The 57,671-nt window shown below is 56.4% G+C and carries 49 protein-coding genes (1 of these 49 only partly in view); 43 read left to right on the plus strand and 6 right to left on the minus strand.

Going from position 1 to position 57,671, the window contains the following annotated elements:
* Positions 1 to 416: 416 nt before the first annotated feature.
* From gyrA to fabF, 34 genes are all read left to right on the plus strand, one after another.
* Positions 417 to 3,071 (plus strand): DNA gyrase subunit A, encoded by a 2,655-nt coding sequence (gene gyrA, locus OC71_RS12610; protein WP_041069368.1) that lies wholly within the window; start codon positions 417 to 419, stop codon positions 3,069 to 3,071.
* A gap of 221 nt (positions 3,072 to 3,292) precedes the next feature.
* A complete protein-coding gene (gene serC / locus OC71_RS12615) occupies positions 3,293 to 4,378 on the plus strand; it encodes a 3-phosphoserine/phosphohydroxythreonine transaminase (RefSeq protein WP_041069371.1) in 1,086 nt (361 codons plus the stop codon).
* Positions 4,378 to 5,472: a prephenate dehydratase gene (gene pheA / locus OC71_RS12620; RefSeq protein WP_041069374.1), complete on the plus strand. Its 1,095-nt coding sequence runs from the start codon at positions 4,378 to 4,380 to the stop codon at positions 5,470 to 5,472. Before serC ends, pheA begins: the two co-directional genes overlap by 1 nt.
* A gap of 13 nt (positions 5,473 to 5,485) precedes the next feature.
* The gene (gene hisC / locus OC71_RS12625; RefSeq protein WP_041069377.1) at positions 5,486 to 6,598 is read left to right on the plus strand and encodes a histidinol-phosphate transaminase; all 1,113 of its coding nucleotides are present in this window, start codon (positions 5,486 to 5,488) and stop codon (positions 6,596 to 6,598) included.
* Positions 6,591 to 8,834, plus strand: coding sequence for a bifunctional prephenate dehydrogenase/3-phosphoshikimate 1-carboxyvinyltransferase (locus tag OC71_RS12630; RefSeq protein WP_052510595.1), 2,244 nt, complete (start codon positions 6,591 to 6,593; stop codon positions 8,832 to 8,834). Before hisC ends, OC71_RS12630 begins: the two co-directional genes overlap by 8 nt.
* The gene (gene cmk, locus OC71_RS12635; protein WP_007963625.1) at positions 8,831 to 9,520 is read left to right on the plus strand and encodes a (d)CMP kinase; all 690 of its coding nucleotides are present in this window, start codon (positions 8,831 to 8,833) and stop codon (positions 9,518 to 9,520) included. Before OC71_RS12630 ends, cmk begins: the two co-directional genes overlap by 4 nt.
* Positions 9,521 to 9,639: 119 nt before the next feature.
* A complete protein-coding gene (rpsA, locus tag OC71_RS12640) occupies positions 9,640 to 11,322 on the plus strand; it encodes a 30S ribosomal protein S1 (RefSeq protein WP_041069380.1) in 1,683 nt (560 codons plus the stop codon).
* A gap of 195 nt (positions 11,323 to 11,517) precedes the next feature.
* The gene (locus OC71_RS12645; RefSeq protein ID WP_041069383.1) at positions 11,518 to 11,796 is read left to right on the plus strand and encodes a hypothetical protein; all 279 of its coding nucleotides are present in this window, start codon (positions 11,518 to 11,520) and stop codon (positions 11,794 to 11,796) included.
* Between the two features lie 153 nt (positions 11,797 to 11,949).
* Entirely contained in the window at positions 11,950 to 12,246 is a 297-nt protein-coding gene (gene ihfB / locus OC71_RS12650) for an integration host factor subunit beta (protein WP_007950920.1), read from the plus strand.
* Between the two features lie 30 nt (positions 12,247 to 12,276).
* A complete protein-coding gene (locus OC71_RS12655; RefSeq protein ID WP_041069386.1) occupies positions 12,277 to 12,516 on the plus strand; it encodes a lipopolysaccharide assembly protein LapA domain-containing protein in 240 nt (79 codons plus the stop codon).
* 223 nt (positions 12,517 to 12,739) lie between these two features.
* On the plus strand, positions 12,740 to 13,816 hold the full coding sequence (gene rfbB, locus OC71_RS12660; protein ID WP_174377285.1) for a dTDP-glucose 4,6-dehydratase: 1,077 nt from the start codon (positions 12,740 to 12,742) through the stop codon (positions 13,814 to 13,816).
* On the plus strand, positions 13,813 to 14,706 hold the full coding sequence (gene rfbD / locus OC71_RS12665) for a dTDP-4-dehydrorhamnose reductase (RefSeq protein WP_041069392.1): 894 nt from the start codon (positions 13,813 to 13,815) through the stop codon (positions 14,704 to 14,706). Before rfbB ends, rfbD begins: the two co-directional genes overlap by 4 nt.
* Complete coding sequence (gene rfbA, locus OC71_RS12670; RefSeq protein ID WP_041069395.1) at positions 14,703 to 15,593, plus strand: glucose-1-phosphate thymidylyltransferase RfbA; 891 nt, start codon at positions 14,703 to 14,705, stop codon at positions 15,591 to 15,593. Before rfbD ends, rfbA begins: the two co-directional genes overlap by 4 nt.
* Before the next feature lie 56 nt (positions 15,594 to 15,649).
* Entirely contained in the window at positions 15,650 to 16,570 is a 921-nt protein-coding gene (locus OC71_RS12675; protein ID WP_041069398.1) for a glycosyltransferase, read from the plus strand.
* A gap of 128 nt (positions 16,571 to 16,698) precedes the next feature.
* Positions 16,699 to 17,736, plus strand: a complete 1,038-nt coding sequence (locus tag OC71_RS12680; protein WP_256198922.1) for a glycosyltransferase family 2 protein — start codon at positions 16,699 to 16,701, stop codon at positions 17,734 to 17,736.
* 53 nt (positions 17,737 to 17,789) lie between these two features.
* A complete protein-coding gene (locus OC71_RS12685; protein ID WP_041069402.1) occupies positions 17,790 to 18,608 on the plus strand; it encodes an ABC transporter permease in 819 nt (272 codons plus the stop codon).
* A complete protein-coding gene (locus OC71_RS12690) occupies positions 18,598 to 19,932 on the plus strand; it encodes an ABC transporter ATP-binding protein (protein ID WP_041069405.1) in 1,335 nt (444 codons plus the stop codon). The genes OC71_RS12685 and OC71_RS12690 overlap by 11 nt, the downstream gene beginning before the upstream one ends.
* Positions 19,907 to 20,521 carry a class I SAM-dependent methyltransferase gene (locus OC71_RS12695; RefSeq protein WP_041069407.1) on the plus strand — a complete coding sequence of 205 codons (615 nt, stop codon included), beginning with the start codon at positions 19,907 to 19,909 and terminating at the stop codon, positions 20,519 to 20,521. The genes OC71_RS12690 and OC71_RS12695 overlap by 26 nt, the downstream gene beginning before the upstream one ends.
* Positions 20,522 to 20,537: 16 nt before the next feature.
* Positions 20,538 to 22,217 (plus strand): sulfotransferase family 2 domain-containing protein, encoded by a 1,680-nt coding sequence (locus OC71_RS12700; RefSeq protein ID WP_052510596.1) that lies wholly within the window; start codon positions 20,538 to 20,540, stop codon positions 22,215 to 22,217.
* Positions 22,218 to 22,219: 2 nt separating this feature from the next.
* Positions 22,220 to 23,281, plus strand: coding sequence for a glycosyltransferase (locus OC71_RS12705; RefSeq protein WP_041069410.1), 1,062 nt, complete (start codon positions 22,220 to 22,222; stop codon positions 23,279 to 23,281).
* Between the two features lie 122 nt (positions 23,282 to 23,403).
* Positions 23,404 to 23,871 carry a hypothetical protein gene (locus OC71_RS12710; RefSeq protein ID WP_254616416.1) on the plus strand — a complete coding sequence of 156 codons (468 nt, stop codon included), beginning with the start codon at positions 23,404 to 23,406 and terminating at the stop codon, positions 23,869 to 23,871.
* Positions 23,864 to 25,027: an acyltransferase gene (locus OC71_RS12715; protein WP_084234187.1), complete on the plus strand. Its 1,164-nt coding sequence runs from the start codon at positions 23,864 to 23,866 to the stop codon at positions 25,025 to 25,027. Before OC71_RS12710 ends, OC71_RS12715 begins: the two co-directional genes overlap by 8 nt.
* A gap of 8 nt (positions 25,028 to 25,035) precedes the next feature.
* Complete coding sequence (locus OC71_RS12720) at positions 25,036 to 27,246, plus strand: glycosyltransferase (RefSeq protein WP_254616415.1); 2,211 nt, start codon at positions 25,036 to 25,038, stop codon at positions 27,244 to 27,246.
* A 93-nt stretch (positions 27,247 to 27,339) separates the two neighbouring features.
* Complete coding sequence (locus OC71_RS12725; protein ID WP_041069413.1) at positions 27,340 to 28,272, plus strand: NAD-dependent epimerase/dehydratase family protein; 933 nt, start codon at positions 27,340 to 27,342, stop codon at positions 28,270 to 28,272.
* Positions 28,273 to 28,320: 48 nt separating this feature from the next.
* Positions 28,321 to 29,667: a glycosyltransferase gene (locus OC71_RS12730; RefSeq protein WP_041069416.1), complete on the plus strand. Its 1,347-nt coding sequence runs from the start codon at positions 28,321 to 28,323 to the stop codon at positions 29,665 to 29,667.
* A gap of 170 nt (positions 29,668 to 29,837) precedes the next feature.
* A complete protein-coding gene (gene cysC / locus OC71_RS12735) occupies positions 29,838 to 30,431 on the plus strand; it encodes an adenylyl-sulfate kinase (protein ID WP_041069419.1) in 594 nt (197 codons plus the stop codon).
* Positions 30,428 to 31,804, plus strand: a complete 1,377-nt coding sequence (locus OC71_RS12740; RefSeq protein WP_041069422.1) for an FAD/NAD(P)-binding protein — start codon at positions 30,428 to 30,430, stop codon at positions 31,802 to 31,804. Before cysC ends, OC71_RS12740 begins: the two co-directional genes overlap by 4 nt.
* A 178-nt stretch (positions 31,805 to 31,982) precedes the next feature.
* Positions 31,983 to 32,954, plus strand: coding sequence for an SDR family oxidoreductase (locus tag OC71_RS12745; RefSeq protein ID WP_041069425.1), 972 nt, complete (start codon positions 31,983 to 31,985; stop codon positions 32,952 to 32,954).
* A complete protein-coding gene (locus OC71_RS12750; protein ID WP_041069428.1) occupies positions 32,951 to 33,967 on the plus strand; it encodes a glycosyltransferase family 4 protein in 1,017 nt (338 codons plus the stop codon). Before OC71_RS12745 ends, OC71_RS12750 begins: the two co-directional genes overlap by 4 nt.
* 291 nt (positions 33,968 to 34,258) lie before the next feature.
* Entirely contained in the window at positions 34,259 to 36,052 is a 1,794-nt protein-coding gene (locus OC71_RS12755) for a glycosyltransferase (RefSeq protein WP_254616414.1), read from the plus strand.
* Between the two features lie 662 nt (positions 36,053 to 36,714).
* Positions 36,715 to 38,709, plus strand: a complete 1,995-nt coding sequence (locus OC71_RS12760; protein WP_041069431.1) for a nucleoside-diphosphate sugar epimerase/dehydratase — start codon at positions 36,715 to 36,717, stop codon at positions 38,707 to 38,709.
* A gap of 110 nt (positions 38,710 to 38,819) precedes the next feature.
* The gene (locus OC71_RS12765) at positions 38,820 to 39,155 is read left to right on the plus strand and encodes a helix-hairpin-helix domain-containing protein (protein ID WP_041069434.1); all 336 of its coding nucleotides are present in this window, start codon (positions 38,820 to 38,822) and stop codon (positions 39,153 to 39,155) included.
* A 212-nt stretch (positions 39,156 to 39,367) separates the two neighbouring features.
* Positions 39,368 to 40,165: an SDR family oxidoreductase gene (locus OC71_RS12770; protein ID WP_041069437.1), complete on the plus strand. Its 798-nt coding sequence runs from the start codon at positions 39,368 to 39,370 to the stop codon at positions 40,163 to 40,165.
* A gap of 17 nt (positions 40,166 to 40,182) precedes the next feature.
* Positions 40,183 to 41,457 (plus strand): beta-ketoacyl-ACP synthase II, encoded by a 1,275-nt coding sequence (gene fabF, locus OC71_RS12775; protein ID WP_041069440.1) that lies wholly within the window; start codon positions 40,183 to 40,185, stop codon positions 41,455 to 41,457.
* Here fabF and OC71_RS12780 read toward each other — a convergent pair.
* The 3 genes from OC71_RS12780 to eat form a co-directional block, all read right to left on the minus strand.
* Positions 41,454 to 42,011 (minus strand): TetR/AcrR family transcriptional regulator, encoded by a 558-nt coding sequence (locus tag OC71_RS12780; protein ID WP_041069442.1) that lies wholly within the window; start codon positions 42,009 to 42,011, stop codon positions 41,454 to 41,456. The two genes, fabF and OC71_RS12780, sit on opposite strands and share 4 nt — an antisense overlap.
* A gap of 158 nt (positions 42,012 to 42,169) precedes the next feature.
* On the minus strand, positions 42,170 to 42,337 hold the full coding sequence (locus OC71_RS26855; RefSeq protein ID WP_003226857.1) for a DUF2897 family protein: 168 nt from the start codon (positions 42,335 to 42,337) through the stop codon (positions 42,170 to 42,172).
* A gap of 221 nt (positions 42,338 to 42,558) precedes the next feature.
* On the minus strand, positions 42,559 to 43,923 hold the full coding sequence (eat, locus tag OC71_RS12785) for an ethanolamine permease (protein ID WP_041069445.1): 1,365 nt from the start codon (positions 43,921 to 43,923) through the stop codon (positions 42,559 to 42,561).
* A gap of 426 nt (positions 43,924 to 44,349) precedes the next feature.
* Here eat and kdpF point away from each other — a divergent pair, with 426 nt between their 5' ends.
* The 6 genes from kdpF to OC71_RS12815 all read left to right on the plus strand — a co-directional run bounded on the left by kdpF (position 44,350) and on the right by OC71_RS12815 (position 52,414).
* Positions 44,350 to 44,439: a K(+)-transporting ATPase subunit F gene (kdpF, locus tag OC71_RS12790; protein WP_007963673.1), complete on the plus strand. Its 90-nt coding sequence runs from the start codon at positions 44,350 to 44,352 to the stop codon at positions 44,437 to 44,439.
* Positions 44,440 to 44,447: 8 nt separating this feature from the next.
* Entirely contained in the window at positions 44,448 to 46,142 is a 1,695-nt protein-coding gene (kdpA, locus tag OC71_RS12795; protein WP_041069451.1) for a potassium-transporting ATPase subunit KdpA, read from the plus strand.
* A 10-nt stretch (positions 46,143 to 46,152) separates the two neighbouring features.
* Positions 46,153 to 48,210 (plus strand): potassium-transporting ATPase subunit KdpB, encoded by a 2,058-nt coding sequence (kdpB, locus tag OC71_RS12800; RefSeq protein WP_041069454.1) that lies wholly within the window; start codon positions 46,153 to 46,155, stop codon positions 48,208 to 48,210.
* 131 nt (positions 48,211 to 48,341) lie between these two features.
* Positions 48,342 to 48,887: a potassium-transporting ATPase subunit KdpC gene (kdpC, locus tag OC71_RS12805; RefSeq protein WP_041069457.1), complete on the plus strand. Its 546-nt coding sequence runs from the start codon at positions 48,342 to 48,344 to the stop codon at positions 48,885 to 48,887.
* Positions 48,888 to 49,015: 128 nt separating this feature from the next.
* On the plus strand, positions 49,016 to 51,667 hold the full coding sequence (locus tag OC71_RS12810; RefSeq protein WP_041069460.1) for a sensor histidine kinase KdpD: 2,652 nt from the start codon (positions 49,016 to 49,018) through the stop codon (positions 51,665 to 51,667).
* Positions 51,668 to 51,715: 48 nt separating this feature from the next.
* On the plus strand, positions 51,716 to 52,414 hold the full coding sequence (locus OC71_RS12815) for a response regulator (protein WP_041069463.1): 699 nt from the start codon (positions 51,716 to 51,718) through the stop codon (positions 52,412 to 52,414).
* A 141-nt stretch (positions 52,415 to 52,555) separates the two neighbouring features.
* On the opposite strand, the gene OC71_RS12820 is transcribed toward OC71_RS12815, so the two are convergent.
* On the minus strand, positions 52,556 to 53,602 hold the full coding sequence (locus OC71_RS12820) for a patatin-like phospholipase family protein (RefSeq protein WP_041069466.1): 1,047 nt from the start codon (positions 53,600 to 53,602) through the stop codon (positions 52,556 to 52,558).
* Positions 53,603 to 53,819: 217 nt separating this feature from the next.
* Here OC71_RS12820 and OC71_RS12825 point away from each other — a divergent pair, with 217 nt between their 5' ends.
* From OC71_RS12825 to OC71_RS12835, 3 genes are all read left to right on the plus strand, one after another.
* Positions 53,820 to 54,098 (plus strand): hypothetical protein, encoded by a 279-nt coding sequence (locus tag OC71_RS12825; protein ID WP_041069470.1) that lies wholly within the window; start codon positions 53,820 to 53,822, stop codon positions 54,096 to 54,098.
* A gap of 79 nt (positions 54,099 to 54,177) precedes the next feature.
* A complete protein-coding gene (locus OC71_RS12830) occupies positions 54,178 to 54,942 on the plus strand; it encodes a CHAD domain-containing protein (RefSeq protein WP_041069473.1) in 765 nt (254 codons plus the stop codon).
* Positions 54,943 to 55,163: 221 nt separating this feature from the next.
* Positions 55,164 to 55,958, plus strand: a complete 795-nt coding sequence (locus tag OC71_RS12835; protein ID WP_041069476.1) for an acyl-CoA thioesterase II — start codon at positions 55,164 to 55,166, stop codon at positions 55,956 to 55,958.
* Between the two features lie 5 nt (positions 55,959 to 55,963).
* Here OC71_RS12835 and OC71_RS12840 read toward each other — a convergent pair whose 3' ends face one another.
* Positions 55,964 to 56,329: an Mpo1-like protein gene (locus OC71_RS12840; RefSeq protein WP_041069479.1), complete on the minus strand. Its 366-nt coding sequence runs from the start codon at positions 56,327 to 56,329 to the stop codon at positions 55,964 to 55,966.
* A gap of 188 nt (positions 56,330 to 56,517) precedes the next feature.
* On the minus strand, positions 56,518 to 57,671 hold the 3' portion of the coding sequence (locus tag OC71_RS12845) for a methyl-accepting chemotaxis protein (protein ID WP_041069482.1). 328 nt of this gene lie beyond the right edge of the window; only the last 1,154 of its 1,482 coding nucleotides appear in the window; the start codon falls outside the window, past its right edge; it ends in the stop codon at positions 56,518 to 56,520.

Raw genomic sequence — 57,671 nt, forward strand, 5'->3', positions numbered from 1 at the left:
GCGTCTGTAAGGACGCCATCGCTGGCAAGCCAGCTCCCACAGGTTCTGTGCTCGCCGCTGACCCTGTGGGAGCTGGCTTGCCAGCGATGGCGCCCTGAAAGTCAATAAACATCGCAAAATCTGACCTCAAAACTGCATTCAAAGAAGCTCTGAGCCTCTCTCGTCCCCTTTACGCCTGTCATCGGTCAACTAACTATGCTCCATGCGCATCTGGGGGATAGGTGCGTGGCGGCTCTTGTGATAACATCCGGCGTTTTCCGAGGCGGCTTCACGGAGCTGTCTTTACTGCGCAAATCCGTGGTTGTATCCGTTGATTTGTCGTAAGTCGGCGCACGGCACTCAGCCTGCCCCGACGAGCTTCGTACATCCCATATGGATATGACGAAGTTTCACCAGAAAAAGGAATCAGGCTTCTCATGGGCGAACTGGCCAAAGAAATCCTCCCGGTCAATATCGAAGACGAGCTGAAACAGTCCTACCTCGACTACGCAATGAGCGTAATCGTCGGCCGTGCACTGCCGGATGCGCGCGATGGCCTCAAGCCCGTGCACCGTCGCGTACTGTTCGCGATGAGCGAGCTGGGCAACGACTTCAACAAGCCGTACAAGAAATCTGCCCGTGTTGTCGGTGACGTGATCGGTAAGTATCACCCGCATGGTGATACCGCGGTTTACGACACCATCGTCCGCATGGCTCAGCCTTTCTCCCTGCGTTACCTGCTGGTTGACGGTCAGGGCAACTTCGGTTCGGTGGACGGCGACAACGCCGCGGCCATGCGATACACCGAAGTGCGCATGACCAAGCTGGCGCACGAACTGCTGGCCGACCTGCACAAGGAAACCGTGGACTGGGTGCCGAACTACGACGGTACCGAGCTGATCCCGGCGGTCATGCCGACCCGCGTGCCGAACCTGCTGGTGAACGGTTCCAGCGGTATTGCCGTGGGCATGGCGACCAACATTCCGCCGCACAACCTCGGCGAAGTCATCGACGGTTGCCTGGCCCTCATCGACAATCCCGAGCTGACCGTCGATGAGCTGATGCAATACATCCCCGGTCCGGACTTCCCGACAGCCGCGATCATCAACGGTCGGGCCGGCATTATCGAAGCCTATCGCACCGGTCGTGGTCGCATTTACATGCGTGCGCGTTCGATCATCGAAGACATCGACAAGGTCGGTGGCCGTCAACAGATCGTCATCACTGAACTGCCGTATCAGCTGAACAAGGCGCGTCTGATCGAGAAGATCGCCGAGCTGGTCAAAGAGAAGAAGCTCGAAGGCATCACCGAGCTGCGCGACGAGTCCGACAAGGACGGTATGCGCGTCGTGATCGAGCTGCGTCGCGGCGAAGTGCCTGAGGTGATCCTCAACAACCTCTACGCCCAGACCCAACTGCAATCGGTATTCGGCATCAACATCGTCGCGCTGATCGACGGCCGTCCACGCATCCTCAACCTCAAGGATCTGCTGGAAGCCTTCGTCCGTCACCGTCGCGAAGTGGTCACCCGTCGTACCGTATTCGAGCTGCGCAAGGCTCGCGAGCGTGGTCACATCCTCGAAGGTCAGGCCGTTGCCCTGTCGAACATCGACCCGGTGATCGCCCTGATCAAGGCGTCGCCGACTCCGTCGGAAGCCAAGGAAGCGCTGGTCAGCACCCCTTGGGAATCCTCGGCGGTGGTGGCGATGGTGGAACGTGCCGGCGCCGATTCGTGCCGTCCGGAAAATCTCGATCCGCAATATGGTTTGCGCGAAGGCAAGTACTTCCTGTCGCCAGAACAGGCACAAGCCATTCTGGAGCTGCGTCTGCACCGTCTGACCGGTCTGGAGCACGAGAAGCTGCTGGCCGAGTATCAAGAGATCCTCAACCAGATCGGCGAGCTGATCCGCATCCTCAACAGCGCCGTGCGCCTGATGGAAGTGATCCGCGAAGAACTGGAAGTGATCCGCGCCGAATATGGCGACGTGCGCCGCACCGAGATTCTCGATGCGCGTCTCGATCTGACCCTGGGCGACATGATCCCGGAAGAAGAGCGCGTCGTGACCATCTCCCACGGCGGCTATGCCAAGACCCAGCCGCTGGCTGCCTACCAGGCCCAGCGCCGCGGCGGTAAAGGCAAGTCGGCCACCGGCGTCAAGGATGAGGACTACATCGCTCACCTGCTGGTGGCCAACAGTCACACCACGCTGCTGCTGTTCTCCAGCAAGGGCAAGGTGTACTGGCTGAAGACTTACGAAATTCCGGAAGCGTCCCGCGCCGCCCGTGGTCGTCCGTTGGTTAACCTGCTGCCGCTGGATGACGGTGAATACATCACCACCATGCTGCCGGTCGAGGAATACACCGAAGGTCATTACATCTTCATGGCGACCGCCAACGGCACCGTGAAGAAGACTCCGCTGGAATCCTTCAGCCGTCAGCGCAGCGTCGGTCTGATCGCGCTGGAACTGGACGAAGGCGACGTGTTGATCTCCGCGGCCATCACCGATGGCGAGCGCGAAGTGATGCTGTTCTCCGATGGCGGCAAAGTGACGCGCTTCAAAGAGTCCGATGTCCGTGCCATGGGCCGTACTGCCCGTGGTGTACGCGGCATGCGTCTGCCGGAAGGGCAGAAGCTGATTTCGATGCTGATCCCGGAAGAAGGCAGCCAGATCCTCACTGCTTCCGAGCGTGGTTATGGCAAGCGCACCGCGATCACCGAGTTCCCTGAGTACAAGCGTGGCGGTCAGGGCGTGATCGCCATGGTCAGCAACGAGCGTAACGGCCGTCTGGTCGGTGCGGTTCAGGTGCTCGACGGCGAAGAAATCATGCTGATTTCCGATCAGGGCACGCTGGTACGTACCCGTGTCGACGAAGTGTCGAGCCTGGGTCGTAACACTCAGGGCGTGACTCTGATCAAACTGGCCAAGGATGAAACCCTGGTCGGTCTGGAGCGGGTTCAGGAGCCATCGGAAGTCGAAGGCGACGAGCTTGAAGGTGAAGAGGGTGCCGAGTTCGAGGGAGATGTCGTGATCGACGACGTTGCCGAGGACCAGCAACTCGACGCCGCAGCTGACGAAGAGCCGCAAGAATAAGCGGACAAGCGAGGGGGCGGATGAAAATTCGCCCCCTTGTTATTTGTCCGGTATGAAATATCGGCGCCCATGACGAACCCTGTGGGAGCGAGCTTGCTCGCGAAAGCGGAGCAACAGGCGACATCGTTGTTGAATGTCAGTCCGCCTTCGCGAGCAAGCTCGCTCCCGCAGGATCGGCGCCGACTGATATGTGATACCACCAAATCAGAGCGAGATTGGATGTGAGCAAGCGAGCCTATAACTTCTGTGCCGGTCCTGCGGCGCTTCCTGAAGCTGTCCTGCAACGTGCCCAGGGTGAACTCCTTGATTGGCATGGCAAGGGTCTGTCGGTCATGGAAATGAGCCATCGCAGCGATGAGTTCGTGTCCATTGCCACCCAGGCCGAGCAGGATCTGCGTGACCTGCTGAATATCCCGTCGAACTATAAAGTGCTGTTTCTGCAGGGTGGCGCCAGCCAGCAGTTCGCGCAGATCCCGCTGAACCTGTTGCCGGAAAACGGCAGCGCCGACTATATCGACACCGGTATCTGGTCGCAGAAAGCCATCGAAGAAGCCTCGCGCTACGGCCACGTCAACGTTGCCGCCACCGCCAAGCCTTACGACTATTTCGCCATCCCGGGTCAGAACGAGTGGAAGCTGTCGAAAGACGCCGCTTACGTTCACTACGCGCCGAACGAAACCATCGGCGGTCTGGAGTTCCAGTGGATCCCGGAAACCGGTGACGTGCCGCTGGTGGCTGACATGTCTTCGGACATCCTCTCGCGTCCGGTCGACATCTCGCGTTTCGGCATGATCTACGCCGGCGCACAGAAGAACATCGGCCCGAGCGGTATCGTCGTCAACATCATCCGCGAAGACCTGCTGGGCAAGGCGCGTGCGCTGTGCCCGACCATGCTCGACTACAAGGTCGCGGCCGATAACGGTTCGATGTACAACACGCCGCCGACCCTGGCCTGGTACCTCTCCGGTCTGGTGTTCCAGTGGCTGAAAGAGCAGGGCGGCGTTGAAGCGATCGCCAAACTGAATGACGTCAAGCAGCGCACGCTGTACGACTTCATCGACGCCAGTGGCCTCTACAGCAACCCGATCAACAAGTCGGACCGCTCGTGGATGAACGTGCCGTTCCGTCTGGCTGATGATCGCCTGGACAAACCGTTCCTGGCCGGTGCCGATGCGCGCGGTCTGCTCAACCTCAAGGGCCACCGCTCCGTGGGCGGCATGCGTGCCTCCATCTACAACGCCGTCGACATCAACGCCGTCAACGCGCTGGTGGCGTACATGGCTGAATTCGAGAAGGAAAATGGCTGATGTCCGAGCAAGAACTCAAGGCACTGCGCCTGCGTATTGACGCTCTGGACGAAAAGGTCCTCGAGCTGATCAGTGAGCGTGCGCGCTGTGCCCAGGAAGTTGCGCGAGTCAAGATGGCCTCGCTGGCCGAAGGCGAGGTGCCGGTGTTCTATCGTCCCGAGCGTGAAGCTCAGGTGCTCAAACGCGTGATGGAGCGCAATCAGGGGCCGCTGGGCAACGAAGAGATGGCGCGGTTGTTCCGCGAAATCATGTCCTCGTGTCTCGCGCTCGAGCAGCCATTGAAAGTGGCTTACCTCGGCCCTGAAGGCACCTTCACTCAAGCAGCGGCGATGAAGCACTTCGGCCACGCGGTGATCAGCAAGCCGATGGCGGCGATCGACGAAGTGTTCCGTGAAGTGGCGGCGGGGGCGGTGAACTTCGGCGTGGTGCCGGTGGAGAACTCCACCGAAGGCGCGGTCAACCACACCCTCGACAGTTTCCTCGAACACGACATGGTGATCTGCGGTGAAGTCGAGCTGCGCATCCACCACCACCTGTTGGTCGGTGAAAACACCAAGACCGACAGCATCAGCCGCATCTACTCCCACGCGCAGTCGCTGGCCCAGTGCCGCAAGTGGCTGGACGCACATTATCCGAATGTCGAGCGCGTGGCGGTGGCGAGCAACGCCGAAGCGGCGAAGCGGGTCAAGGGTGAGTGGAACTCGGCGGCGATTGCCGGCGACATGGCTGCTGGCTTGTATGGCCTGACCCGTCTGGCCGAGAAGATCGAAGATCGTCCGGACAATTCGACGCGCTTCCTGATGATCGGTAATCAGGAAGTGCCGCCGACCGGCGACGACAAAACCTCGATCATCGTCTCGATGAGCAACAAGCCTGGCGCGCTGCATGAGCTGCTGGTGCCGTTCCATGACAACGGGATCGACCTGACCCGGATCGAAACCCGTCCGTCGCGCAGTGGCAAATGGACCTACGTGTTCTTCATCGACTTCGTCGGCCACCACCGTGATCCGCTGATCAAAGGTGTGCTGGAAAAGATCAGTCAGGAAGCAGTAGCACTCAAAGTGCTGGGTTCCTACCCGAAAGCAGTTCTTTAAGGGGCGGTAGCAAATGAGTGGCAACTTCCTCGCTCTGGCACAGCCGGGCGTGCAACAACTTTCGCCGTACGTTCCGGGCAAGCCTGTGGACGAACTGGCGCGCGAGCTGGATCTGGATCCGGCGAAAATCGTCAAGCTGGCAAGCAATGAAAACCCGCTGGGCGCCAGCCCGAAAGCGCTGGCGGCAATCCGTGATGAGCTGGCCGAGCTGACCCGTTATCCGGACGGCAACGGCTTCGCGCTGAAATCGTTGTTGGCCGAGCAGTGCCGCGTCGAGCTGAACCAGGTAACCCTGGGCAACGGCTCCAACGACATTCTCGAGCTCGTGGCGCGCGCCTATCTGGCGCCGGGTCTGAACGCCGTGTTCAGTGAGCATGCGTTTGCCGTTTACCCGATCGCCACCCAAGCGGTCGGCGCGCAGGCCAAAGTGGTACCGGCCAAGGACTGGGGGCACGACTTGCCTGCGATGCTTGCGGCCATCGACGCCAATACCCGCGTGGTGTTCATCGCCAATCCGAACAATCCGACCGGCACCTGGTTCGGCGCCGAAGCGCTGGACGAGTTCCTGCAAGATGTACCGGAACACGTGCTGGTGGTGCTGGACGAGGCGTACATCGAGTACGCCGAAGGCAGCGACCTGCCGGACGGTCTGGATTTCCTCGCGGCGTACCCGAATCTGCTGGTATCGCGCACGTTCTCCAAGGCCTACGGCCTGGCAGCGCTGCGCGTCGGTTATGGCCTGTCCACTGCGGTAGTAGCGGACGTGCTCAACCGTGTGCGCCAGCCATTCAACGTCAACAGCCTGGCTCTGGCCGCAGCCTGTGCGGCGCTGAAGGACGACGAGTATCTGGCGCAAAGCCGTCAGCTCAACGAATCCGGCATGCAGCAACTGCAGGCCGGTTTCCGTGAGCTGGGTCTGAGCTGGATCGAGTCCAAGGGCAACTTCATCTGCGTCGATCTTGGTCAGGTCGCTGCGCCTATTTTCCAAGGGCTGCTGCGTGAGGGCGTGATCGTGCGTCCGGTGGCCAATTACGGCATGCCGAACCACCTGCGGGTGACCATCGGTCTGCCGGCGGAAAACAGCCGCTTCCTTGAAGCGCTGCGCAAGGTTCTGGCTCGTGGGTGATGTCACTGCTCTGCAATCTGCTGCACCTAGGATCGGTCGCCTTGTGGTGGTCGGTCTGGGGTTGATCGGTGGTTCGTTTGCCAAAGGCTTGCGTGAAAGCGGCATCTGCCGTGAAGTGGTCGGGGTCGATCTCGACCCGCAATCGCGCAGGCTGGCGGTCGAGTTGGGTGTGGTGGACCGTTGCGAAGACGACCTGATTGCTGCGTGTCAGGGCGCCGACGTGATTCAACTGGCGGTGCCGATTCTGGCCATGGAGAAGGTGCTCGCGCGTCTGGCGAGTGTCGATCTGGGCCAGGCGATTCTGACCGATGTCGGCAGTGCCAAGGGCAATGTGGTGCGCGCGGCGACCGAGGCGTTCGGCGGCATGCCGGCGCGTTTCGTGCCGGGGCATCCGATTGCCGGTTCCGAGCAGAGTGGGGTGGAAGCTTCCAACTCTGAGCTGTTCCGTCGGCACAAGGTGATTCTGACCCCGCTCGCGCAAACCGACCCGGCCGCGCTGGCGGTGGTCGATCGCTTGTGGCGTGAGCTGGGTGCCGATGTCGAGCATATGCAGGTCGAGCGCCACGACGAAGTGTTGGCTGCGACCAGTCATCTGCCGCACCTGCTGGCCTTCGGTCTGGTCGACTCGTTGGCCAAACGCAATGAAAACCTTGAGATCTTCCGTTACGCTGCGGGCGGTTTTCGCGATTTCACAAGAATCGCCGGAAGCGACCCGGTGATGTGGCACGACATCTTCCTCGCCAACCGTGAGGCTGTCCTGCGCACACTCGATACATTTCGCAGCGACCTCGACGCCTTGCGCGACGCGGTCGATGCAGGGGATGGGCACCAATTGTTGGGCGTCTTCACGCGCGCCCGGGTTGCCCGCGAGCATTTCAGTAAAATCCTGGCCCGCAGGGCCTATGTGGACGCTATGAATTCCAACGATCTGATTTTTCTGGCTCAACCTGGTGGCCGCTTGTCCGGTCGGATTCGCGTACCAGGTGACAAATCGATTTCCCACCGCTCGATCATGCTCGGCTCGCTGGCCGAAGGCGTGACCGAGGTGGAAGGTTTCCTCGAGGGTGAAGATGCCCTGGCGACCTTGCAGGCATTTCGCGACATGGGCGTGGTCATCGAAGGCCCGCACCACGGTCGGGTGACCATTCACGGCGTTGGCCTGCATGGCTTGAAGCCGGCACCTGGCCCGATCTATCTGGGCAACTCCGGCACCTCGATGCGTCTGTTGTCCGGCCTGCTGGCGGCGCAGAACTTCGACAGCACCCTGACGGGCGATGCGTCGCTGTCCAAGCGTCCGATGAATCGCGTGGCCAATCCGCTGCGTGAAATGGGCGCTGTGATTGAAACTGCTGCCGAAGGTCGTCCGCCGATGACCATTCGTGGCGGTCATAAGCTCAAGGGTCTGACCTACACCATGCCGATGGCCAGTGCTCAGGTGAAGTCCTGCCTGCTGCTGGCGGGTCTGTACGCGGAAGGCAAGACCACTGTCACTGAGCCGGCTCCAACCCGTGATCACACCGAGCGCATGCTGCGTGGTTTCGGCTACCCGGTGAGCGTTGATGGCGCGACCGCTTCGGTCGAGTCCGGCGGCAAGCTGACCGCGACCCACATTGAAGTGCCGGGCGATATCTCGTCGTCGGCGTTCTTTCTGGTGGCGGCGTCGATCGCCGAAGGTTCCGAGTTGGTGTTGGAGCACGTCGGCATCAACCCGACCCGTACCGGCGTTATCGACATCCTGCGGCTGATGGGCGCCGATATCACCTTGGAAAACCAACGTGAGGTCGGTGGCGAACCGGTAGCCGACCTGCGCGTGCGGGCAGCTAAACTGAAAGGTATCGAGATTCCGGAAGCGCTGGTGCCACTGGCGATTGACGAATTCCCGGTACTGTTCGTGGCGGCGGCCTGTGCCGAAGGTCGTACCGTGCTGACCGGTGCTGAAGAGTTGCGCGTCAAGGAATCGGACCGCATCCAGGTCATGGCGGACGGCTTGCTGGCGCTGGGCGTCAAGTGCCAGCCGACCCCGGACGGCATCATCATCGATGGCGGCCAGATCGGTGGCGGCGAAGTGCATGGTCACGGCGATCACCGTATCGCCATGGCCTTCAGTGTGGCCTCGCTGCGCGCCACTGCGCCGATTCGCATCCATGATTGCGCCAACGTCGCGACGTCGTTCCCGAACTTCCTCGCGCTGTGCGCGCAGGTCGGCATTCGTGTGGCTCAAGAGGCTCAGTCGTGAAAAACATTGCACCGGTCATCACCATCGATGGACCAAGCGGTTCGGGCAAGGGCACGGTCGCCGGGATTCTGGCCAAGCGTCTGGGATGGAACCTGCTGGATTCCGGTGCGCTGTATCGCCTGCTGGCGTTCGCTGCGCACAACCATGGTGTCGACCTGACCAATGAAGAGTTGCTGAAAAAGCTGGCTGCTCATCTGGATGTGCAGTTCATCGCGGCGACTGAAGGTCAGCTGCAGCGCATCATTCTGGAAGGTGATGAAGTCAGCGATGTCATCCGTACTGAAAGTGTTGGCGCAGGCGCGTCCCAGGTAGCTGCGCTGCCGGCGGTGCGCGAGGCGCTGCTGCAGCGCCAGCGCGCCTTCCAGGAGGCGCCGGGGTTGGTGGCTGATGGTCGCGATATGGGTACGGTGGTTTTTCCCGATGCCCCATTGAAGATCTTCCTCACCGCCAGCGCCGAGGAGCGAGCGCGTCGCCGATATTTGCAGTTGAAGGGCAAAGGCGAGGATGTTAGTCTGTCGAGTCTGCTAGATGAGATCCGTGCACGCGACGAGCGTGATACCCAGCGTGCAGTGGCCCCGCTCAAGCCGGCGGCCGACGCGATTCAGCTGGATTCCACGGAGTTGTCCATCGATCAGGTGCTTGAACGCATCATGAGCGAGATCGCCATTCGCGATATCGCCGGGTGACCAAGAAGGCCGCAGGGGACCAGTCATAGTCCTGCAGCGCTTCTTTTAAATGAAACTAACCCACACCGTCTGGGGTGTGGAGATGGGCGTATTCTTCGCCCTCATCTACAGGAATTAAAATGAGCGAAAGCTTTGCGGAACTCTTTGAAGAAAGCCTAAAGACCCTGAACCTTCAGGCAGGCTCCATCATCACCGGTGTTATCGTTGATATCGATTACCAGGCTCGCTGGGTAACCGTTCACGCTGGCCTGAAGTCTGAAGCACTCATCCCGCTGGAACAGTTCTACAACGACGCTGGCGATCTGACTATCAATGTCGGTGACGAAGTTCACGTTGCTCTGGATTCGGTTGAAGACGGTTTCGGTGAAACCAAGCTGTCCCGTGAAAAAGCCAAGCGCGCTGAATGCTGGATCGTTCTGGAAGCAGCCTTCGCAGCTGAGGAAGTGGTCAAGGGCGTTATCAACGGTAAGGTTAAAGGCGGCTTCACTGTCGACGTTAACGGCATCCGTGCGTTCCTGCCAGGTTCCCTGGTTGATGTCCGTCCAGTGCGCGACACCACGCACCTGGAAGGCAAAGAGCTGGAATTCAAGGTCATCAAGCTGGACCAGAAGCGCAACAACGTTGTCGTTTCCCGTCGCAGCGTCCTCGAAGCCGAGAACTCCGCCGAGCGTGAAGCTCTGCTGGAATCCCTGCAGGAAGGCCAGCAAGTCAAAGGTATCGTCAAAAACCTCACCGATTACGGCGCATTCGTCGATCTGGGTGGCGTGGACGGCCTGCTGCACATCACCGACATGGCCTGGAAGCGCATCAAGCATCCTTCCGAGATCGTCAACGTTGGTGACGAAATCGACGTCAAGGTTCTGAAATACGATCGCGAACGCAACCGTGTTTCCCTGGGCCTGAAGCAGCTGGGCGAAGATCCATGGGTTGCTATCAAAGCCCGTTACCCAGAAAGCACTCGCGTTACCGCTCGTGTAACCAACCTGACCGACTACGGCTGCTTCGCTGAGCTGGAAGAGGGCGTTGAAGGTCTGGTACACGTTTCGGAAATGGACTGGACCAACAAGAACATCCACCCTTCGAAAGTCGTACAAGTCGGCGACGAAGTGGAAGTCATGGTTTTGGACATCGACGAAGAGCGTCGTCGCATCTCCCTGGGCATCAAGCAGTGCAAGTCGAACCCATGGGAAGACTTCTCTGGCCAGTTCAACAAGGGCGACAAGATCTCCGGTACCATCAAGTCGATCACCGATTTCGGTATCTTCATTGGTCTGGACGGCGGCATCGACGGTCTGGTTCACCTGTCCGACATCTCCTGGAACGAAGTGGGCGAAGAAGCCGTACGCCGTTTCAAGAAGGGCGACGAGCTGGACACCGTCATCCTGTCGGTTGACCCAGAGCGCGAGCGCATCTCCCTGGGCATCAAGCAACTGGAAAGCGATCCGTTCTCCGAGTACGTCTCGGTTAACGACAAAGGCGCTATCGTTAAAGGCACCGTGAAAGAAGTTGACGCCAAAGGCGCCATCATCGTTCTGGCTGACGACATCGAAGCGACCCTGAAAGCCTCCGAAATCAGCCGTGACCGCGTTGAAGACGCGCGCAACGTTCTGAAAGAAGGCCAGGAAGTTGAAGCCAAGATCATCAGCGTTGACCGCAAGAGCCGCGTAATCCAGCTCTCGATCAAGTCGAAAGATGACGCTGAAGAGAAAGAAGCTATCCAGAGCCTGAACTCCGTTCAGGAAGCTCCAGCCGATACCACCATGGCTGCTCTGTTGAAGCAAGCAATGGCCAAACAGAACTAAGTTCTGCTTGATCATGAAAAAGGGCGACTTCGGTCGCCCTTTTTTGTGCCTGCGATTTGGGGGGGCTGAGACTACGGTGAAACCAATCCCTTCAGCGGGTTGTCTGTTTCTTTAATCGGATCAATCGCCTATTCGCGACTAAGCTGTGGGTAGTAGTCGTGCAGTAGTCGGGCGTTGCCTGGCATAAGGAAGTGGATGAACAGATTTATTGTGTTGATTGCGGTGTTGGTTTTGGCTGGCTGTACCACCAGTGCCAAGACGCATGCGGTGCGTGGTGTCAGCGGTATCGAGATCGACTGCTCCGGTTTGGGGTCGGGGTGGGAGAAGTGCCAAAAGCGCGCGGCGAAGGAGTGCAAGGGGGCGGGTTACAGGGTGATCACCCGGTCCGATGATGCTAAAGACGAAGATGAGTTTCCATTTGGCTTCAATCCCGCAGGCTATGTCACTCGAACCATGTTGGTGATGTGCCGTTGAATGTGCGCTGCCTTGGTTTGGTGCTTTTGTGTACTGAAAACGGGCGTTTCGGCGCCAAGGAAGATATGTCAATCCCTGGGCTGTTCAAAATCTTCCGGGCGTGCTAAAACCTTTCAAGCGCTGATCTAGCTGCTTGAAAAAGAAGGGAAAAATATGACGAAGTCGGAGTTGATCGAACGAATTGTCACCCATCAAGGGCTACTCTCATCCAAGGATGTGGAGCTGGCCATCAAGACCATGCTTGAACAAATGTCCCAGTGCCTCGCTACCGGTGATCGCATCGAGATCCGTGGGTTTGGCAGCTTTTCCCTGCATTATCGTGCGCCGCGCGTCGGTCGCAATCCAAAGACCGGTCAGTCTGTCAGCCTTGACGGCAAGTTTGTTCCGCACTTCAAGCCGGGCAAGGAATTGCGTGATCGTGTGAACGAGGAAGAGGAGGAGGGCGCTTGATTTGCGTTATTCAAATTCAAGGGGGTCTGAATGCGTAATCTGAAACGCATACTGCTTGGCGCATTTCTCCTTTTGATGGTGCTGGCGGTGTTGGCTTTTGTTCTTGAGAACCAGCAGTCAGTTTCGCTTTTGTTTCTGGGTTTTTCCGGGCCGCAACTGCCGGTGTCGGTGCTTGTAGTGTTGGCGCTACTGATCGGTATGTTGATCGGCCCTATGCTGGGCTGGCTACTGGGACGATCGTCCAGAGCTGCGGGTAAGAGACTGGTATAAAAGTGATAGGCGCGACGCGTCTGTCGAAATTGCGCCTCAGTCTGTCTTTATCCATTAGTAAATCCATGATTAAGCTGTAAAATGCTTCCCTTGTTCGATCGTGCCGTAACGCATGTCGATTCAGACTGACTCTGACGGATGCCAACTGCGAGTGGCATCTGCATTCATGGATTAGACAGTGCTCAATGGCAGCGCTGTCTGCAGCTCAAGGGTATCGTTTCGCGTGAAAATTCTAGTTACCGGCGGCGCAGGCTTTATTGGCTCGGCAGTTATCCGTCATATCATCTCCAATACTTCTGACTCTGTCGTCAATGTCGATAAGCTGACCTACGCCGGCAATCTGGAGTCCTTGGCAGAAGTCAGCCAGAACACGCGTTACGCTTTCGAACGCGTCGATATTTGCGATCGTGATCAGGTTGACCGTGTGCTGCGTGAGCACCAACCGGATGCAATCATGCACCTGGCCGCAGAATCCCATGTTGATCGTTCGATCTCCGGTCCGTCGGAGTTTATTCAAACCAATATCATTGGCACTTACACGCTGCTTGAAGCTGCGCGGCACTATTGGGCTGCTCTGGATGATGCACGTAAAGCCAACTTCCGTTTTCACCATATCTCGACTGATGAAGTATATGGCGACCTGGAAGGCCCGGAAGATCTGTTCACTGAAACCACACCTTATCAGCCTAGTTCGCCTTATTCGGCCAGCAAAGCCAGTTCTGATCACCTGGTTCGTGCTTGGGCGCGTACCTACGGTTTGCCGACACTGGTCACCAATTGCTCGAATAACTACGGCCCGTGCCACTTTCCCGAGAAGTTGATTCCATTGATCATTCTCAATGCGCTGGAAGGCAAGCCGCTTCCGGTTTACGGAAAAGGCAATCAGGTTCGTGATTGGCTGTATGTAGAAGATCACGCTCGTGCGTTGTACAAGGTCGTGACCGAAGGTGTGATTGGTGAGACTTACAACATCGGTGGTCACAATGAGAAGCAAAACATCGAAGTCGTGAACACCTTGTGCGCACTGCTTGACGAGTTGCGTCCCGACTCTGTACACCGACCGCATGCCAGCCTGATCACATACGTTCAGGATCGCCCGGGGCACGACCAGCGCTACGCAATTGATGCGAGCAAGATTCAGCGCGAGTTGGGCTGGACTCCGGAAGAAACCTTTGAGACGGGGATCCGCAAGACCGTCGAATGGTATCTGAACAACACTGAATGGGTCGCTCACGTCAAGAGTGGTGCCTATCAGCAGTGGATCAACCAGAACTACGCGGACCGCTCGAACAAGGCATGAAGATTCTGCTGCTAGGCAAGAACGGTCAAGTCGGCTGGGAGCTGCAACGCTCCCTTGCTCCGCTTGGCGAGTTGATTGCGCTGGATCGGCAGACCGTTGATGGTTTGTGTGGTGACCTGACTGATCTGTCGGCATTGCGCGACACCATTATGCGGGTCAAACCCGATGTGATCGTCAACGCCGCTGCCTACAACGCGGTCGACAAGGCTGAGTCGGAATCCGAGCTGGCACTGCAAGTCAATGGTCTGGCCACTCAGGTGATGGCCGAGCAGGCTGCGCGACTGGGTGCCTGGCTGGTTCATTATTCGACTGATTACGTGTTCGATGGCCGAGGTGAGACTCCTTGGCTGGAAACCGATGCAGCTGCGCCACTGAATCGCTACGGTGAAAGCAAACTGGCTGGAGAGCTGGCGATCCAGGTCTCGGGCTGCAAATACTTGATATTTCGTACCAGTTGGGTTTTTGCGGTTCGTGGGCAAAACTTTGCCAAGACTATGTTGCGTCTGGCTAAGGAACGTCAGGAACTAAGTGTCATTGCCGACCAGATAGGAGCGCCGACGGGGGCTGATCTGATCGCCGATGTCACGGCGCTTGCTTTGCAGCAGGCGCAGTCTCGGCCGGAACTGGCAGGCTTGTACCACCTTGCCGCCAGCGGTGAAGTGTCCTGGTATGGTTACGCCAGTCATGTGCTTGGTTTTGCTCGGGATAATGGCGAAGAACTCGCCTTCAAAACCATCAAGCCGATCGACGCTGTTGCATACCCCACCGCCGCTCGTCGCCCGCTGAATTCGCGTTTGAATACTCAGAAACTACGCGACAATTTTTCTTTACACTTGCCGGATTGGCAAAGTGGTGTAACTCGAATGCTTAGGGAAGTTCTTGAAAAATGACCACCATAAATCGTAAAGGCATCATCCTCGCTGGCGGCTCAGGCACGCGTCTTCATCCGCTGACACTCGGTGTGTCCAAGCAGATGCTGCCGATTTACGACAAGCCGATGATCTTCTATCCGTTGTCGGTACTGATGCTCGCTGGTATGCGCGAAATCCTGATCATTTCTACTCCGGAAGATCTACCTTGCTTCAAGAAGTTGTTGGGTGATGGCAGTGTCTACGGCATCAAACTGACCTACGCCGAGCAGCCTAGCCCGGACGGTCTCGCTCAAGCGTTCATTATCGGTGAGGAGTTCATCGGTGAAGACCCTTGCTGTCTGATCCTGGGTGACAACATTTTCTACGGTCAGCATTTCTCCGACAATCTGCGCTCCGCCAGTTCGCAAGAGCATGGTGCTACCGTATTTGGTTATCACGTGTCTGATCCGGAGCGTTTCGGGGTGGTCGAGTTCGACGCTACCGGCCGAGCCTTGAGTATCGAAGAAAAGCCGCTGAAGCCGAAATCCAACTACGCGGTGACCGGGCTGTATTTCTACGACAATCAGGTCGTTGAGATTGCCAAGAACATCAAGCCTTCCGAGCGTGGCGAGCTTGAAATCACCGATGTGAACAGCGCCTATCTCAATCAGAAGTCGCTGAATGTGGAAATGCTCGGTCGTGGTTTCGCCTGGCTGGATACCGGTACCCATGATTCGCTGTTGGAAGCCAGTCATTTTGTGCACACCATCGAACAGCGCCAAGGGTTGAAGGTGGCTTGCCTGGAAGAAATCGCCTACAACAATGGCTGGATCACCGCTGAGCAACTCGCTGCTCAGGCCCAGGCTCTCAAGAAGACCGGGTATGGTCAGTATCTGCAAAAACTGCTTGATTCGCCGTCACGCTGATTCGTAAGCAAAGCGCTTCCCAGTCGGTGCGTTCAACCGCTGCAAGCAGGAATGGCATGCCAGTAAATCATCCCAAGATCGCGGTTTTGCTGGCTGCCTACAATGGTATGCAGTGGATCGAGGAGCAAGTAGCCTCGATCCTGAATCAGCAGTCTGTCGATGTCACAATTCATATCAGTGTCGACCCGTCTGATGACGGTACCGAGGCCTGGTGCGAAGCGCTTGCCGCTGTCGATAATCGTGTGATTCTGTTGCCACCTGCCGGTCGTTTTGGCGGTGCAGCGCGCAATTTTTTTCGTCTGATTCGTGATGTTGATACGCAAGGCTTCGATGCTGTGGCATTTGCGGATCAGGATGATATCTGGCAGTCCGACAAGCTGTTGCGTGCTACGCAAATTATTGCTGCACGAGGTGTCCACGCCTATTCGAGTAACGTCACTGCGTTCTGGCCAAACGGGAAAACCATTCTGCTCGACAAGAGTCAGCCGCAAGTCTCTTGGGATTATTTATTCGAGGCAGCGGGGCCTGGTTGTACTTACGTGCTGAAGCCAGTTCTTGCGCAGTCACTTCGTCAGCAGGTTCTTGATGATTGGGAGTCAATGCAGCAAGTCAGCCTGCATGACTGGTATTGCTATGCATTTGCTCGTAGTCATGGTTTTGAATGGTTTATCGATCCTTGCTCCAGCATGCTCTACCGCCAGCACGAAAATAATCAGGTGGGCGCTAATACGGGGCTGTCATCTCTGCTTCAGCGTTATGCCACCATTCATGAAGGATGGTGGTTCAAGCAGGTCAGGACTATTGCGCTGCTCGTCGGTGTAGGCAACGAACCATTTGTCCGCAGTTGGTTGAATTTGGGGCGGGGCGATCTACTGGCGCTTTCAGTGCGAGGCTGGCAGTGTCGTCGTCGTCTTCGGGATAAACTTCTGTTCTTTTTCGTGTGCTGCTTGACGGCTGTTGTCGGCAAGAAGACTTGATCGGGCAGGTAGCGGGCGTCGCGATCCGTCGCGCTTGGCTCGAAGCTTAACAACCGGTAATGAAAGTTCTCTATAATCCTCCGCCTTGTAGCCGAGGCGGATGGAGCCGGACGGTCGAGGCGCTTTGAATGATTCTTCAGGCCCTCGGTCGGCGTTTAATTGCAGTGGAGCTTACAGTGTCAAGCCCTTTATCAGCGGATTCCGCTAACTCCCGCCTGGATTTAGACACTGTCGAAGTGCTGGAGAGGGGAAAGACCGTCGCGATTTTGATGTGCTCCTTCAACGGGGAACGGTTCCTTTCCGAGCAATTGGCGTCTATTGAGCAACAGGATCATGCGCAGTGGCGTCTTTTCGTTTCGGATGACGGTTCGACTGACTCTACACTCAATATTGTTGGCGCCTTTCAAGAGCGGCTCGGGCACGAAAAGGTTACGTTGCTTTCCGGTCCTCGATCCGGTTTTGCCAACAATTTCATGTCGCTGACCTGTCGAGAAGAGATTAACGCTGATTTTTATGCTTGGTCGGATCAGGACGATATCTGGGCAGGTGACAAGCTGACGGCAGCATTGACGTGGCTAGGTCAGGTTCCCGTCGACGTTCCCGCACTCTATGCCACTCGCACCACCCTGATTGACGAGGAGGGTGTCACCGTTGGAATTACACCGCTTTATTCGCGCGCTTTCGGATTCTCCAACGCTTTGGTTCAGAACATCGCGGCCGGTAATACGATGGTCTTTAATCGTGCTGCACGTGAAGTGTTAAGGTCCAGCGCGAATTTGAACGTAGTTGCTCATGACTGGTGGGCCTATCTGCTGGTAACGGGGGCCGGTGGAGCATTTTATTTCGATGAGGTCCCACACCTTTTCTATCGTCAGCATGAGGCGAATTCGATTGGTGCCAGTGTTGGGCTCAAATCGACCATCGTACGAATCCAAAAGCTGTTTCAGGGTCGGTTGAGCCGCTGGATCGATCAGAATATCAACAATCTGGAGGCCGTAGAGTTTCTTCTCGCAGAGCAGAATCGAGAGGTGCTGCAGCAATTCAAGGTTGCCCGCAAGCGAAGCCTGCTCGGCCGTCTATTCGGGATTTGGCGCTGCGGCGTCTACCGCCAGACGCTAATGGGTAATCTGGGACTGCTGGTCGCCGTTATATTCAAAGGGGTTTGATCAAGAATGTATCAAGGGATTTTTTTTATGAATAGTTTTGAGGTTGCTGGCTGATGCAGATATTTTCAGCTTCGCCAAGCGTCATGTTTACCAGTGTCTGGCGCAATCGTGCGCTCATCGCTGCGTTGATCAAGAGGGAGGTCATCGGTCGTTATCGGGGCTCCTTCATGGGAATCCTCTGGTCGTTCTTCAACCCTATCGTGATGCTCTCGATCTACACGTTTGTATTCAGTTTCATTTTTAACTCTCGTTGGGCAGGTGCAGGAGATTCAAAATCGGAGTTCGCGTTGATCCTGTTCGCGGGATTGATGGTCTTTAACTTGTTTTCCGAGTGCGTAACTCGCGCCCCCAACTTGATTATTTCCAATGCCAATTACGTAAAAAAAGTGGTTTTTCCTTTGGAAATACTGCCTTGCGTGATCGTCGGCGCATCCCTGTTTCATGCTCTGGTGAGCCTGATAGTCTGGACCTCTGCCTACGGTATTGTGTTCGGTTTGCCGCCGATAACAATGCTCTATCTACCAGTGGTCATCGCACCCTTGTTGTTGATCATTCTCGGTTTGTCCTGGGGGTTGGCTTCTCTCGGTGTTTATATGCGTGACGTTGCCCATTTTATTGGCTTGGTTACAAGTGGGCTTATGTTCCTCGCGCCTATTTTCTATCCCGCCACTGCGGTGCCGGAAGAGTACAGGGGGTTGTTGCAGTTGAATCCTCTGACTGCTGCTGTAGAAAACGTCAGAAGCGTTCTGTTTTTCGGCCAGCAACCGGATTGGCAAGTACTGGGAATTTATTCGGTGGTCGGAATAATAATCGCATGCCTGGGTTTTGCATTTTTCCAGAAGACTAGAAAGGGGTTTGCTGATGTCCTCTGAAATTGCAATCAAGCTGCAGGATGTCAGCAAGTGCTATCACATCTACGACAAGCCACGGGATCGACTGGCGCAAATGTTTGCTGGCCAGCGCAAGCAGTACTATCACGAGTTCTGGGCGCTGCGGAATGTTTCGTTCGATATCAAGCGAGGCGAGACAGTCGGTATTGTCGGGCGCAACGGTAGTGGCAAGTCCACATTGCTGCAGGTTATTTGCGGCACTCTGAACCAGAGTGCCGGTCACGTCCAGACCGTGGGGCGTATTGGTGCTTTGCTTGAGTTGGGATCCGGATTTAACCCCGAGTTCACCGGGCACGAAAACGTTTACATGAACGCCGCGATCCTCGGCTTGAGCCGGTCGGAAGTTGATGAGCGTTATGACGACATTGCAGCCTTTGCCGATATTGGTGAGTTCATTCATCAACCCGTCAAGACTTACTCAAGCGGCATGATCGTTCGCCTGGCGTTTGCCGTCCAGGCCATGGTGGATCCCGATATTCTCATCGTCGACGAAGCCTTGGCAGTGGGGGATGAGCGATTCCAACGCAAATGCTTCGCTCGTCTTGATGAGTTGAAGGCCAAAGGGACTTCGATCCTGTTCGTGTCTCACTCAGGGCCACAAGTTGTCGAGCTATGTGACCGGGCGATATTGATGGAGCGCGGCGAGCGAATCTGTACAGGGTCGCCAATGAGTGTGGTGCGTGCGTATCAAAAATTGATCTATGCCCCTGCGGATGAACAACCTCGATTAATTGAGGAGTTTCGTCAGATCGGCAACGAAACGCTTGCGATTGAGAGCGGAGAGGCCGGAAAAACCGAGGTTGGCGCAGATAAGGCTCCGGAGGATCAATATTTCGATCCCGGGATGGTTCCTGAGTCCACAACGATTTATCCAGAGCAGGGAGCGCGAATCGACGCCTTCGAGATCTTTGACAAGCAAGGTCGACGCTGCAACGTCCTGAAGGCTGGTGGTGACTACAATATTGTCATGACTGGCGAGTTGAAGGAGTCCGTATCCCGAGTCTTCTTTGCAACTCATATTCGAACCGTGTCGGGTGTCGTGATTACCGGTCAGCGCTTTCCTGACGAAGGCAAGTATTTTGAATGCAACGGTACGGATCGGGCGTTCAAGGTCACTTTCAGCTTCAAGATGGTCATGCTGCCGGGCGTATACTTCGTCGGTGGAGGCGTGTGGTCGGAAAGCGAGCCGACCCTGTGCCACAGAATTCTGGATGCACTTATGTTCCGTCTCGTTTCGGATCAAGGTGCAAGATCTTTCGGTTATATGGATGCCTCTAATAATGAGCCAGCACTTGAACTACTCTGACAGCATTCCTGCGGATCAACTCCGGGATATTCACACCTTCCATAAGCTCACTGACGGTATGATCAGCCTGGAAGAGGGATTGGTTCTTTATGCGTTGGCAGGTCAGGTCCAGTCAGGATGCATTGTGGAAGTAGGGTCTTACCGTGGCCGTTCTACTGTCTTCCTCGGCCGAGGCTCCCTTGCGGGGCACAATGCTCCCGTCTATGCCGTCGATCCACACAAGCCTTTCATTGGTGTGCTCGGTGGCGTCTTCGGACCCAAGGATCGTACCGAATTTTACAAAACAATGTTGATCACCGAGTGCAGCGAGATTGTCTCGTTGATCAATATGAGTAGTGAAATGATTGTGCCAAAGTGGAACGAGCCTGTTGGGTTGCTGTGGATTGACGGCGATCATAGTTATGAAGGTGTGAAGCGCGATTTCGAGTGCTGGTTGCCACATGTCGCAGAAGGCGCATGCATTGCTTTTGATGATGCCTCTGACCCAGAGTTGGGGCCACGTATTCTAATCAACGAGCTACTCGCAACGCAGATGTACGAAGAGTGCATCAACGTTGGCAAGGTTTCCGTTCTTAAGAAAAAACAATAAGCCTGAGAGGACGGTAATGACGAGCAATGACGACCAGCGTTTATTGGATTTTTTTACATGGAACAGCTGTGTTTCACAGGAACGGAAATTATTCTACGTAGCAACACCGAAGGTGGCGTGTACATCTCTGAAATGGTGGTTCGCTGAGCTGGAAGGTGTTGCCGAGGCCATTCGGAACCTTAAAACCAGTTCCGAGACTGATCCTGAGCTTGTCATTCATGACTCGATGCGCATCGCTGCCCCGCAACTTTGCCTGCAGTCACCGGAGCAATTGCAGGAAATCAAAAATGGCGATTTTTTTAGCTTTGCTTTGGTACGGAACCCGTACAAGCGGCTTTTTTCTGCTTGGCAGTCAAAGATATTATTGCGTGAGCCGTATCAGATTGAGCCGTATCTAGGGCAGGCATTTGTTGAGTACCCAGTCGAAACAATGACTGATGTGGCAGCAGCGTTTGAGTGCTTTCTGGAGTACTTGAATACCTTTGAAGCCGATGATTTCAAGGATTGGCACTGGGCGCCACAATACGACCTGCTCAAACCTCAATTGTTTCCCTATACCGTTGTGTCGAAAATTGAAGACACCTCCGAGTTAAATGACGCATTACGGGCTCATTTAGGGGGGGCGTATGTCAATCCCTTCACCACTTCAAGAGCTAACGAGAGTCTGATCCCTTATTTGCCGGAATTTATCAGCGCCAGGTCAAAAGCGCTAATTGAGCGGCTTTATGCGAAAGACTTTGAGGTGTATGGCTACTCGCTTGATTTGCCACCAGCCAAAGAACAGTTCTCTCAAGAGCACCTGACTTTGGCGCTCAAAGGTATAGAACTCCTGCGAGGGCGGCATTTACGCATCAGCGAAATGCGGCAGCATTTCAGTGCCAGATTTTCTACGCTGTTGAAGGACAAGGACTGGCTGGCTGAACAGCGTGAGGTCTGGATGTCCCTATGCAAGGAAAAGGAAGCAGAGCTGGTAGATCTTCAGGGCTACTGCGCCGCGGGAGCCCAGACTCTCGATGCGACTCGCGCCGAACTTGAGCAGTTGAAGTCCGAGCTCACGCAATCCAATGCTGCTCTAGCACATTCGAACGCCGAACTTCAGCGATCGAATGCGGAACTGGCAAGACTAAATGCCGAAGGGGTGCGGTTGGAGACCGAGCTCGCCAGACATAGTGCTGAGGGGGCTCAACTGGGTGCTGAGCTTGCACGGGTTACTGATAAAACGTCACGGTTGGAGGCCGACCTCGCGGAGTCCGAGTGGAAGGTAGGACAGCTGAAGGTCGAACTAGTGCAAACAACTTCCGATCTGGTTCAACTGAAGTCGAGCTTGGCACAGGCCAATTCGGGGTTGGCACAATCGAATTCGGAGCTTGCACAATTGAAGGCCGAGCTTGCGCATTCGACCAACGAACTCGCTCAATCCGGTAGCGAACTGGCGCAGTCCAATTCAGAACTGGCTAAGTCTAATTCCGAGCTTTCACGTTCAAATAGCGATTTGGCTCTAGCTAATAATCAGCTGGAGTGGTCAAGAGCCGAGCTGGAAAAGATAAAGCAGAATGTTGCGTCACTGATTTCTGAGCGTGACGCGTTTGCCCTTAAGCATAAGCGATACCTTGCGGTGCATCATTTTGTCGAAGCTGGTCTTGTTAACCGGTTGCGCAAAGCCGGACGGCTGGTTAAACGGCGCAAAGGAGAGTAAAGGTGGCAAAGGTTTCGGTTGTACTCACCTCGTATAATCACGAAAAATTTATTGGCCAGGCGATCGAGTCTGTTCTCAATCAGACGTTCACCGATTGGGAACTGATTATTGTTGATGATGTTTCGCCAGATGGCTCTTGGGGTGTTATCGAAAGTTATAATGATCCCCGAATCATAAAGATTCAAAACGACAGGACTCGTCGATATATTTACAATATTAACCGGGCTGTCGAGTCGCAGAGTACAGGTGAATATATCGCTATTCATCACTCGGACGACGCTTGGGAAGTCGATAAGCTGGAAAAGCAAGTAGCCGTTCTGGATGCGAATCCGGGCGTAGGCGCAGTGTTCTCTCACGTTCAATGTATTGATGAGAATAACCGTCCGCTCGTCGTTGAATGGTTCAATCAGCCGAACAAACCGCGTACGGCGTGGTTACGCTCTTTGTTCTTCAACGAAAATCAGTTGTGCCATCCAAGTGCCTTGGTCAGACGCACTGCCTATGAACAGGCCGGCTTGTACAGAAGCGCCAATGCGCAGACGGACGACGCGGAAATGTGGACGCGGCTACTGATGATCGCCGATATCCACGTCGTTCAGGAGCGCTTGACATTACACCGGATTTTCTCGGACCAATCCAACGAGAGTGGTGAGCGACCTGACAGGCGCGCACGGATGTGGTTGGAGTGGTACTTGCAGAAAAAGCACTATATCGGAATGCCGCTAGCCGACATTCTTGAAGCGTTTCCTGAGAGTGAAAGATGGGTAACGCCACAAGGTGCCAATAGCGGTTACCTGTTGGCAATGTTCGCAATTCAGATTGGTGGTTGCCCAGGCACCCGACTGTTCGGTGTTGAGCTTCTCTATCAATTGATGAACAGTTCAGAAGAGCGGGCGGAAATTGAAGCTATTCACGGCTTCACTTATCTGGATTTTATTGCTCTCACGGGCCAGGAAGACTTTTTTAACCCTGCTGCGGTAGAGCCGGTAGCACCGAAGCCAATTGCTATCAGTCCATTGCGCCGTCTAGCTGGGAAGGTAGTACGCAAGCTCCGTGTGTTATAGCTGGAAGGTCTAATCGGTTATCGGTCCAGCTTTGAATCGTCTTGGGCTTCGAATCCTATCTTCGAAGCTTGAGCGGAGCGTTGCTTTATCGAGTGTAGTGTTCTGTGATGATGAGGGTGCGAGTGAAGGTCGATCTGAAGATATTGAGCGGTGTCCTTTTTTTCAGCTTGATTGCCATAGGCGTTCTATCATTCGTGCGCTGGACGGGAGTGGGCAGGGTGGCGGATTTACCAGTGTCGGCAGTCGCGCCGGTGGTTCTTCCGCAAGGCCTCGATGTGATGGTAACGAGTGCTGAAATCACATTGGAAGTAAAAGCCTGTGACATCGATAAGCTCGGGGATGAGTTCTTCCTGCACACCTATCCTGCGGATGTTTCCAGTGCAGGTCCTGAAGGGTTCATAAACCAACAGTTCAACTTGAAGGCCTTGAAGCCGATCGAATACAAGGATCAGGCAGGCCTCAGGTCTTGCCGTTATCGCGTAGAGCTTTCACCTGGCGCAAATACACGTGTTGCCTTGGGCCAGTTCAGGGCGCCGGAAGGGCGTTGCTGTGAAATTCTGTGGAATAAAGAAGTGAAGCTTGATGAATAACCTTTCAACAACAGACACTGCTTCCAATGTCCACCGCTCATTTGGTCTTGACGTGTGTCGAACCATTGCCTGCCTGCTCGTTGTGTTTGGGCATATGCTGGGGCATTCGACCCCTCATCCGGTACTGGCTGGTTTTTCGTTTCTTGCGACGTTCGGCGTGGACTTGTTTTTCTGCCTGAGTGGCTTCTTGATCGGCAGGATCCTGATGAAAGAAGCAGCACACTGGCGAGAGCAAAAGATTGCCGGAGTTACAGGGTTCTGGTACCGGCGGTGGATGAGGACATTGCCGCTCTATATTTTTTTCTTTTTTGTCTCGCTGAGATTTGACTGGGCGGGTGCGACAACCTTTGTTGAGCAGTTTCACTATCTGGTATTTGCTCAGAACTTCGCCTGGAATATGACGGATTTCTACCGCCTGTCTTGGAGTCTGGCGGTCGAAGAGTGGTTTTATTACACTTTTCCACTGGTCATGTTGTTGATCATCGGCTTGGGGGCCGGAATAAAACGTGCAGCTGTGATCGGGATCATGGTGTTTTTGCTTGTACCGTTCCTTGCCCGTATCGGATTGCCGATTCAATCGGTCCGATATGACGATGCGCGATATGTTGTTCTGTATCGATTGGATGCAATCGGTTTCGGAGTGTTGATTGCCTATCTCTATACTTGGCACCGGCCCGTTTTTCAAAGTCTTTCCAGCTTTTGGTATGTGCCATTTGTATTGGCTGTCACCCTGATCGTATTGACTCGCCAAGGGCTTCCCTGGACAGCAGGGAGCAAGTTTGAGCAGTCATTGTTTTTCACCTGCTCAGCAATATTTTTTGCGGCGTTAATTCCCGCGTTTTTCAATTTGCGCGCATCGCGTTTCGATTTGATAAATCGGTTTGTCAGATATACCAGTCTGATTTCCTATTCGATTTATCTTGGTCATATTTTTGCTTTCATATTGGTGATAAATGTTCTAAATCGATATGGATTGCATGAGCGTATTTATACTAATCCCTGGTTGGTCTACCCGATTTTCATTTCGTGTGTATATGCGCTTGCTCATCTGAGCTATACCTTTATTGAAAAGCCATTCCTGAAACTTCGTGATGTCGATAGTTTTTCAAAACTCAAATTTTTAAAAGATTTTCAGCGCTTCGGCGCAGGGAAGTAAGTTATTTTATGTCAAACACCGCGCATCTTGATTCCTCTCTTGTTTCCGGTCCTGATGGAATGGTCAGCCGTTATCAATTGGATACTGAAAAATCTGCTCTTCATAAAGATCAAGTCCTTGTGGTCAGTTGTTCGAGCGTCGGTCTTACGGATCTCTCCAGTCTTTACCGGTCGCTCCTTGGCCAGACATTTCAAGCGTGGAAGTGGTTGATTTGTTGCGACGGGAGCGAGGAGTCGCGAGTAACTGCAGCATTTCTTCAGTCAGTGGCCGCAGATGAGCGTGTGCAGGTTCGTGACCATGCAGGGCTTTCTGTCACGAATGACATTTGGTTGCACCCTGAATATGTCGTGTTGGCTGATCCGGCTACGGAGCTCGAGCCGACATTTATTGAGAAGGGAATCTGGTGTCTTGAGTCGAATCCCGAATTTGCCTTTTGCAATACCTTTGGGAGTATTCCGGGAGCGGAGGGCGGAGCGGGACGACAGAATTTGAGTGAGGGCAAATATTATCTTGATAACCCTCATGCCAAAGTCAGAGTTATTGTTATTCGCAAGTCGGTCATTTTGAATGTGACTGAAGGCCTCGCGCCCATGGCCGACGGTCGGGAACTCACTTCACTGCTCGTTCGTCTAGCGGATGCCGGCTATTGGGGGTTCACTATCCCAGAAGTTCTGCAAATGTGTCGTAACGTACCGTTGCATCAAGGCGTTGATGCTCCCCGTACCATGCCACTCAAGCCTGTTCCGAGTCCCCAGCGACGTTATCCATCTGCTTACGAAACATTGCCAGAGGGTGTTGCCTTCAATAATTCTTTGAAACGCAATGCGCACGGCAGAAGAGTCATGTTTCTACTGCCCTGGATGGTTGAAGGTGGGGCTGACCGAGTCAATATTGATCTGATACAAGGACTTGTTACGGGTGGTGCCGATGTGACTGTCTGTGCCACGCTTGATGCTGATCATCGTTGGCAGGATCGGTTTGCAGAACTGACTTCGGATATTTTCATTCTGCCGAATATTCTTTCGCTGTCTGACTTTCCGCGTTTCTTGCTGTACCTCATAGCCTCCAGGCAAATCGACACGGTGCTGGTTGCCGGAAGCACACTGGGTTACCAGCTTCTTCCTTATTTGCGTACTGAAGCACCAAAGACAACGTTTGTGGATTTATGCCACACCGAGGAAATGCACTGGCTCAATGGTGGGCATCCGCGATTTGGCGTGGGCTATCAGGACGCGCTGGACATGAACGTGGTGAGTACTCGTCATTTGTCCGAATGGATGGCTGAGCGTAACGCAGACCCCGCGAAGATCCGAGTCATGTACACGGGGATCAAATCGCATCCGGTTTCGCTCTCTCAAGCCCAGAGAGCTGAGATGCAGCGGGGTTTCGGTCTGGACGAGCATGCGCTGACTATCATTTTTGCAGGTCGCATGTGCAATCAGAAGCGCCCTCTGAAATTGGCCGAGATTCTTCATGCCTTGAAGCAGGCCGGTGTCCGCTTCAATGCGCTGATCATCGGGGAAGGCGAATTGCGTCCGGCGTTCGAGGATTTGATCAGGCAATTCGATTTGGGCGCCGATGTTCATGTGGTCGGCGCGAAACCACATGCCGAGTGGCTTTCACTATTGGCGATTTCCGATGTGTTGCTGATGCCGTCGGAATATGAGGGGATTTCGGTCGCGCTGCTCGAGTCGATGGCAGCGGGCGTTGTACCTGTTGTTGCAGATGTAGGCGGACAGGATGAGTTGGTGGGGGAGGAGACAGGGTATCTGATTCCTCACGGTGAGGATGAGGTCAATCGCTATGTTGGTGTGTTGCAGACACTTTCGATCGATGCGCCAATGCGCGAGCGTAAGGCGCAAGCGTGTCAGCAGTTGATCGAGGCGCACTATACCGCCGCAGCCACTAACCGTCAGTGGCTACAGATTCTGGATGAGGCTCAAGCCAACAGGGCGTCTTCATCTCAACCGTTCTTGCCTGCTGGTCTGGCACGGGAACTGGCAACGACAGCTTTGGAAAATCGGCGTGTAACGTCCTATCTGGACTATCTCTATTCCACACATTGCCTTACAAACGAAGCTAAAACAGAAGTTCCAACGAGCGGTGGAATTTTGCGATTACTCTTCGCGGAAGTTCGGAAGTACCCATGGGCTAAATATATGCTGGAAAAGCCGTTGATAAAAAAGATGATGAGAAAGTTGAAGGTGCTGGTTTCTTGACGCTCTTTGGTTTTTGTGTTACTTTTTTTGTCATTTTTTGATGAATTGTCGTCAATTATTTTGTCATGGCTTCGATGTAAGTCGAGAGTTTTTATGAAGATTACAGTGTTTGGCGGTGGCGGTTTTATTGGGTCGACTATTGTTGATCGATTGTTGTTGGATGGCCATTCAATTCGAGTTTTTGAAAGACCTCGCGTGGTTGAGTATCGCAAGTTTTTACCTCATGAATGTGTCGAATGGATGACAGGTGATTTGTCATCGACCAGCGATATCAATAAAGCTGTAGATGGCGCGGATGCTGTTTTTCACCTGGTTTCCACGACGCTGCCAAAAAGCTCGAATGAAGATCCGGTTTATGATGTGCAAAGCAATGTGGTCGCAAGCTTGCAGCTGCTTAATGCAATGGTTGCGCACAACGTTGGCCGGATTGTGTTCATTTCTTCCGGAGGTACGGTATATGGTGCCCCGAAATACCTCCCTATTGATGAAAAGCATCCCACAGATCCAGAAGTTTCCTATGGCATAACCAAGCTGACCATCGAGAAATATCTGCAGATGTATAACCATCTCTATGGCATAAAGCCCGTCGTACTGCGGGTTGCCAATCCTTACGGTGAGCGTCAGCGCGTGGAAACCGCACAGGGAGCGGTGGGAGTGTTCATCCATAATGTATTGAAAGGGTTGCCAATCGAGGTTTGGGGGGATGGTAGCGTCGAGCGCGACTTCCTTCACGTCAGTGATGTGGCAGAGGCGTTCGCCAAGGCTGCTACCTATTCGGGTAGCGCCAGTGTCTTCAATATCAGCTCTGGTGTGGGCACCAGTCTAAATAGCCTGATGTCGATGATTGAAGAAGTCAGTGGTGCGCCGGTTGCCAGAAACTACAAGCCAGGACGCCCTTTTGACGTCCCTGTCAGCGTTTTGAGCAACGATCTGGCACGCGAGGAGTTGGGATGGGAGCCCAAAGTTTCGATGAAGGAAGGGATAGTTAGAACCTTTGAGTGGGCCAAGAACGAACAGCAGAAGTGAGGGTGGTCGGGTGAGTTGCCGTCTGCTCGCTGATAGCGTTGGTTGCAAATGAAGGTACTTCTCACAGTCCATCAGTTCTTCCCTGAGTTTTCTGCGGGAACTGAGGTTTTGACGCTGTCCGTCGCGCGTGCATTAAAATCTCTCGGGCATGAAGTTCGAATCTTTACAGGCTATCCGGCCAATGAGGCGCTCGCAGATAACGAACGCTTTGATCAATATCAGTACGACTCGATTCTGGTTGATCGCTTTCAGCATGCTTATTTGCCCATGGCGGATCAGACTTCAAAAATCGAGATCGGTTATGACAATCATTTGGCTGCTGATTTTTTCCAGGACTTGCTGGAGGAATTCAGGCCGGATATTGTGCATTTTTTCCATCTCAATCGTCTCGGCACCGGCTTGATCGAAAAAGCGGTCGCTGCCGGTGTTCCAGCCTATTACACCCCCACCGACTTCTGGAGTATCTGTCCTACTGGACAATTACTACGTTGCGGGGGGCGAGCATGTGCCGGCCCCAGCAAGGAAGCGGGGAATTGTGTCGTGCATTTTGCCGCCAGTCAGCTTCCCGACCGGATCGGGCGGCTTCTGACGACCGTTCCGGATGTTATCAGCGATATGCTGGTACGAATTGTTCGGTCGTCCGGGATGCCTTCCGTATCGCTGCTGGATGAAGTACGAGCGCTGAATGGTCGGCTAGATCGCAATGTCCGTCGATTGAATCTTCTGCAGGGAATTATCGCGCCCAACCCCATGATCGAGTCACTATTGACGCGCAATGGTGTGCGTCCAGACATCGTGGTGAGATCTTCCTACGGCATCAATCTGGAAAGACCGGTAGTCGTTCGGGATCGAGCGCTGAAAGATCGCCCCTTGGTATTGGGGTTTATTGGTACTCTCGCGCCGCACAAGGGTTGCCATGTGCTTTTGAAGGCGTTGCGCCATTTTTCTCCCTGCGATGTCCAGTTGAAAATTTATGGCAAGCAAACAGACTTTCCTGACTATGTAGCCCGGTTGCATCGCTTGGCTGATGGTAATGAAGGTATTACGTTTTGCGGCACATTTTCCAATGAAGATATATTCAATGTGCTGGGTGAGTTGGACTCGCTGGTCGTGCCATCTGTTTGGAATGAAAACACCCCGTTGGTCGTTTACTCGGCGCAGGCTGCCGGCTGTCCGGTTGTGGCTTCCAATGTGCCGGGAATAGCCGATGCAGTCACACATAATGTCGACGGGCTACTGTATGAGCCAGGCAGTGTGGAGGCGCTTGAAGCAGCTCTGAAACGTTTGGTCTCTGAGCAGGGTTTATTGGCGAATTTATCTTCCAGTTCCACTCGTCCAAAATCTGTTTCTGTTTATGTGGATGAGTTATTGCAGGTATGGAAATCATCCATTTAGCAACGTCAGCTATTGTTTTCGTGCGGAGGTTTTCCTTGGCGCGAGCAGTGGCTGGGTCTATTCTTCACGCTTAATTCTGAGCTTGGATTCAAGGCAGGCAGATCCAAGTTTTCTGTTGGCCTTGAAGATTCAGATTCAGTCAATGTGGATATAACAGCGGTGTGGTTTCGATGACGGAAAATCTTGTCGCTCATCAGATGGTCGTTGATCGTGAGCAGCGTAGTGCTCTTAAGCAGCAGCGACCAGTGGTTCTCTGGTTTACCGGGCTCAGTGGTGCTGGTAAATCGACGATAGCCAATGCTTTGGAGCAGGCGTTGCTTGAGCATAATCGTCACACGTATTTGCTGGACGGGGACAACATGCGTCTTGGTCTTTGCAATGATCTTGGGTTCAATGATGATGATCGTACGGAAAATATCCGTCGAATCGCTGAAGTTGCCAAGTTGTTCGTTGATGCAGGTCTTATCGTAGTCAGTGCTTTCATATCGCCTTTTCGCCTTGATCGAGCTCTGGCTCGGAAGGTGATTGGTGATGAGTTCTTCGTTGAGGTCTATATCAGTACGCCGTTGCTTGAGTGTGAACGCAGGGATCCCAAGGGGCTCTATGGCAAGGCTCGCTCAGGAATGATAAAAAACTTCACTGGTATCGACTCATCATACGAACCGCCGCTGACCCCGGATATCACCATCAACACCCTTGATGATGATGTGCCCACTTCTGTCGCGAAAATCATGGACTATCTGGTGGGGCGGATCGAACCTTGAAGACTCTGATCATCATTGGTGCGGGCTTTAGTGGGGCGGTTACCGCCGTTCAATTACTGCAAGCCTCCAAGGCCGGTACGCGCGTTTTGTTGCTCAACCGCTCTGGTGAGATGGCTCGCGGACTCGCCTACGGAACCAATAGCTCCCGGCATTTGCTGAATGTGCCGGCAGGTAATATGTCAGCGCTGGTTGATCAGCCAGATCATTTTCTGCGTTTTTGCGAAACGCGTTTGCCGGGTACTTCGTCGTCATCTTTTGTGCCTCGCAAGCTCTATGGCGAATACCTCTCGGGATTACTGGCGACTGCCGAGCGCAATTGTCCTGATGGCGTCAGTTTCGAACGAATCACTACAGAAGCGCACAGTATCGAAGAGCAGGATGGTAAGGCGCGAGTGCGCATTGCAGATGGCCAGGAAATAATTGCAGATCATGTAATTCTTGCATTCGGAAACTTTTCGCCGTTTAACCCAGTGATTACGTCCACCGCCCGAGATACGGGTCGTTATGTTGCGGACCCTTGGTCGGGAGACATTGAGGTACCGATCGACCCGAAGGCACCGGTTCTGTTGCTGGGCGCAGGGCTTACTGCGCTGGATGTCGCATTGACTCTGGATCAGCAAGGGCATAGCGGACTGGTCTACATGCTCTCAAGGCGAGGCGTGCTACCGTTACCACATCGCTCTTCACGACATGTGAGTTTCGCCTCGGGAGATGTGGCTCAAGCACTTCTTGATTCTCCCCCAACTGTGCTGAGCTACTTGCGTCAAATGCGCTCATTGGTTCGCGCCGCTGCCAAAGATGATATTGATTGGCGTGACATCATCGCGGCTGTGCGGCCGATTACCGCGCAGTTATGGGCGCGCTTGAACCCAGTGGAGCGGCAACGTTTCCTTCGCCATTTGCAAGTGTACTGGGATGCTCATCGCCACCGCGTTGCTCCTGCCTCATATTCCGCTTTTTCGGCGCAGATCGAGCAGGGTCGGCTTAAGCCAATGGCGGGTAGAATCAATAACATTGAAGCGTTATCCGACGGTTTGCGGATTCATGTCGGAGGGCGGGGGGGCGTGGCGATTGATCCCGTACAAGTGTCGCACATCATAAATTGTACGGGGCCGAATTCGAATCTTGCTCGGGTCGATGATCGTTTAATTGTTCAGTTGCTTCAAGCAGGCCTGATTCAAATGGATAACCTCGGTCTGGGCATCTGTGTGGATGAGTCGCTTTCTGTTCTGGATCGGCACGGCGTTCCAGTAAGTTGGCTGACTTATGTTGGCCCAATGCTCAAGGCGCAATACTGGGAAGCCACTGCTGTTCCAGAACTCAGGAAATATGCGCGAGACCTGGCCGTACGAGTGGCCACAAAAGTCAGTTAAGGCCATTCGATCCGATAGGGGGCGCGGGGTTGTCTGGTATTGCCAGGTTTGTGTCCCCAATCCCACATGCACGGCTCTGTTACTTATATGGCGAGCCAGCAATGGTTTGGGATGCTTGGTGGTAAATAGTCATGATGCATGTATCAAACATTCAATGCTTTTTCAACGAGCCTGATGAATGAAAGTTGAAACAGTATTAGTAACCGGTGGCTCAGGATTTCTCGGAGGGGGCTTGCTTCGGCATTTAGCCCTTTGTGGCCGGTATTCTTTGGTTGCCGCGTTGCGTAGAGAGTGTAACGAGCTTCCTCAATCCATTCGGCGTTTCATGTATGCGGATTTGGCCGCTTATGTCGATTGGCAAAATGCGTTAAATCACGTTGATGTTGTGGTTCATTCGGCTGCGCGGGTTCATGTCATGGCTGAGTCTGCTGCTGACCCTGTGGCGGAGTTTCGGCGGGTGAATGTCGAGGCTACATTGAACCTTGCCCGGCAGGCGGCGGAAGCCGGTGTGAAGCGCTTCATTTATCTCAGTTCAATCAAGGTGAATGGCGAGTTTACCCAGCCCGGTTGTGCATTCGCCGCAGACGATGCACCGGATCCGGTTGACCCTTATGGTATCTCTAAGCTTGAGGCAGAGCTTGCACTGAAGGATCTCGCCCTTGCTACCGGGATGGAAGTTGTGATCATTCGCCCCGTGCTGGTTTATGGGGTGGGTGTAAAAGCCAATTTCCTGAATATGATCCGCTGGTTGCAGCGTGGAGTGCCTTTGCCGTTTGGTGCAGTAAATAATAAGCGTAGTCTGGTCAGCCTCGAAAACCTGATTGATTTTATAGTTACGTGTATCGAACACCCTGCGGCGGCGAATCAGACATTTCTAGTCAGCGACGGGCATGACGTTTCCACAACCGAGTTGTTGCGCAGCCTGGCAAAGGCTATGAATAGCCCGACGATATTGTTGCCGCTGCCGGTTAGCCTAATGAGTGTTGTGGCCAAACTCTTAGGAAAAGGTGCCGTCGCACAGCGTATCTTTGGTTCGCTGGAAGTGGATATCACTAAAAATCAGCGTGTGTTGGGTTGGGTTCCGCCGGTAAGTTTTCGCAGCGCAATCGACTCTACAGTGAAACCATTTCTGGATGTTCGAAAAAAATGAATTACTGGTGGCTTATTCCGGTTTCAGCGGTCCTTTCTTTTGCTCTAACAGCTTTTCTGCGTCGATATGCCTTATCGCGCAGCTTGATCGATATACCCAATCAACGCAGTTCGCATTCGATTCCAACTCCCCGCGGTGGAGGCGTCGCCATTGTTTTAACACTTGTCTGTGCTCTGTGCGTTCTATTCTATTTGGGATTGATGACACAGGATGCTTTCATTGCATTGGTTGGCGCTGGTGGCATTACCGCTATTATCGGTTTTCTGGATGACCATGGTCACGTTGCCGCTCGATGGCGTCTTTTGGCTCATTTTTTTGCCGCAGCCTGGGCGATTTATTGGGTAGGCGGTCTGGCGCCGCTGGAGGTTGGGGGGGGAAGTATCCAATTAGGCTGGTTAGGCCATTTTCTGGCGCTTGTTTATCTTGTCTGGATGCTTAACCTTTACAACTTCATGGATGGCATTGATGGTATCGCCGGCGTTGAAGCAGTGACCACTTGTGGCGGTATGGTTTTAATTTACTGGCTTGGTGGATTTGCAGAGTTGGCATGGCCGCCGGGGTTGCTAGCGGTGTGTTCTGCAGGTTTTCTGTGTTGGAACTTTCCTCCTGCGAAAATTTTCATGGGGGATGCTGGCAGCGGATTTCTCGGTGTCGTAATCGGGGTGCTGTCGCTTCAAGCTGCGTGGGCTGATCCAGGATTGCTCTGGGGGTGGCTGATCCTGCTTGGTGTGTTCATAGTGGATGCAACATTCACGTTGATGCGTCGCTTGTTACGAGGCGAAAAAATTTACGAGGCGCATCGTAGTCACGCCTATCAGTTTGCATCCAGACAGATGGGCAAGCATTTACCCGTCACCGCTGTGGTCGGACTGATCAATCTGCTTTGGCTGCTGCCGATTGCGTTTTGTGTGGTCTGTTTCAAACTGGATGGCGCTTTGGCGCTGCTGGTAGCTTATCTGCCGCTTATCTGGCTCGCCGTCAAATATAGGGCCGGTGAGCTTGAAAAAAATTAGGTGCTGATGGCCGTTTTCTGGGAGGAGCGCCATGGCACGTCCATGGCGGCTCATCCTCCCGAGGTTGTGTGTCTAAAAGTATCAGAATAGTTTCCAAAATGTGTATCATGCACGTACGCAGGGAGCATCCCCCCGACCTGTTGACGACTAGATCGAAGTTGGCATCCAGCACGCTTCGATTGCCTGGAAAATTGTTCATGAGGATTGTGTTGGACAGCTCCAACCGCTGAACAATGTAATCTTAGGGCACTCGTCGTTCATGAAAACTGCCCCAATTAGAAGGAATAGATTTTGGCTCGCAATAGCTTTTTCCCCAAGCTGTTCAGACTATTTACTGAGCGCTCAGAGAACCTGAAGAGCTCCGAAGCTTCCCTGAAGCAGGTGCGCAAGCCAGAAATTTCCGCTCCATCAGTTAGCGTTGAGGCAAACCTGGCAGAGCAGCTTCCTCCCATTTCGAAAGTTATTGAGTCTGTTGAAGTTCAGGAGCCACGGGCGAAGTCCAATGCGAAAAATTTGGTTTCGCTGCCAAAAAACTTTGATCCGGTGCTCTATCTGAAGCTCAACCCTGATCTAGGTACCGCCATTGATCCTGTCGCTCATTATTTGAATCACGGTCATCAGGAAAGCTGGCGCATTGTAACCCTGCCTGAAATCAAACTGTCCAATACCCGCGCATTCGATCCTGCGCGGGAAACCGTTATGGTTGTCAGTCACGAAGCGTCGCGCTCGGGGGCGCCGATACTTGCACTCAACTTGGTAGAGCGCTTATCCAGTCATTATAATGTCGTCGCTCTTTTGCTTGGGCATGGAGCGCTGCTAGATGCTTTTGAGGAAGCTGCCATCGCAACAATGGCAAGCCCGCGACTGAAAAATAATGTGCCCTATACAGCTTTTGCTATCGAGCAACTGTGCAGCCAGTTCAGCTTCAAATTTGCGCTGGTCAACAGCATGGAGTGCCGCGTGGTTCTGGAACCACTGGCTCGGCATTTTGTACCTGCCATTCCATTGATTCATGAGTTTGCCTCTGCTTATCCTAATTCGAGTTCGGTGTTCGCTGATGCCAGACTGTGGTCTGCCGATCAGGTTTTCTCGGCAGACATTACCTGGGAGAGCGCGCAGGACTCATGTCCCGACCTGGAGTCCATGATTGCGCATATTATTCCTCAAGGGCGCTGTGTCTTGCCCGGGCAAGTGGTCAGTGAAGAGGCGTTGACAAGAGAGTCGGAATACTTGCGTGGGCGGATCCGTCAGGTGAGTGACATCGACAGGAAATTCGTGGTTCTGGGCGCGGGTTACGTAAACTTCCGTAAAGGTGCCGACCTCTTCATTCAATGCGCTATCAAGACGATGCTTACACCAGGTGGCGATAAATTTCGATTTGTTTGGATCGGTAAGGGTTACAACCCCGATGTAGAAGATGGTTACTCGGTTTACCTTGCAGATCAGATCAAAAGATCCGGATTACAAGATAACTTTGTCATGCTGGACGAGACCTCTGCAATTGAAACGGCTTATGAAGAAGCCGATCTGCTGTTTATTTCATCTCGACTTGATCCGTTGCCGAACGTCGCTATTGATGCCTTCGACGCGCGATTGCCAGTGCTCTGCTTCGACAAGGCTACCGGTATTTCCGACTTCCTTTCCTCTTGTGGATTGCGCGAGTCGTGCATTGCTGATTACCTTGATGTCGATAGCGCCGTTCAAAAAATATTCGCACTGGCAAACTCCCGCGAGTTGTATGAGCAGGCGGTCAATAAGAGTCACGATGCCTCTAAAGTTTACTTTGACATGGATAAATACGTCGCAGCACTTGAGGTCGTCGGAATTAACGCCGCCGAACGTGCAGGCCAAGAAAGACGCGACGTTCAAACCATTATTGGCTCTGGCTTGTTCAAAGCCGATGAACAGGACATACGTCGTTATGTCCGGGCATGGGCAAGCGGTATTAATCCACCGGCACCGCCTTTGGATTTCAACCCAGCTGTTTATGCCGCTGAACATGGAGTGCAAATTCCAGGAAGCGATCCATTTGCAGATTACATTCGCATGGGGTGCCCGCAGGGGGCGTGGAACAAAAGCGAATAAGTATATCCGTACGTATGATAATCGCTGGTCGCATTGCTCATTGCGGCTGGCAACCTGAAAGGGGAGGGGGAGGAATCTTCGATGCGCTCCCCCCCTTGCAGATGCACCAGTCGGCTGTATCTTTCAGGTGACTTCCCTTTTTGTGTCTAACGACTTTTCCATCAGAATATTGGATTGATTCGACAGACTCTTGCTGTAAGAAAGCTTCAACTTCCTTCTACAAGTTAGCAGTCTCCCTAAAGGTTCGTGCTATCTCTGATTTCGCGCGATAACTTTTCAGCAAGTCTTTATCAGATTCCGCAGAAAGCAATATTATCAATATGGTCGTTTTGGCTTCCGGTTCGGCATCTAACGTGCGTATCACCTGAGTTTTAAATTCCGACAGGTTTGACCAGAGCAACTTTGCAAATTGTATTGTTGTCAATTGTCCAGAGTTGAAACGCGAATGCGTAGTCGACGACGGCGACCATGCGGGGGAGTGATGGCCTTCTGATGCATTGTGTCAGCAGAAAACAATGCTGTAAGGCCATTGGGATGTGGTGTTTGCGCCGAAGGTGAATTCGCTTTCAGGCAGCTAATTATTCAGATGATGGCTCATGCATTGAGGTTACAATGCTGGTCGTCGACTGGTTAAGGAGGGAGCCAAGTGCTCGCACGGGTGAATGGATAAGGTACGGACCGTTTTGCTGGGGTTACCTCGGAAGCAGAAACGTCTGCTGCAGGTGGGGACCGATATCGTTCTGGTATGGGTTGCCCTTTGGTTGGCATTCATCGTGCGTCTGGGTATCGATGACATGTATAACCCTTTCAAAGCTCATATCTGGCTTTTCGCCTGTGCCCCCGTCATCGCCATTCCACTGTTTATCCGCTTTGGAATGTATCGGGCAGTCATGCGTTATTTCGGCAATGATGCCCTGATAGCGATAGTCAAGGCCGTCAGTCTTTCCTCGCTTATCTTGGCCGTAGTCGTTTACTGGTATAGCAATCACGAAACAGTGGTACCTCGATCAATCATTTTCAACTATTGGTGGTTGAGCATGATAATTATAGGTGGACTGCGATTGTGTATGCGCCAGTTTTTCATGGGTGACTGGTTCACGGCCGCCCAACACGTACCTTTTACCAGCCGCGATGATGGTTTGACCAAGGTTGCCATCTATGGTGCCGGTGTAGCCGGCAATCAACTTGTAGCGGCTCTGCGCATGGGGCGCGTGATGCGTCCGGTGGCCTTCATTGATGATGATCCCGGTATTTCCGATCGTTCTATATCTGGGCTGCAAGTCTATAAGCCTAAGCATATACAACAGATGATTGATGTAACCGGTGCCCAGGAGATACTGCTGGCGTTGCCGTCTTCGACACGCGCCAGACGTCGTGAAATTCTCAATCTGCTTGAAGGTTTTCCGCTTCACGTCCGCAGCGTTCCCAATTTCACCGATCTGGCCAGTGGTCGCGTAAGGGTGGAAGACATTCAGGAGGTGGACATTGCAGATTTGCTTGGACGCGACTCCGTACCGGCCCAAACAGATCTGCTGGCACGTTGCATTACCGGCAAGGTGGTAATGGTCACGGGTGCTGGGGGGTCGATCGGTTCCGAGCTGTGCCGGCAGATATTCTCGTTGGGACCTACCAGCCTGGTGCTGTACGAGCACAGCGAGTTCAACCTGTATAGCATTGTTTCGGAGTTGGAACAGCGAGGATGTAGAGAGGCGGTTCCCGTTCGACTATTGCCAATCCTTGGTTCCATTCGCTATCAGGACAAGCTGCTGGATACCATGAAAACCTGGAAAGTCGACACGGTTTATCATGCTGCCGCCTACAAGCATGTGCCGATGGTCGAGCACAATATTGCAGAGGGTGTTCTCAACAATGTGATCGGGACTCTCAATACTGCACAGGCTGCACTGCAATCAGGAGTATCGAATTTCGTCCTCATCTCTACGGATAAAGCGGTGCGGCCAACGAATGTTATGGGCAGTACCAAACGTCTTGCAGAGTTGACGCTACAGGCACTTAGTCGTGAAACCGCACCAGTATTATTTGGAGACAGTGCCAATGTCTCCCGAGTAAATAAAACCCGTTTCACCATGGTGCGCTTCGGCAACGTGCTGGGCTCGTCGGGGTCGGTTATCCCTCTGTTTCACAGCCAGATCAAAACAGGCGGTCCGCTGACAGTCACCCATCCCAAGATTACCCGCTATTTCATGACGATCCCCGAGGCCGCGCAGTTGGTGATTCAGGCCGGATCCATGGGGCAAGGCGGTGACGTGTTTGTCCTGGATATGGGGGAGCCTGTAAAAATCGTCGAGCTTGCCGAGAAAATGATTCATCTGTCCGGTTTGAGCATACGATCAGAGCGTAATCCGCAGGGTGACATTTCCATCGAGTTCACCGGTCTGCGGCCGGGAGAAAAACTCTACGAGGAGCTGCTGATCGGCGATAACGTGGCGGCTACTCAGCACCCGATGATCATGACGGCTAATGAAGATCACCTGTCTTGGGATGTACTCAAGGGGCGCCTGCACGAATTACTCGTCGCAGTCGAAAAGGATGATTACTCACGAGTGCGTCAGTTGCTGCGCGAAACTGTCAGCGGCTACACCCCGGACGGCGAAATCGTCGACTGGATCTACCAGCAGCGTCGCCTCGAACCCTGATTGTTTCACATCCTGTAATAGACGCATTTTTGACACCTGCCAACCATCGCCTAAGTTTGGAGAGCAGCTTCGGAAAAGCTGCTTTCTCAATCGATGATGGAGCGTCATTTATGCGTAACGGTTTTTTCTACTCTCTGGTTTTTGCTTTGCTCACCAGTGCTTCAATCGCTGTAGTCGCGGCACCTGCCGTCGTCCCGAACACGGATAATGCAACGATGGTGAGCGATAACGTGACATTGCCGTCGAGTGAAAAGGTCGATCTCAACGGTGCCGACGCAGCCACTCTGCAAAAACAATTGGCCGGAGTTGGCGAGACAAAGGCCAAAGCGATTGTTGCGTATCGTGATGCTAATGGGCCATTCGCCTCGGTGGATGAGTTGCTGGAAGTGAAGGGCATCGGCAAGGCGATCCTCGATCGCAACCGCGACAAGCTGGAAGTGAACTAAGCTGATTATTCAACGCCAAGGGGCCGGTCATTGACCGGCCTTTCTGCTTTCTGGTGGCAGAGATGCAACAGAGGGAGCGCCGTCGCGTCTGTCGGAGAGCTGAAAATTATGGGTATCATATTGTCTTTAGATTATGCCTATAATAATTTCCGTCACCTCCAGGCAAGTGAGCGTTGGAGGCCTATCTCCCAATATGTTTCAGGAGCGCTCTCATGAGTTCAGTCCAGTCTCAAGGTACGGCCGTCGTCACTGGCGCATCGTCCGGTATCGGTGCCATCTACGCGCAGCGGCTGGCAGCGCGTGGTTTTGATTTGCTGTTGGTGGCACGAGATCAACAGCGTCTTGACAGCGCTGCGGGCGAGTTGCGCGAAGCGCACGGTGTAAAGGTCGAAGTGCTCAAAGCCGACCTGACGCAAAAGGACGATGTCCTCAAACTCCAGCAACGCCTGCGCAGTGATTCAGGCATCACGCTGTTGGTGAACAACGCCGGGGTCGCAGCCGATGGCTTACTGGCCAACTCCGATGCCGAGCAACTGGAGCGTCTGATCCAGTTGAACGTCACCGCCGTAACGTTGCTGGCCTCGGCAGCCGCCGCCAGTTTCGCCAAGGCCGGACGTGGCACGATCATCAACATCGCCTCGGTGGTGGCGCTGTTTCCGGAGCGCTTCAATGCCACCTACAGCGCGAGTAAAGCTTACGTGTTGAGCCTGACTCAATCGCTCAACGCCGAGCTCGAAGGCACTGGCGTGAAGGTGCAAGCGGTGCTGCCCGGGGTTACCCGCACTGAAATCTGGGAACGCTCGGGCATCGACGCCAGCGGTATTCCGGCGGAGATGGTGATGGAAGCTGGCGAGATGGTCGATGCGGCGCTGGCCGGTCTGGATCAGGGCGAGTTGATTACCATCCCGTCGCTGCCGGATGAGGGTGAATGGCAGGCCTTCGTGCGCGCGCGGCATGTCATGGCACCGAACCTGTCGCGCAGCTCTGCGGCCCAACGCTACAAGCATTGATCAGAGGTAACTGTGGTATGAGTGAAGGTCGAATTGTTGTCACCGGTATGGGCTTGGTTTCGCCTTTGGGCAGTGACGTCGAGAGGGTCTGGCAACGCTTGCTCGCCGGGCGCTCGGGTTTGCGCAATTTGCCGGACGCGGTGAGCGCAGATCTGCCGACCCGGGTCGCCGGGATGGTGCCCATGGCGGCGGAAGACGTCGAGGCCGGTTTCGATCCGGACCTTGCCACGCCACCCAAGGAACAGAAGAAGATGGATCGCTTCATCCTGTTCGCCATGGAAGCGGCACGCCAGGCCCTGCTTCAGGCAGGATGGCAGCCGTCCGAAGCCAAGGATCAGGAGCGCACCGCAACGATCATCGGCTCCGGTGTTGGCGGGTTCGGTGCAATAGCTGACGCTGTACGCACTACGGACAGTCGTGGTCCGCGTCGTCTGTCGCCGTTCATCATCCCATCGTTTCTGGTCAATCTGGCGGCCGGACATGTGTCGATCCAGCACGCTTTGAAAGGCCCGCTCGGCGCACCGGTGACTGCTTGTGCTGCCGGGGTGCAGGCGATTGGCGATGCTGCGCGGATGATTCGTGCCGGTGAAGCGGACATCGCGGTTTGTGGCGGAGCGGAAGCCTGTATTGATCGGGTCAGTCTGGCCGGTTTTGCCGCGGCGCGGGCGCTGTCCAGTGGTTACAACGACACCCCCGAACGAGCCTCACGACCGTTTGATAGCGGTCGCGATGGTTTCGTGATGGGCGAGGGGGCCGGGCTGCTAGTGATCGAATCGCTGGAGCATGCGCTGGCACGCGGTGCGCAGCCGTTGGCTGAGCTGGTCGGTTATGGCACCACTGCCGACGCCTATCACCTCACTGCCGGACCGGAAGATGGCAGCGGTGCACGACGGGCGATGCAGTTGGCGTTGGCTCAGGCGGGTGTTGCGCCGGAGCAGGTGCAGCATCTCAATGCGCATGCGACCTCAACGCCGGTGGGCGATCTTGGTGAGTTGGCAGCGATCAAGGCGCTGTTCGGTACGGAGAATAAAATCGCCGTGACTTCGACCAAATCCGCCACCGGGCATTTGCTCGGCGCTGCCGGCGGACTGGAAGCGATCTTCACCCTGTTGGCCATCCGCGATCAGGTCGTCCCGCCGACGCTCAACTTCGAAAATCCGGATCCGGCGAGTGCGGGTGTAGACATCGTTCATGGTCAGGCACGGTCGATGCCGATCGAGTATGCCCTGTCCAACGGTTTCGGTTTCGGCGGGGTAAACGCCAGTGTGCTGTTCAAGCGTTGGCAGGCTTAGTCCTGCGATTGCTTGAGGTGATCGCGCGTGACGTCGAGGATGCGCTGGGCAAGCTCGGCGTCAGCGACACTGCGTGACAGCAAGAGCGCGCCGACCAGTGTCGACATGATGACGATGGCCCGGTCGGCGCCGTTGTCGCCCTCAAGGGTGCCTTCGATTTGACTCAGTCGAGCATTGAGTACCGCATCACTGGTCGGGCTCGGCTGGCCGCGCAGACCCAGCTCTGAAGAAATGGTCAGCAGCGGGCAGCCTTCGTGCGGGGAGGTCTGATGCCATTCGGAAAGATACGTGTCGATAAATGCCTGCAGCGGCTGTTCCTGAGCAAAGATCTCGGCGCACAGGCCATCGACTTGAGCGCTCGCCTCCTGCAAGGCTTTTTCGACCAGTTCGTCCTTGGATTTGAAGTGCGAATAAAAGCCGCCGTGGGTCAGCCCCAGTGCTTTCATCAAAGGTTGCAAGCCGGTAGCACCGATGCCGTCTTTGCGAAATCGCGCCGAGGCTTCCTTGATGATCCGCTGATGGGTTTGAGCTTTATGATCTTGCGAGTAACGCATGTGGAACTCTCCGCAACAAGACCACCATCTTAACCAAGGTAAATGAAATGGTGACTGTACTTCTACTTCTTAAAAGCGTGCGGCTGAGTCCAACATGATCCTTGGGGGAATACGCTCCACAAAAAACAAACCCCGCCTGATCCGGCGGGGTTTTTCGTTCAGCGATCCTGCGCGTCCTTGATGTCCGCTTCGGCGTTGCGCTGCGCAACGCGCTTGCGTTCCTCATCGGTCAGTTCAACCTTGTTGGCGGTGTCGCGCAACATCATCAATCCGCCAACGATCGAGCCGATTGCAACGACCAGAATCAACCAGGCATACCAGGGCATAACGGCTCTCCTTAATGGCAGCTTGGCGGGCGAGGGCTTCGCCAGCGACGCTGCATACCACTTATGAGCGAAATGACTTCGCAGTGGTTCCATTCTAGGTCGGTTATGTCCGGTGTACCCGAAATCCCTGTAGGAGCTGCCGAAGGCTGCGATCTTTTGACTTTGCCTTTTCAAAAACAAGATCAAAAGATCGCAGCCTTTGGCAGTTCCTACATGATGCGTTATCGCCCCGTTAGCATGGCATCGGCCGGAGCGTCAGCGCGCAACTGACCGGTAAGCATGAAGTAGCCGAAACCGACCGCCATGAAGCCGAGGAAGATCAAGCCGATCAGCGCGTTGAACCACGCCATCGCCACCAGACAAACCACCGCCAGCACCAAGGCAATCAGCGGAATCAGCGGATAGCACGGCGCACGAAAAGTCCGCTCGAGATTGGGTTCGGATTTACGCAGTTTGAACAGGCTGAGCATGCTCATGATGTACATCACGATCGCGCCGAACACGGCCATGGTGATCATCGCGGCGGTGAGGGTCATGCCACCGAGGTTGATCAGTCCGTCGCTGTAGATCGCAGCGATGCCGATGATGCCGCCGGCGATGATTGCGCGGTGCGGGGTCTGGAAACGCGAGAGTTTCGCCAGCGACGCCGGCAGGTAACCGGCGCGGGCGAGGGCGAAGAACTGCCGCGAGTAGCCGAGGATGATCCCGTGGAAACTCGCCACCAGACCGAACAGGCCGATCCACACCAGCATGTGCAACCAGCCGGAATTGTCGCCGACCACGGTTTTCATCGCCTGTGGCAGCGGGTCATTGATGTTCGCCAGGGTGCGCCAGTCACCGACACCGCCGGCGAAGAACATCACGCCCATCGCCAGCAACACCAGGGTCAGGATCCCGCTGATGTAGGCCTTGGGGATCGTGCGTTTGGGATCCTTGGCTTCTTCGGCAGCCATCGCCGCACCTTCAATGGCGAGGAAAAACCAGATCGCAAACGGAATCGCAGCGAACATCCCGGCAATCGCCGGCGCACCGAACACATCGGAACCGGCCCAGCCATTCAGGGCAAAGCTGCTGAAGCTGAAGGCCGGTGCGACCACACCCATGAACACCAGCAATTCAATCACCGCCAGCACGCAGACGATCAGTTCGAACGTTGCCGCCAGTTTCACCCCGAGGATGTTCAGGGTCATGAACACGATGTAGGCGCCGACCGCTGCGTGTTTCGGGTCGAGCGCCGGAAACTGCACATTCAGATAAGCGCCAATCGCCAGGGCTATGGCCGGAGGGGCGAAGACGAATTCGATCAGCGTGGCCAGTCCGGCAATCAGTCCGCCTTTTTCACCGAAGGCTCGGCGGCTATAGGCGAACGGCCCGCCCGCATGAGGAATCGCGGTGGTCAGTTCGGTGAAGCTGAAGATGAAGCAGGTGTACATCGTGGCGACCATGAACGAGGTCACCAGAAAACCCAGCGTGCCGGCGACGCCCCAGCCGTAACTCCAGCCGAAGTACTCGCCGGAAATCACCAGCCCGACGGCGATGCCCCACAGGTGCAAGGTGCCCAGCGTGGGTTTGAGTTGTGTGTTCATGCGCATGCTCCCGGAACGGTTTGGAAAGCTCGGGGGAGGGCGTTTGCAGTGGGCGTGCCAGTCCTGTGAATCAGGTCGCAATAGGCTGAAAGCTGTCGTTATCCAAGATGTTCATTACCGGATGGGCACATTTTCGTGCGCCAGTTGGGTGCGACGTCGTTAGTGCTGCCGTCTTCGCGGGCAAGCCCGCTCCCACAGGTTTGGCGTTGGAATCAAACTCTGCGGACCACGCAAAAAACTGTGGGAGCCCGGCTTGCCCGCGATGAGGCCCGACCTGACGCTGCAAAACCCCGCTGTAACGCCCGCATAAACCCACTCTTTACGCTTTCTTTATGCCTCGCTGCACCCCTCGGTCTCGTTCCTTTACAGCCTCCTTTCCGACAATGCCTCCACACGCGGCAATACGCCGTAACACGGAGATCTTCCATGAGCGTTCTGGACGGGGTGTCCCTGCTGTTGGCAGCCGGGCTGTTCATTTATCTGTTGGTTGCGCTGTTGCGCGCGGATCGGAACTAGGAGCGGCTATGCACAGTTATGACTATTGGCTGATCCTCGCGTTTTTTGCGGTGGTCTTGCTGCCGGCGCCGTTCCTCGGGCGCTTTTACTACAAGGTGATGGAAGGTCAGCGCACTTGGCTGACACCGATCCTCGGCCCGGTCGAGCGCGGTTGCTATCGGATTGCCGGGGTGGATCCGCAAGCTGAACAGAGCTGGCAGAAGTACACGCTGGCTTTGCTGGCGTTCAACCTCGCGGGTTTCCTGCTGCTGTTCGCGATTCTGTTGTTTCAGGATCACTTGCCGCTGAACCCGCAAAACCTGCCAGGCCAGGAATGGACCCAGGCGTTCAACACCGCGGTCAGTTTCATGACCAACACCAACTGGCAGTCCTACAGCGGTGAAGCGACCCTCAGCTACCTGAGTCAGATGGTCGGCCTTACCGTGCAGAACTTCGTCAGCGCTGCCACCGGTCTGGCGGTGCTGGTTGCGTTGTGCCGTGGCATCGGGCGCAAGTCGGCCAAGACTCTGGGCAACTTCTGGGTCGACATGACTCGCGCCACGCTCTACGGCTTGCTGCCGCTGTGCCTGCTGCTGGCGCTGTACCTGGTATGGCAGGGCGTACCGCAGACCTTCGCGCAATATGTGAACGCGGTGACGATGCAGGGCGTCGATCAAGTGATCCCGCTCGGCCCGGCGGCCAGCCAGATTGCGATCAAGCAACTGGGCACCAACGGCGGTGGCTTCTTCGGTGTCAACTCGGCGCATCCGTTCGAGAACCCGACCGCGTGGAGCAACCTGTTCGAAGTCGCTTCAATCATCCTGATCCCGGTGGCGTTGGTGTTCACCTTCGGTCATTACGTGAAAGACCAGCGTCAGAGCCGCGCGATCATCGCCTGCATGCTCGCACTGTTCCTGATCGGCGGCGCGACGTCGCTGTGGGCCGAATATCAGCCTAACCCGGCGCTGAACAATGTCGCGGTCGAACAGACCGCGCCGCTGGAAGGCAAGGAAGCACGCTTCGGTACCACCGCCACCGTGCTGTGGTCGGTGACTACGACTGCGGCGTCGAACGGTTCGGTGAACGGCATGCACGACAGCCTCAACCCGCTCAGCGGCATGGTCGCGCTGGTCAACATGATGGTCGGCGAAGTGATCTTCGGCGGCGTCGGTGCCGGGCTCTACGGCATGTTGCTCAACGTGCTGATCGCGGTGTTCCTCGCTGGCCTGATGATTGGCCGCACCCCGGAATACCTCGGTAAGAAACTGCAGGCGCGGGAAGTGCAATTGCTGGTGGTGACCTTGCTGGTCATGCCGGTGGGCGTGCTGGTACTCGGCGCGATCGCCGCTGCTCTGCCTGGCCCCGCTGCGACCATCAGCAACCCCGGCCCGCACGGTTTCAGCCAGTTGCTGTACGCCTATACCTCGGCCAGCGCGAACAATGGTTCGGCGTTTGGTGGCTTGAGCGCCAACACACCGTTCCACAACCTGATGCTCGGTCTGGGCATGTTGATCGGTCGCTTCGGTTACATCCTGCCGGTACTGGCCCTGGCCGGCAGCCTGGCGATGAAGAAAACCGCACCGATCGGCCAGAACAGCTTCCCGACCCACGGCCCGCTGTTTGTGACGCTGCTGACCGTGACCATTTTGCTGGTGGGCGGCCTGACGTTCTTGCCGACCCTCGCATTGGGCCCAATCGCCGAACATCTGAGCATGGGCTTCTAAGGAGTCAATGATGAATATGCCCGCAATCAAACCCGCCGCCGTGAAGGCGCCGGAACAAGCGAAAACCGCGATCTCGGCCCTGTGGCGTCCGGCGCTGGTGCAAGCTTTCGTCAAGCTCGACCCGCGCCAGCTGGTGCGTTCGCCGGTGATGCTGGTGGTCGAACTGACGGCGATTTTCACCACCGTACTGTGCTTCATTCCGGACAACGTCGTGCCGACGTTCGTCGCCGCGCAGATTGCTCTGTGGCTGTGGTTCACGGTGCTGTTCGCCAACTTCGCCGAGGCCTTGGCCGAGGGGCGCGGGAAGGCCCGCGCCGACAGCCTCAAGGCCGGCAGCGAAGGCCTCAGCGCGCGGCGCAAACTGGCCAATGGCAGCTTCCATGTCGTGCCTGCCGCCAACCTGCGCAAAGGTGATGTGGTGCGCGTCGAAGCGGGGGAGATGATCCCCGGTGACGGCGAAGTCATCGAAGGGATCGCGGCGGTCAATGAAGCGGCGATTACCGGTGAGTCGGCGCCAGTGATTCGCGAGTCCGGCGGCGATCGCTCGGCGGTCACCGGCAACACGCGCCTGGTGTCCGACTGGTTGCTGGTGAAGATCACCGCCAACCCCGGTGAGTCGACCCTCGACCGCATGATTGCGTTGGTCGAAGGCGCCAAGCGCCAGAAGACCCCGAACGAAGTCGCGCTGGATATCCTGCTGATCGGCCTGACTCTGATCTTCCTGCTGGTGGTAGTGACCCTGCAACCGTTCGCCCACTTCGCCAATGGCAGCCTGCCGCTGGTGTTCCTGGTGGCGCTGCTGGTCACGCTGATTCCGACCACCATCGGAGGCCTGTTGTCGGCCATCGGTATTGCCGGGATGGATCGTCTGGTTCGCCTGAACGTGATCGCCAAGTCCGGTCGCGCCGTGGAAGCGGCCGGTGACGTGCACGTGCTGCTGCTGGACAAGACCGGTACCATCACCTTCGGCAACCGTCGTTGCAGCGCGGTGTATGCCGCGCCGGGCGTGAGTGGTCGCGAGTTGGCCGAAGGTGCGTTGTTCGCCTCGCTGGCGGACGAAACCGCCGAAGGCAAATCCATCGTCGAGTACCTGCGCGGTCTGCACCCGCAATCCGAACCAGCGCTGGATACCTTGATTGCCGTGCCGTTCAGCGCGGAAACCCGCCTGTCCGGTGTCGACTATCAGGGCCGCGTATACCGCAAGGGCGCCGTGGATTCGCTGCTGGCGTTCCTTGGTCAACAACGCTCCGATCTGGCCCCGGCGCTGTCGCGGGAAATCGACAAGATCGCCCAGAGTGGCGGCACGCCGTTGCTGGTCTGCGCCGACGGCAAGCTGCTGGGTGCGATCCACCTCAAGGACGTGGTCAAGCCAGGCATTCGCGAGCGTTTTGCCGAGCTGCGCAAACTGGGGATTCGCACGGTGATGGTCACCGGTGACAACCCGTTGACCGCTGCGGCCATCGCGGCTGAAGCGGGCGTCGATGACGTGCTCGCCGAAGCCACCCCGGAGAAAAAACTGGCGCGTATCCGCCATGAGCAGAACGACGGCCGTCTGGTCGCCATGTGCGGCGACGGCGCCAACGACGCCCCGGCGCTGGCCCAGGCTGACGTCGGCATGGCGATGAACGACGGCACACAAGCCGCGCGCGAAGCGGCGAACATGGTCGACCTCGACAGCGACCCGACCAAGCTGCTGGACGTGGTGCAGATCGGCAAGGAGTTGCTGGTGACCCGTGGCGCGCTGACGACGTTTTCCATCGCCAACGACGTGGCCAAATACTTCGCGATTCTGCCGGCGCTGTTCGCCGCGATTTATCCGCAACTGGGCGTGCTGAACATCATGCACCTGACCAGTCCGCAGAGCGCGATCCTCTCGGCCATCGTCTTCAACGCCCTGATCATCGTCGTGCTGATTCCACTGGCATTGCGCGGCGTGCGCGTGCAGGCGGCGAGCGCCGCGGCATTGCTGCGACGCAATCTGCTGATCTACGGACTGGGCGGGATTCTGGTGCCGTTCGTGGGGATCAAGGCGATCGACATGCTGCTGACGGCGCTGCATCTGGTGTGATCCATTCGCGCGCAGGCTCGCTCCCACAGTTGCAATGCGGTCCCCTGTGGGAGCCAGCCTGCTGGCGATGAAATCGAAGCGATCCACCTGAATTAACGCGGTATCCGCTTTCTGAATTCGAGGATTTTGCAATGTCCACAATGATACGTCCGGCCCTGAGCCTGCTGGTGCTGATGACCCTGGTCACCGGCGTGGTCTATCCACTGGTGGTGACCGGCGTCGCCCAGGTCGCCTTCCCTGAACAGGCCAACGGCAGCCTGGTGCACGATGCCGACGGCAAGGTGCGCGGCTCGTCGCTGATCGCCCAGGATTTCGTCGGTGATGCGTGGTTCCATCCGCGTCCTTCGGCGGGCGCGTTTGCGACCGTGTCCAGCAGTGCCAGTAACCTCGCACCAAGCAATCCGGCACTGGCCACGCGGGTGATCGACGACGCCAACAAGTTGCAGGTGCCCGGCCAGGGGCCAGTGCCCTTGGCGCTGCTGACCACCTCCGGCAGTGGCCTCGATCCGCACTTGCCACCGGCGGCAATTGCCTATCAACTGGCGCGTGTCGCGCAAGCGCGCAACCTGCCGGTGTCGACCTTGCAGCAACTGCTCGATGCGCACATCGAACAGCCGCTGGTGGGGCCGCCGGTGGTGAATGTGCTGGAATTGAACATGGCGCTGGAAAAGCTGTAATTCGGCGGCGCGGCCATTCGCGAGCAGGCTCGCTCCCACAAGAGCAACACTGAACCTGTGGGAGCGAGCCTGCTCGCGAAGAGGGCAAGAGAACACCGCATAACTATCAGGAAGAGAGAACATCAAGCATGAGCGACTCCGGCCGCGCCGACGCGCTGTTAGCAGACCTGCCCCGCGACGGCCGTGGTCGGCTGAAGATTTTCCTCGGTGCCGCCCCCGGCGTCGGCAAAACCTACGCCATGCTCCAGGCCGCACACACGCAATTGCGCCAGGGCGTGAAAGTCATCGCTGGCGTCGTCGAAACCCACGGCCGCGCGGAGACTGAAGCGCTGCTCGGCGGTTTGCCGCAGCAGCCGTTGGTGCGCTCGGAATACCGTGGCGTGATGCTCGAAGAAATGGACCTCGACGGTCTGCTTGCGGCTAAACCGAAACTGGTACTGGTGGACGAACTGGCGCACACCAACGCCCCCGGCAGCCGACATGCCAAGCGCTGGCAGGATATTCAGGAACTGCTCGCCGCCGGCATCGACGTCTACACCACGGTCAACGTCCAGCACCTGGAAAGTCTCAACGATCAGGTGCGCGGCATCACCGGTGTGCAGGTGCGCGAAACCCTGCCGGACTGGGTGCTGCAGGAAGCCTACGAACTGCTGCTGATCGACCTGCCACCGCGCGAGCTGCTGGAGCGTCTGCGCGAAGGCAAGGTCTACGTGCCGGAACAGGCGCGGGCGGCGATCGATGCGTTTTTCACCCAGACCAACCTCACCGCGTTGCGTGAACTGGCGATGCAAACGGCGGCCGCGCAGGTTGATAACGATCTTGCGCAAGGCTATCGCCAACTCGGTCAGGCGGCTCCGGCGGTACGCGGGCGTTTGCTGGTCGGCGTTGATGGCGACGCGCATGCCGAACGCCTGGTGCGTCACGCCAGCCGTGTGGCCCAGCGCCGGCATTTACCGTGGAGTCTGGTGCATGTCGACAACGGCACGGTGCGCGACGAGCAATCGCGCCTGCGCCTGCAAAACGCCCAGCAACTGGCCGAACGCCTCGGCGGCGAAGTGGTGTTGTTGCGCGCCGGCGAAGTGGCGAAAACCCTGATCCAGCATGCCGCCGAACGCCGTGCGAGTCTGCTGCTGGTCGGCCAGTCGCGGCCGAGTCTGCGCCGTCGTCTGTTCGGTGGTGGGCTCGCCGCGCGTTTGTTGCGCCAGGCCCACGGCCTGGAAATCAACGTCCTCGATAACGACCATGAACACCCGCAGCCGCGTCTGCGGGCGACGCCGACGCTGGTCTGGTTCGACTATCTGTTGGCACTGGTTGCCACGGTGTTGGCCAGTGCCCTGGCGTGGGCGGTCTCGAGTATTTTGCCGCTGCCGAACATCTCGCTGGTGTTTCTCGCGGCGGTGTTGCTGGTGGCGGTGCGCAGCAGTCTGGGGCCGGCGCTGGCGTGCGCGGCGCTGTCGTTTCTGACCTACGATTTTCTGTTCATTCCGCCGAATTTTTCCTTCGCCATCCAGCGCGAAGAAGACGTTTTGACCTTGCTGTTCTTCCTGCTGATGGCGGCGCTCACCGGTAATCTCGCTGCGCGTCAGCGGCGGCAGTTGCAGGCGCTGCGCGACACGCAGGAAGAGACCACCGAGCTGCTCGACCTGTCGCGCAAACTCACGGCGGCGACGGATCGTCAGGCCGTGATCAGCGCTGCCGCGCAGCACCTCAATGGCTGGAGTGATCTGCAATTGTGCCTGCTCAACCGCGACGGCCAGGGCGGCTGGAAAGTCGAGACCGGCGGACCGCTGGAATTCAGCGAATCCGAACGAGCTGCCGCCGACTGGGCCTGGCAGCACGATCAACCGGCGGGCATGGGCACCGGCACGCTGCCGTTCGGTCGCTGGTGGTGGTGGCCGCTGTCGGTGGAAGACGGGCCGCTGGCGCTGCTCGGGGTCTGCGCCAAAGAGGGCCAGACCTTGAGCGGCCAGCGTCGACGCCTGCTCACCGCGTTGAGTCAGCCGCTGGCGCAGGCGCTGGCCCGGGCGCAACTGGCGGACGATCTGGAAGCCGCGCGCCTGCACGGCGAAACCGAGCAATTGCGCAGTGCGCTGCTGGCCTCGGTATCGCATGATCTGCGCACGCCGCTGACCGCCATGCGCGGCAGCATCGACAGCTTGCTGGCCCTCGGCGAAGCCATTCCACTGGAGGATCGCCGCGAGTTGCTCGAAGGCACGCGCGATGAAGCCGAACGCCTCGACCGCTACATCCAGAACCTGCTGGACATGACCCGCCTCGGCCACGGTGCATTGAAGCTCGCGCGCGACTGGGTAGCGCCGGCGGACATCGTCGGCAGCTCGCTCAATCGCCTGCGTGCAGTGCTCGCGCCGTTGCAGGTCAGCACCGATGTGCCGGCCGAGTTGCCGCTGCTGTTCGTGCACGCCGCGCTGATCGAGCAGGCGCTGGTCAATGTGCTGGAAAACGCTGCGCGCTTCTCGCCGCCACACGGTCGTTTGCAACTGAGTGCCGGCGCCAATGACGAAGAGATTTTCTTCTCGGTCAGCGACGAAGGCCCGGGAATTCCCGAGGACGAGCGGGCGAAGATTTTCGACATGTTCTATACCGCCGCCCGTGGTGATCGCGGCGGGCAGGGCACCGGCCTGGGGCTAGCGATCTGCCAGGGCATGGTCGGTGCGCATGGCGGGCGAATCAGCGTCGCCGACGGCATCGACGGCCGCGGCACCAGCATCACCCTGCACCTGCCGTTGCAGACGCAACCGGGGATGGACAATGAAGCCTGATCGCGACTGCGCTACTCTCTTGCCAATCTTTTGTGTTGATGTGAATTCATGAGCCAGACCGCGACCATTTTGGTCATCGATGACGAACCGCAGATCCGTAAATTCCTGCGCATCAGCCTCGCCTCACAAGGCTACAAAGTGCTCGAGGCCGGCACGGGTGCCGAGGGCCTGGCGCAGGCGGCGCTGAACAAGCCGGACTTGCTGGTGCTCGACCTCGGCCTGCCGGACATGGACGGCCAGCAGGTGCTGCGCGAGTTTCGCGAGTGGGCCACTGCGCCGGTGCTGGTGCTCTCGGTGCGGGCCAGCGAGGGGCAGAAAGTCCAGGCGCTGGATGGCGGCGCCAACGACTACGTGACCAAACCGTTCGGCATTCAGGAGTTTCTCGCCCGGGTCCGCGCGTTGTTGCGTCAGGCACCGGCTGGCGAGGCGCAACAGGCGGCGCTGTCGTTCGGCCCGTTGACCGTGGATCTGGCCTATCGGCGGGTGTTGCTCGATGGCGCCGAAGTGGCGCTGACCCGCAAGGAATACGCGGTGCTGGCGCAACTGGCACGGCATCCGGGCAGGGTGATCACCCAACAGCAATTGCTCAAGGACATCTGGGGGCCGACGCATACCGAGGACAGTCATTATTTGCGGATTGTCGTTGGGCATTTGCGCCAGAAGCTGGCGGATGATCCGACTCGGCCGCGGTTTATTGTCACTGAAGCTGGCGTCGGGTATCGGCTGATCAGTGATAACAGTCTGTAGGTTTCGGGTTGGCTGAGCTGACGCCTTCGCGGGCAAGCCCGCTCCCACAGTGGACGGTGTGAAATACAAATTTCAATAACTGCGCAGAACCCTGTGGGAGCTGGCTTGCCAGCGATGAGGCCCTGACAGCCAGCCGAGAACTCAGGGCTCTCTACTCTGCTCACTCTCATACCGATCCAGCGTATCCCGCGCAATCTCCCGCCCCAGCGCGATCAGTTCCGGCGCTTTGTAGAATTCGAAAAACCGGCACACGCGCTTCGGCACGTTGATCAGGATGTCCGGCGGATAGCCGGCGATCTTGTACTGCGCCAACGAGGTCTGCATCACCTCGAAACTCTGGTTGATCAGGTCCAGCAGTGACGCCGGCCCGACGTTGTCGATGATGAACGAACCGGTGGCGGATTTCGGCGCACCTTCGCGCTCGGGGGCCGCTGCCGGTTGCTGACTTTCCGGTTCGCTGCCTTCCAGCCACGGGTTGATGTCGGCCGCCTCCGCACGCCGGGCTTCCTGTTCAAGCAGCAGCAATTGCTCGGCCTGTTTGCGACGGAACGGCATCTTCGAACCCAGCGAACTGAGCAGACTGTCGAAGCGCGAACGAAACGCTGGCGGGCGCTGGATCACCGGCAATTTGTAATGCCGCTGGTTGGTGGCGTTGAGGTTGACCGCGATGATCAGGTCGCAGTGGCTGGACACCACCGGCACAATCGGCAACGGGTTGAGAATGCCGCCGTCCACCAGCATCCGATTGCCCTGCATCACCGGCGTGAACAGGCTGGGGATCGCCGCCGAGGCGCGCATCGCCTGATGCAGGCAGCCTTCCTGGAACCAGATTTCCTGCTGGTTGGTCAGGTCGGCGGCGACCGCGGTGTAGGGGATGCGCAGGTCTTCGATGTTGATTTCGCCGACGATCTTGCGGATCTGCCCGAAGACCTTTTCGCCGCGAATGGCCCCGAGACGAAAACTCACGTCTACCAGCCGCAGCACGTCCAGATAGTCGAGGGTTTCGATCCAGTTGCGATACTGATCGAGTTTGCCGGCCGCATAGATTCCTCCGACCACCGCCCCCATCGAACAACCGGCAATGCAGGCAATGTCGTAACCGCGTCTTTCGATCTCTTCGATGACTCCGATATGGGCATAACCCCGGGCGCCACCGGAGCCCAGCACCAGTGCGACACGCTTTTTCATCAAGCTTCCTCCCCGACAAGGCTTCACAATGCACCCATCCGGGGGCGGGCGACAATCGTCAGGGTCGTTCGGGGCCGCAGGCGCGTCGTTTTTTCGCTACGGCGTGACCACTCGGCGCTATGCTTTGGTCACCGCAGATTCATGGGGCGCCAAGGCACTTTTCCCGCGCCGTAACGTCTTACCTGCACGACTGTTGACCTATTTTGAGGTGTGAGTGATGAAAGCCTGGATCTGTGTGCCGTTGATTGCGCTGGCATTGGCCGGTTGCGCTGGCAAGACTGCTTATCGTGACAGCTGTGGCAGTCAGCTCGATGCGGCGTGGCATGAACTGGACCTGGCCAAGGCCGAAGGTTTTGCCGGCACGGTCAGTTACTCCAAGGCGCTGTCGTTGCTGACGGCGGCCAAGACTCAACAGCAATTCGAAGGCTTCGAAGGCTGCAGCAAAAAGGCCGAGAAAGCCCGTTTCTATATTCGCGAATCCCGCGCCGGACGCTAAGCTGCTGACTTGACGCAAGGATGCGCGTGCCTTCTGACGGCAGACTCATCCTTCAAGCCATGTGAATCAGGAGCAAGTGATGTCTGCGTTGGTGGACCGGTTGGTGGCTCATGTCCTGAGTCTGGAAGTGCGTTTGCTGGCCTGTCAGGCGCGCCTGACCGCGCGTACCGACCCCGAGGCGCTGCATGACTTGCGCACTACGGTACGGCGCTTGCGCAGCCTGTTGCGACCCTTGCGTGGCTTGCCCGGTGTCGAGCAACTGGAAGTGGCGGCATCCGCGGTGGGGCAGTTGACCACGCCGTGGCGTGACCGCGAGGTGCTGGCGGCGTACCTGCTCAAGCATGATCAACCGCAAGCGGCGCAGCGGCGCATGGCGCAAATGGACGAAGCTTATCCAGCCTTGGCAGCCAGCGCCGAAGTGGCTTCGCTGCTGATCATCCTCGACGCTTTCCCGCGATTTTTGCGTGCCTCCGAGCGTCAGGGTCTGCTCAATGGGCTGGGCAAACGCATCGAAAAACGCCTGCACAAACAATGGAAAAAACTCGACGAGGCCCTGCACGATCCGGCCCATGATCGGCATCGTCTGCGCTTGCTGATCAAGCGCGTGCGGTATGGCATCGAAGCCTATCCGGAAATCGATCGCCTGCCTGAGCCGGCGCTGGAGCGGCTGAAGTCGGCGCAGGGCGCGCTGGGCGACTGGCACGATTGCTGGCAGTGGCTGGCGCGGGCCGAGCAGGAAAGCGATCTGCAACCCTGCGTCGCGACCTGGCAGGCGGGCCTGATCAAGGCTGAAGCCAAGGCGGATCGGGTGCTGGAAAAACTCAGTTCAGCCTGCTTCAAATAACCTCGATATCACCCGGCCCCTGTAGGCGCTGCCGAAGGCTGCGATCTTTTGATTTTAAAAAACAAAGATCGCAGCCTTCGGCAGCGCCTACAGGGGTTTTTCTTTGAGTGGGAAATCTGGGTAAGGCCTTTCTGTCAGTCCATTTGACCGGAATAGACGCTGCGGCGCTCTGCCATGCTGGTTAAGATCGCTGCATTCCTTTTTCGCTTGCCGAGGTTGTCATGCGCTTTTCCGATCTGCTCGAGGCGGTTCGTCGCCAGCCAGAAGTGACCATTCCCGCCGAGTGGGGTCAGGGCCGGGCCAGTTTTGGCGGCCTGGTCGCGGCGCTGCAATACGAAACCATGCGCGCGAAAGTGCCGGCCGAGCGCCCGGTGCGTTCGTTGGCGATCACCTTTGTCGGCCCGGTCGAGCCGGACGTCCCGGTGCGTTTCGAAGTTGATGTGTTGCGCGAAGGCAAAGCGGTCAGTCAGGTGCTGGGGCGTGCGATGCAGAACGGTCAGGTGGTGACTATCGTGCAGGGCAGCTTCGGTGCTTCGCGGCCTTCGGAAGTCGCGGTCGAGGCCTACCCGGCGGTGGAAATGAAACACTGGGACGAATGCCAGGAGTTGCCCTATATCAAAGGCGTGACCCCGGAGTTCATGCGGCACTTGGCGATGCGCTGGAGTGTTGGCGGCATGCCCTTCACTGGCAATAAATCGCGGCAGATGGGCGGCTGGGTGCGCTTGCGTGGGGACGTCAAGGAAGAACCGGTCAATGAGGCGCATCTGCTGGCGCTGGTGGATGCCTGGCCTCCGGCACTGTTGCCGTATCTGAAGAAACCGGCACCGGGCAGCACGTTGACCTGGACCATCGAATTCGTGCAGCCGCTACGCGACTTGAGCACGCTGGACTGGTGCAAATACCTGGCGGATATCGAGTACGCTGCCGACGGTTACGGCCATGTGGCCGCCAAGCTGTGGAGCGCGGAGGGGGAGTTGATTGCCATGAGTCGCCAGACCGTGACGATTTTTGCCTGAGTCATTCAGTGCCGACGATGACGCTCCCGCCAGGCGCGCCACCAGCCGCCACTGAGGAAAAACCGTGGAAAGGTCAGGAACTGTTCGACCAGCAAGCGTGACACGGCATCCTGGCGATCACTGAACGGCTCGGAGGCTTGCGCCTCCAGGCTGTGGCCGTGGCGCTGCAGACCCAGCGCCGCGACAATCCCGATTACGCCGATGGCGACACTGGCCAGGCTCAGGCTGAACACTCCGGACACAATCAACAGAAACGCGACGATGAACAGCGGCACGGCAATCAGGTGCAACACCAGATTGGTCGGGTGCTGGTGATTGTTCGGGTACGCGCGCCATTGCCACGCGGGAAGGTTGGGGTGACGTTTGCCCATGTTGACTACTCCTCGATCCATGTTGAACACATGCTTGAAGAATAGGCCGGGGCGGGTGGGGCGGCGAATCAAGGTTGGCTATTGGCATCATAGTAATGGTGAACAAAAAAAGATCGCAGCCTTCGGCAGCTCCTACATTGAAATGCGTATACCTGTAGGAGCTGCCGAAGGCTGCGATCTTTTGATCTTCAGAGTTTCAACTGCCCGATTGCCTTGTTGAGCTCCCCGGCCAACGTCGCCAACTCATTACTGGTGGTCGCCGAATCCACAGTCTGCTGCACGGTGTTTTCAGTCACATCACGAATACTCACCACTGCCCGATTCATCTCTTCCGCCACTTGGCTCTGCTGCTCGGCCGCCACCGCAATCTGCGTGTTGCTCTCGCGCATCTGCGCCACGGCGCCAGTGATTTCCGCCAGCGCCTCGCCAGCCTCCTGTGCCTGCTGCACGCAGTCGTCGGCCTTGTACGAACTCTCCTGCATGAAGTCCACCGCATCGCGGGTGCCGGCCTGCAGCGCCGAGACCATGGTGGTGATTTCATCGGTGGAGGTCTGCACGCGTTTCGCCAGGTTGCGCACCTCATCGGCGACTACCGCAAAACCGCGGCCCATCTCGCCGGCACGGGCTGCTTCGATGGCGGCGTTCAGCGCCAGCAGATTGGTTTGCTCGGCGATGCTGTGGATCACGCTGACCACGCCGTTGATCTTCTGGCTGTCTTCGGCCAGGCGCTGGATCATTTCGGCGGTCTGCTGCACGCCGCTGGAGAGTCCTGCAATCGACTGCTGTACGCGACTGACCACTTGCTGACCGCTGCCGGCCAGACCATCGGCGGTCTGCGACAGATCGCGGGTGGCGCCGGCGTGCTGGGCGATGTGATAAACCGTGGCGGTCATTTCGTTGATTGCGGTGGCGGCCTGATCGGTTTCACTTTGCTGACCGAGCATGCCGTGGCGCACTTCGTTCATGCTCGCCGCCAGACGCGCGGCACCGACGTCGAGTTGCCGCGCGGTGTTGGCGACGGTGTTGACCACCCGTTGGTAGCCAGCCTGCATTGCGTTGAACGCATTGGCCATCTGCCCGACTTCGTCCTTGCACGCCAGCGGCACACGGGCCGAGAGGTCACCGCTTTTCTCGACGTGCAGCATCACGTCTTTCAAGGTGTTGAGTTGGCTGAGCAGGAAGCGGATCAGCAGTTGCGAAGCGCCGAGCATGGCCAGCATCAGGATGAACACTGCCACCGCGTAGTTGGCAAAACGTTCGCTGAACACTTGCGCCAGGCTTGGACCATAGGCAATGACTGCCACCTGCTGTCCGTCGGCACGGCTGAACACTTCGGCGCCCA

The sequence above is a fragment of the Pseudomonas sp. W15Feb9B genome (genome assembly GCF_000828175.1).
Classification (GTDB): Bacteria; Pseudomonadota; Gammaproteobacteria; order Pseudomonadales; family Pseudomonadaceae; genus Aquipseudomonas; species Aquipseudomonas parakoreensis.

Coding starts and splice junctions, on each gene's coding strand:
- gyrA (WP_041069368.1), top strand. CDS start 417: ATGGGCGAACTGGCCAAAGAAATCCTCCCGGTCAATATCGAAGACGAG.
- pheA (WP_041069374.1), top strand. CDS start 4,378: ATGTCCGAGCAAGAACTCAAGGCACTGCGCCTGCGTATTGACGCTCTG.
- hisC (WP_041069377.1), top strand. CDS start 5,486: ATGAGTGGCAACTTCCTCGCTCTGGCACAGCCGGGCGTGCAACAACTT.
- rpsA (WP_041069380.1), top strand. CDS start 9,640: ATGAGCGAAAGCTTTGCGGAACTCTTTGAAGAAAGCCTAAAGACCCTG.
- OC71_RS12645 (WP_041069383.1), top strand. CDS start 11,518: ATGAACAGATTTATTGTGTTGATTGCGGTGTTGGTTTTGGCTGGCTGT.
- ihfB (WP_007950920.1), top strand. CDS start 11,950: ATGACGAAGTCGGAGTTGATCGAACGAATTGTCACCCATCAAGGGCTA.
- OC71_RS12655 (WP_041069386.1), top strand. CDS start 12,277: ATGCGTAATCTGAAACGCATACTGCTTGGCGCATTTCTCCTTTTGATG.
- rfbD (WP_041069392.1), top strand. CDS start 13,813: ATGAAGATTCTGCTGCTAGGCAAGAACGGTCAAGTCGGCTGGGAGCTG.
- rfbA (WP_041069395.1), top strand. CDS start 14,703: ATGACCACCATAAATCGTAAAGGCATCATCCTCGCTGGCGGCTCAGGC.
- OC71_RS12675 (WP_041069398.1), top strand. CDS start 15,650: ATGCCAGTAAATCATCCCAAGATCGCGGTTTTGCTGGCTGCCTACAAT.
- OC71_RS12680 (WP_256198922.1), top strand. CDS start 16,699: ATGATTCTTCAGGCCCTCGGTCGGCGTTTAATTGCAGTGGAGCTTACA.
- OC71_RS12685 (WP_041069402.1), top strand. CDS start 17,790: ATGCAGATATTTTCAGCTTCGCCAAGCGTCATGTTTACCAGTGTCTGG.
- OC71_RS12690 (WP_041069405.1), top strand. CDS start 18,598: ATGTCCTCTGAAATTGCAATCAAGCTGCAGGATGTCAGCAAGTGCTAT.
- OC71_RS12695 (WP_041069407.1), top strand. CDS start 19,907: ATGAGCCAGCACTTGAACTACTCTGACAGCATTCCTGCGGATCAACTC.
- OC71_RS12700 (WP_052510596.1), top strand. CDS start 20,538: ATGACGAGCAATGACGACCAGCGTTTATTGGATTTTTTTACATGGAAC.
- OC71_RS12715 (WP_084234187.1), top strand. CDS start 23,864: ATGAATAACCTTTCAACAACAGACACTGCTTCCAATGTCCACCGCTCA.
- OC71_RS12720 (WP_254616415.1), top strand. CDS start 25,036: ATGTCAAACACCGCGCATCTTGATTCCTCTCTTGTTTCCGGTCCTGAT.
- OC71_RS12725 (WP_041069413.1), top strand. CDS start 27,340: ATGAAGATTACAGTGTTTGGCGGTGGCGGTTTTATTGGGTCGACTATT.
- OC71_RS12730 (WP_041069416.1), top strand. CDS start 28,321: ATGAAGGTACTTCTCACAGTCCATCAGTTCTTCCCTGAGTTTTCTGCG.
- cysC (WP_041069419.1), top strand. CDS start 29,838: ATGACGGAAAATCTTGTCGCTCATCAGATGGTCGTTGATCGTGAGCAG.
- OC71_RS12745 (WP_041069425.1), top strand. CDS start 31,983: ATGAAAGTTGAAACAGTATTAGTAACCGGTGGCTCAGGATTTCTCGGA.
- OC71_RS12750 (WP_041069428.1), top strand. CDS start 32,951: ATGAATTACTGGTGGCTTATTCCGGTTTCAGCGGTCCTTTCTTTTGCT.
- OC71_RS12760 (WP_041069431.1), top strand. CDS start 36,715: ATGGATAAGGTACGGACCGTTTTGCTGGGGTTACCTCGGAAGCAGAAA.
- OC71_RS12765 (WP_041069434.1), top strand. CDS start 38,820: ATGCGTAACGGTTTTTTCTACTCTCTGGTTTTTGCTTTGCTCACCAGT.
- OC71_RS12770 (WP_041069437.1), top strand. CDS start 39,368: ATGAGTTCAGTCCAGTCTCAAGGTACGGCCGTCGTCACTGGCGCATCG.
- fabF (WP_041069440.1), top strand. CDS start 40,183: ATGAGTGAAGGTCGAATTGTTGTCACCGGTATGGGCTTGGTTTCGCCT.
- OC71_RS12780 (WP_041069442.1), bottom strand. CDS start 42,011: ATGCGTTACTCGCAAGATCATAAAGCTCAAACCCATCAGCGGATCATC.
- OC71_RS26855 (WP_003226857.1), bottom strand. CDS start 42,337: ATGCCCTGGTATGCCTGGTTGATTCTGGTCGTTGCAATCGGCTCGATC.
- eat (WP_041069445.1), bottom strand. CDS start 43,923: ATGAACACACAACTCAAACCCACGCTGGGCACCTTGCACCTGTGGGGC.
- kdpF (WP_007963673.1), top strand. CDS start 44,350: ATGAGCGTTCTGGACGGGGTGTCCCTGCTGTTGGCAGCCGGGCTGTTC.
- kdpA (WP_041069451.1), top strand. CDS start 44,448: ATGCACAGTTATGACTATTGGCTGATCCTCGCGTTTTTTGCGGTGGTC.
- kdpB (WP_041069454.1), top strand. CDS start 46,153: ATGAATATGCCCGCAATCAAACCCGCCGCCGTGAAGGCGCCGGAACAA.
- kdpC (WP_041069457.1), top strand. CDS start 48,342: ATGTCCACAATGATACGTCCGGCCCTGAGCCTGCTGGTGCTGATGACC.
- OC71_RS12810 (WP_041069460.1), top strand. CDS start 49,016: ATGAGCGACTCCGGCCGCGCCGACGCGCTGTTAGCAGACCTGCCCCGC.
- OC71_RS12815 (WP_041069463.1), top strand. CDS start 51,716: ATGAGCCAGACCGCGACCATTTTGGTCATCGATGACGAACCGCAGATC.
- OC71_RS12820 (WP_041069466.1), bottom strand. CDS start 53,602: ATGAAAAAGCGTGTCGCACTGGTGCTGGGCTCCGGTGGCGCCCGGGGT.
- OC71_RS12825 (WP_041069470.1), top strand. CDS start 53,820: ATGAAAGCCTGGATCTGTGTGCCGTTGATTGCGCTGGCATTGGCCGGT.
- OC71_RS12830 (WP_041069473.1), top strand. CDS start 54,178: ATGTCTGCGTTGGTGGACCGGTTGGTGGCTCATGTCCTGAGTCTGGAA.
- OC71_RS12835 (WP_041069476.1), top strand. CDS start 55,164: ATGCGCTTTTCCGATCTGCTCGAGGCGGTTCGTCGCCAGCCAGAAGTG.
- OC71_RS12840 (WP_041069479.1), bottom strand. CDS start 56,329: ATGGGCAAACGTCACCCCAACCTTCCCGCGTGGCAATGGCGCGCGTAC.